Source organism: Bordetella tumulicola, assembly GCF_965138755.1.
Classification (GTDB): Bacteria; Pseudomonadota; Gammaproteobacteria; order Burkholderiales; family Burkholderiaceae_B; genus Bordetella_A; species Bordetella_A tumulicola.
In genome coordinates this window covers 159,148-216,818 of record NZ_CBCSFP010000002.1, presented here as the reverse complement: position 1 = coordinate 216,818, position 57,671 = coordinate 159,148, and the positions used below count along the sequence as shown (strand labels likewise).

Genomic DNA, 57,671 nt, shown 5'->3' with positions numbered 1-57,671 from the left:
GCCGTAACTGCTGCCGTACCACTGGTACCATCGCCCCAGATGACGCTACGAGCACTACTGGTGTATAGCTGATAGCGCACAGCACCTCCTCCGCCGACACGTTGCATGGAACGGGCGCTTATGCTGCCGCTACTGCCGCCATTTAGCGATACGCGATACGCATTTCCATTGGTGCAGCGTACGCTCAAGCTTGCGGTTCCATCAAGTCGCGCTTTTAGTACACCAGTCGATGGAAAATTCAGGTTGGTAGCGGATATGGTGCAGTCGTTAATGACTCGTGCTGTGGCGGTGAAGGGAAACGTCGATGCCGTCTGCTGTATGTTCGGGCAAGTTCTGTCGATGATCTCGAAGAAGTGGGTGTTCAGTGAGCTTTGGTTACCGCTGAAAGCCGTGGTGTAAGAGGTCGCAGTACTGCCCACTAGCGGAATAGTAGGCTGATTGGCCTCGACGCGTCCGTAGTAGGTGATCGCCCGGCTGGCAGTTGTACCAGCGATAGGCTTTGCCAGCACGAACGTGATCGGATTCGGGGTCGTGGTCGAGTATATGGATCCCCAGATATTGGTGCGCGCGGCATCCTGGAACAAATTAAACCGGATCGCGTTGCTGCCGTTCGTCAGGAAGCGGGGCGCGCTACCACTGGAGTTGACGCCAGGACCGAGATTCAGGCAAATCCGAGCATTTCGGTTCAACGTGACCGCCGGCCACGTGCACGTCACCGTGACCGTACCGGTGCCGTCGACTGCGCTCAGTTGAATAGGGCGCACATCGCCGAAATTTATGGGCGAGGCACTGGCTGTGCAGCTTTGGGCTTGCACCCCTGAAACGCTGAAAAGCGCTAGGCAAATAATTGCTGCAATGGTCGCATGTTGTGCCAATGAGTGTTTTATCCAGATGCGTCGCATATTAAGGGACCGATGGTAGGAAGCTCGGAAGCGTCTGTATTCTTGAACGTGAACTGCACTTGACAGGTGTTGTTCTCATAACGAATACGCAAGTGGTTGGTGGCTGCCAGCTGTTCTACGAAGGCCACACCGTCATACCCTACCACGGTGCGTGCCCCCGACTCCTCATGGTAAACATCAGCGCCGACAGGGATAGCCTTGCCTTGTGCATCGCGCAAAATAAGCGAAGCAGCTCGGTATTCCGTAACCAGGAATTCTGCCAATACACCCGATCTCGCCTGTGGCACAACTTCCGCGTTGCTTCGCGCCAATTTGAAATTGGACGGAAGATCCAGGCCATCGATAGATATCCGATTGCGCTGGTACGAATTTAGGTCGGGGATCAAATAATGGCCGCTTGCGTCTGTGACGCCGATGACACGGTTTTCGTGAAGCACCGGAATGTCGGCTATACCTCCTGTGGATACCAACGCAAAACCGTCGTACAAACGTCGCGACGCCGTAAGACTACCGTCCATCAGCGTGACGGCGCCAGAGGCGTTTAGCGCGGCACTACCGTGGCCGTCTACTTGCTGGGCCAACGCCGTGACTTCACCATATCGGCCGCGATAGGTTGTCTGCGCCTGCCCCCAACGCGCCGAGGCTGTTTTGCCCGCCTGTAGGCCCCAACCCCAGCCGCCTTCGTAGTCGGGCGAGCGCGACGCCGTTAGGTTGAAGCTGGTATCACCGTTTTGCCGGCCACCATAGGCGCCCAAATACGTGCCTCCATCAAGCGAAATGCTCACACTCAGGAACAAGCCTGTGTCCTCGCGTCCGCCAAAATCCCGGTATGCGCTGAGGTTCGTTGAAACCCTCTTTCCCAGATTCGCCGTATAGCCGACCGAGCCGACATGAGATGGCTGGTAACCGGGCAGTGTATAACCAATGTAGCTAGCAGCCACAGAGTGATGTTCATCCAAAGAAAACGAGACCGTGGCCCGATCCATCTTCTTTGCCATGGGATATCCATCCGTGGTGCCGAGGTCCCGGTAGTTGGACAGGTTGCGTATTGTTTGAAGGTCCAAAGAGAACCGTTGCTGCAGCAACTGGTATCCCAGCGCGACCCTCGCTCCCGTGCCGGTGCCCGCGCTAAGTGACAACGCTCCGTTCAGGACCCCATTGGCACCCAATCCCACCAGGGCACCAGCGCCCAGGTTGTACACACCCACGGTGGCTTCTGCATGACCTTCAACAGTTAGGGCGTTAGACAGCCCATACCGTATGGTGCCGGAGGCTGCAGGATGACTGTCGTAGTCGAACGATTCCAGCGCGTAACGCCGGCGAATGAACCCCGCCTCCACCGAGTACGACGACAACCCGGCGGCCAGCATACGGCGGTCGATGTAGATAGGCAGCGTCGTCGATACCGAGCGGCCTAACGCATCGCGGGTGACGATGGTAGCGTTGCCGGCACCCGTTATCCCGGGTGCGTCATTAAAGATAAAAGGCCCATCAGGGACCTCGGTACTGAAGCGTCGCATATTGTTGATATAGAGGTCAACCGTGGAAGGTACAGTCGCGGTTCCGCCCAACTGCGGCAGTGGGAATGTGATGAGATCCGGCCGCAAGTCATAGTTCCGGCTGAACTGTATGCCAGCCATGCGTACTGGCCTTGTCCAGTCCAAGGCCGAAGAAATGGTGTCTCCCAAGCGCAAGGTGCGAAGACGTACAGGATCTGAGTGAGTCCATGATGTATCGAAGCGAACATAGCTGTCCTCACCGCGGTACGACCCTGTATACAGAGTGCCGGAATTCTCCAGTACGCCATTAGAGTCAAAGTAGCGTAGCTCGTTCCAGATAGACAGTTGAGAGCGATGCGCGTATTGATAGTAGGCATCGTAGTTCAGCGCCAAACCTCGACTCGACGTTGCCTCACCAACCGCGGTCGTTGGTGCTTGTCCGTACCTGTACGGCGTACGCAACGCGGGGGGCACTTCAATGGCTATCGACTGCCGGGCCGCAGAATAGCGGTATGTCAGCTGAGCGATTGAATCGAGCGGGATAACTTCGCTGCTGAAAGTATGCGCGTCGACGTCGATGCCGATGCTTCGGAGGTCCGCCTGCTTGGCCCACAGTTTGCCGTTGCGCACATAGAAGCGGGCCAGCGCGCCCGTATCCTGGCCATTCAGCGTCACCGCTAAAAAGACGTCCTGCTCGTTTTGGGCGCCAAGCTGAGCAATGGATAGTGAATCCAATGCCGAAGATTGACTAAAGGCAGCCGTTGCTATGCATTGGCAGGACGCCGCGACAACCAGACGTACTGCTACTCGGCTAACCGCTTTGCCGTGATCTGCTGGCGCAATCGCACAATTCGAGGGGGCCACCAACATACCGGAAGATAGCATTCACGGTTCCCCCCCTGCCGTGCGGCCCGCTTTGCCGTTGCCAGGCGAGATCATGATATTCGCCTGAGCTGGCCGCGCGTTAATGGTGGCGTGGATCACTGTCTTAGCGCCAAACGTGGCGTTGGCCGGGATATCAAGTGGCCATATTTTGTAGCGCCCCGGTAAGGCGTAACCCAACAATCCCTCTTGGATGTCATAGCGCCTTCCTCGGGTGTCGACTATCCAAACTGTGTTGATGCGTGCTCGCTGTCGGCCTCTGTTCTCGACACGGAGCGTCCAGTCGCCACCTTCGCGTAGCAGCGTCCAGGCCAGTACGGGGCTATCCTGCGCCGACAGCCCGTTATCGACGAACACCGGAATTGAATAGCGCATCCGGATCAGCACGCCGCTACGCGGCATGGTCTGTTCGTGCGGAATTTCGTCTATCACGATCCGGTAAGCCTGCTCAACCGCGGGTTTATCTCCCGGCGTACGAACCAGGCGTACGAGTTGGTCGCCGCCTGGCGTCACCTGAATCAGTGGGGGGCTTGCTACCAGCCGTTCCGTCGGGGCAAGCGTGTCTTCGCCATTGTGCTGGTCCCACTCGAACACCCGTACCTGCCCATACACGGGAGTGTCGCCGGGATTCGTCAATGTTAGCGCTGCACCATTCTGACCTTGCGCCATTTCAATCGTGACCGGTGATACCTGTAATGTGACACCGGCCGCCCGTGCGGTGAACAGGCACAACGCCAGGCCTACGATCGCAATCCGCCCACGCATCATCAAACGGCGTCGCTCATTGGTCCATCTCACCACGACCTAGAAGAACACGGTGGCAGTGACAGTTGACTGGTAAGTGTCGGCCGTAGGCGTAGTCTGGGGCGGTACGCGACCATAGACAGGGATCGTCTGCGCGGTGCCTGTACCGACGCCGCTCAGCGTGTCGGTAGGTTGGGTGTTACCCCAGACCGTCGCTCGGGCGGCATCTTGATATAACTGGTAGGCGACAGTTGTTCCGGTATTGCCTCCGGTTGTGCCTGCCAGCAAACGATTAGCCACGGTCGAGCCTGTAACGTTACCTTCATTGAGTCCGATGTTATAGGGCGTGGTGTTGCTGCAAGTGACCGAAACAGTCGTCTCCGCGTCGACATTAGTATCCAATACGCCGGACGTGCCAAAACTGAGTGGATTGGCGGCTATGGTGCAGTCAGATTGAATGATCAGGTTGACGGTGAAGGTTGCTGTAGCGGTGTTGTTGTACACCTGTGCACTTGCCGGCAACACAGCTATGCCGGCAACCAGCCCAACCCCAAATAATGAAATACGCGTGAATCGATTCATAGTGGAGCCCTTCCGGTGAAATTAACTGCAAGAAACAGTCTAGTCTCCTTCCTACCATATCGACGATATGAAACTATTTCATTGATTTGCGTATTTTGTTACCCTTTTTACCAACAATAAGGACGAATAATGCACGTACTGTTACGCCCTTCGCTATTTATGCGCGTGCAAGGGGCGTATGAAGGACTAAAAGGCTCAGAACGCAGGCTTGCGCATAAAGACTCTGTTCGGGTCTTCGCTATATTCACCGAAAGGCTCACAACACGTGCAACCGCAGCTAAAAACGACGCCATCCGGCAGCTCGCGCGTGAGTTTCACCCTGCCACGGCACATTCGACCACGCACTCCACCCGACGGCCGCCAGCAAGTACATAAAATCTAAGCCACCCTAGGCTGGTCCGCGTCAATCACAATTAAGTGATGAACAATAGGCATCGACCGACTTTATTTTCATTCTTCACAAATGAAAAAGCCTGACGCCCCTACTCCACCGTCACGCTCTTAGCCAAGTTCCGTGGCTTGTCCACATCCGTGCCACACACGCCTTGTGATAAGACAGCAGTTGCAACGGAATCGTACGCACGATCGGTGACAGCATGCCGTAGTGTCCAGTGGAATACGCCCGCACTCGCCTTTGAGCGAAATAAACGGCTTTTCTATAGCTCGGACTCGACGAGATAACGAATTGGAATCGCTAAGCCTAATTCGATTTTGCACACGGCAGCGCCCGCTAACACAATGGTTCATTAGTCTTTAGCAATCTCTTCCCCGAAGAGGTCAGGGAATTATGACGAAGAGCCGCATTAGCATCGATATATCGCTTGACGAAAATGGCAAACGCTCCGGAATCGCACGACTTCCGCACTCAGTACATCGCTCAGCCTATGGATGGTTGCCGATACCGTTGGTCAGCATACGAAACGGCGACGGCCCGCGTGTACTACTCATGTCCGGCACGCACGGCGATGAATATGAAGGGCAAGTCACACTGACGCGGTTGGCACAAAGTCTCGATGCGGAGAACATTCGTGGACAAATTCTCATCCTGCCGATGGCGAACTACCCAGCAGCGAAGGCCGGACTTCGCGTGTCGCCGATCGACGGCGAAAACCTAAATCGCATCTATCCGGGGGATCCGCATGGAGGTCCTTCGAAGATGATTGCCCATTTCATCGAGACCGAGCTACTGAGCCGCGTTGACGTGGTATTGGACTTGCACAGTGGGGGCTCGTCGCTGAACTACCTGGGCTCAACGGTATCTCTGGCCGCGGATGACCCTCATCTCCTGGAACAGAGCCAAGAGATGATGCGCGTTTTCGGCGCGCCTTACGGTGTATTGTTCGAGGGCCGAGGTGGTATCGGCAGTAGCTACGATGCCGCTGTGCGGAACAAAATAATCCGCATCGGAACCGAACTCGGCGGCCGTGCCTGGGTCAATCCGGCGCTGAGGAAATTATGCGAAGCCGGCGTACGCCGGGTACTCGCGCATTTGGGCGTCATTTCGCCCTCGCTGTGCGAACCCGCCGGGCCAGTCCAGTTCATGCGCGTGTCTCCGCAAGCATTCGTTTATGCGTCGACCGACGGCATATTCGAAGCAGCGGTGTGTCTCGGCGATCACGTGAACACCGGAGACGTCGCCGGCCACATCTACTTTCCGGATGCGCCGATGCGTACGCCAATAGAAGAAAAATTTCAATCCGATGGCGTCGTCATCTGCGAGCGCGCCATTGCGGCGTGCCAAGTCGGTGATTGCTTATTTCATCTCGGGCGTCCGGTTTAGTTAACTAGACGTCCTATTTCAAGAGGAAATTCATGAGATATCAAAACATCCTTCGATGTGCCCTCTCTTTGGGCCTATACGCGGTCGTCACAGCGACCTATGCGGCGCCGTATCCGGATCGTCCTATTACCGTAGTGGTGCCGCAAGCCGCCGGCGGTGCGAGTGATGTTGTTTCCCGCATTGTGCTGCAGAAAATAGGTAGTATCTTGAATCAGAGCATTGTGGTGGAGAACCGCCCCGGGGCGGGAGGCAATATCGGAATATCGACGGTGGCCAGGGCCCCCGCGGACGGGTATACGCTCTTGTTCAACGTCAGCAGTGCGCATTTAATCAATCCGTACCTGTATAGCGAGCCCGGCTTTTCGCCGGAGCGAGATTTTGCGCCAGTTTCCCCATTTGGAACGGGCAGCATGTTGCTGGTCGCGGCACCGGATTTTCCCCCCAACAATATCCAAGAACTCCTGGCGCTGGCAAAGGCCAAGCCAAATGAAGTCACCTATGCATCCGCGGGTAATGGCACGCTTAACCATCTCATGGGAGAGGTCTTCAATAAATCGGCCGAGGTGGAAATGATGCATGTTCCATATCGCGGCGCCGCCGCCGCGACGACAGACGTCATGAGCGGTCGAGTATCGGTGGCATTTCAGGCGGTTGCGTCCAGCATTTCGCAAGTGAAAGCCGGAAAACTAAAAGTTTTGGCGATCGCAAGTACGAAGCGGTTGCCCGATCTTCCTGGTGTGCCGACCATCGGTGAGAGTATCCCCGGTTACGGAGAGGATCCTTGGTATGGCTTGTTCGCTCCGGCCAAGACACCCGTCGACGTACTCGACAAACTATCGCAAGCGACTCAGAAAGCGCTCGAGGACGAAGGCGTACGCCGTAGTCTCGCCGCGCAAGGAGTAGAACCCTATTTTTTGTCGCGAGCTGAATTCGCCAAGCTTATCGGCACCGAGCTACCACGGTGGGAGAATATCGTGAAGGATTCTGGCGCGAAGGTCGACTGAGGGCGTGCAGTACATCGACAAAGACTGTGCATGGTCAGACCGGCACCATGCGAATTCGACGCTATCCTGGTTAGAGACTATCGCGCCAAGTACCGGCGGTCATCCAGTCGCAAAATGTGCTGGTCGCGGTGCTGACCGCTGCGGGATTCCAGAGAATGCCCAACGGCCTGAGCGACTCTTGGCGTTGAACGTCAAGAGCACAGACGCTGCCGGACATCAGTGCGGGCCCGGCAAAACTGGCCGGTAGCACAATAAGTGCGTCGCTATACGCAACAAGGCCAGTAATCGCGGATAAGGACGAAGTAGTCACGTTGGAAACGACAGGATAAGGAACGCCGCCAGAGAACCAACTCTCGAAAATAATCCGACTCGTCGATTGCAATGGCAATATCAGCCATTGCTCATCACCTAGCACGTCCAGCGACAGCGCCCGCCGATGCGACAGCCGGTGTCCCGTGCGAGCGAGCACAACGCTGTGGTCATCCTCTAACGGTTCGAACTTCAGTGGGCTGTGACCAATCGTCGGTGTGCGTGTCAATACGGCATCGTAGACGCGACTCATGAGTAACTCGTGCAGATGATCTTGGTCGTTTTCTTCAAGATGCAATTGAAATTGCTGAAATCGCTGACAGAACTGAGCGATGCCTCTCACGAGGGAACCATTACATGCCGCGGGCAGGGCCCCGATATGCATGGTACCTGTCTTGCCCGACTGCACGGCGTCGAGAGTCTTGGCGCTACGCTGGACCAACAGAAGCATCGCTTGAAAGATCGGCAGCAGAGTCTTGCACGTTGACGTCTGCCGCATACCTCTGGAATGGCGCTCGAAGAGGGGCTCACCAACCACGCCCTCGGCCATAGCAAGAAATTTGGCAATACTAGGTTGACTGATGTTGGCCATCTCTGCCGCCCGATGCGTACTTCCGAGTTCTGCCGTCAGAACCACAGCTTGTAAATGACGAAAGCCGAGTTTGGCGAGAAGGCGGTTGTGGATCGATGCTTTATTGCTCATCACTTGCCCAGTCATTGAAAACGAAACGGAATCGCTTCACTGTTCTTATTTGCGCAGCTGCTGGCGAAGATTACTACACTTCAATCACAGAATATGACAGCGTGAATCGCCGATATCGAGAAACAACGCAGAGTCAGATATTCCTCTCATCACATTCGAAAAATTTCCGTGCTTCCGATTTTCTGATCATTCTGGTAACTAAGAAAGGACCTCCATGTCAACGCGTCGCCAAGCAATCAAGCTTGTCTTTGGATCAGCCTTAGTCGCAGCAACGGGAGCGCCCAAGGCTCAAGAGTCCACCGGCCCTATTCGTATCGTGATTCCGGGTCCTGCCGGCGGAGGCGCCGACAATATCGCGAGGATCGTAGCGGAGAAGTTGCAAACGATTCTGGGACAGACGGTGCTGGTCGATCCCCGTCCCGGCGCGACGGGCTTGATTGCGAGCAAGTATGTCATGAGCCAAGAGCCAAATGGTCAAGTGCTTTATCTGAGCTCTTCCATGCTAGCCAGCGCGCCCGCACTGGATCCAGAACTTCAGAAATTCGACCCGATACGAGACTTCACGCCGATCGCGCAGTTAACAAAAAATACAATGCTGTTTATCGTCAGAAGCTCTCTGCCAGTCAGTAACATGGAAGAGTTCATCGCTTATTGCCGACAGAATCCGGGAAAAGTATCGATTGGCACGATAGGGCCATCGTCCAGTACACATCTCATGACTGCTTATTTGGCCAAGGCAGTCAATCTCGATATCAATATCGTTCACTACAAGGGCTCAGCGCCAGGTAATCAAGACCTCATGGGAGGTTTCATCGATGCAAGGATTGATAACCTGGCGGGTGTCTTTGGTGTGCTGAATTCTGGCCATGCCAAAGCGATCGCGGTGGCGGGAAAGGATCGTTCTCCGTTGTTTCCGAAGTTGAAACTAGTGTCTGAAACAGTGCCAGGCTTGTATTTTGATGACCACTTTGTGATCGTGGGTCCGGCAAAAATGGATGGCAATCTCGTTGAAAAACTCAGTGAGGCTCTACGTACAGTCGTTTCTATACCCGAAGTTTCCGCGAAGCTAAGGGAACAGCTCGGTTCCGTTTCTGCGCCGCTTTCGCCGGGCGAAACCGAGACGGCCATGCAGAATATCTACGAAAGTACGAAGCGCATGGTCACACAAGTTGATTTGAAACCGTAGGGGGATTGATGTTGTACGCTCCTCCTCCGCGCGTCACAGGGACGTTAGTTGCAAGCCTCCCCGACGAACTACGTACAGGTGATCCGCAATCCGGCCTGAATGCCAATCAGCCGTCCGGATTAGTGGCCACCTCTTTCCTGGAGGGACCAAGTTTCGATCGCGACGGTGTCTTCTGGTGCGTCGATATTGTAAATGGACGCTTGCTAACTCTGGATACGGATGGCCAGATACGTATCGCGTACCAGTACGACGGATGGCCCAACGGCCTGAAAATTCACCAGGATGGTCGGATCTTCGTCGCCGATCATAAGCATGGAATCATGATCTACGACCGCCAGCGACAGCGCATTGAACCGTTGCTGCAGGAATACGGATCCGCGCGTTTCAAGGGCGTGAATGATTTGTTCTTTGCCGGCAACGGAGATCTGTACTTCACAGATCAAGGTTCAACCGGCCTGCATGATCCGACGGGCCGACTGTTCAGGCTCAGCGCAGACGGACGGCTCAATTGCTTGTTGGACAATTTGCCGAGCCCGAACGGTCTAACGATGGACCTGCAAGAGCGCACACTGTTCTTGGCGATTACGCGCGACAATAGCGTGTGGCGGGTGCCATTGGGGCGGGACTTTCAACCCTTAAAAGTGGGGCGCTTCGTTCAGATGTCAGGTGGGATAGGGCCGGATGGTCTGGCCCTATCCGCTCAGGGCGAACTACTGGTGGCGCACGCCGGTTTAGGCTGCATATGGCTATTTTCGGCCGAGGGCGAGCCGCTTCGGCGTATTGATGCACCACAAGGAAAGCTAGTCACTAATCTCGCGTTCCGAGACTGCGCGGCGGAGATCTATTTCATCGAGTCGTCCAGCGGTTCCATTTATAAAGCAGCCATGCCAGGACTTGGCAAGCCAATGTTTTCGCACGCACCGCTAATAGCGTAATCCCGGTGTCATACGCGGGTATCCACGATAAGCCTTACGATTACCCGGTTGGTGCTTAAGCCATATAGCGCAACTGCTGAGCGTGATGAGGGCTCCCCCACCTTTCGGAATCGGTACCCGCTGCCACGAGGGCTAGTTCGGCTTCCAGAATACGTACTCAGCTTGATACGCGACTTCCTCTTGGTCGCCGACATTCGAACTAGTACATGGTTTATGGGGTGGCGCTCCTCCCGTGTCAACTAACCGCTGAATATAAGTGACGCCCGTCAGTAGCCCAACGCCGATCGACGGATTAGCCATGACTAATTGGTCATAAAGTCGTTCCGTTCCCGAGCGAACACGCACTATTTCCAATCCCGTCAACGTCGACCCATCGGCGCTTTTCCAGGTTTCCGGTGGGCTTGTGTATGTGCCGCTGAGGTTTCCACTGCGATCGCCCAGCGTGGCCGAAGCTGAGCCGACTGTCCATACAGGCTTTGTCGCGTCGGTAGGGCTCGTCCGACACACATACGTGATGTGACCCGTCGCAGGCGCATTCCAAGCGATAGCGTTGCCGGCAGGTACTTGCATGAGTACCGGCACTTTGGTATCTGCCATGGCGTTTGTGGAAAGCGTAGCCAGCACTATGGACATTATTAAACCAATCCGCGGCGTACGGATGTGCAATTCGCGCTTCTTCATGTGTATCCTGAAATAGCCAAAACGATGGACGTTCGAATAAAACCACTTGCGAAAACTACTTCTCTATTGCTCCAAAACCCGTAAACGAGTGGATGAGAGTAGTTTTATAAGTAGCGCGAGCTTTAGTTCGCATTTTGAGATTACTTAATCGATAGGACCCGGTCAACGATGATTCGTGGTACTTAAGTGAAAACTGGCGGTGGCTGCTCTTGCGCGCTGATCTGATATGGAAGCTAATCGGATAATGATCTTCTGCGTGCTTAATTTGACTAAAAACATGAGGGTACGCCAATGCCTCAAATTACGTTCCACCATCAACAGTTTTTGTTGTCGCGATAGTTTGTGCATAGCCTCACTATAATTCCTGCGCAGATGATCAAGAGGCACAAGAGCCGCTTCTCGCGTATCCTGCGTACCCATCAGCGCACGGTGGGACGTTAGGCTTTTGATATTGCATGAGCCTCTGCCCAGGCGTCAGTACTCCAGTGTTTATTTTCAGGGATATTCGTTTTGGAGGCATTTACGGTTGTCATGGCGATGTTGGTCGCCGTCTTGGTCAGCGGCTTTCTGGTCCGCATGATTCCCTTTGCCATTCCCTTGCCCTTTGTGCAGATAGCGCTAGGTTTTCTGATCGCCACCGTATTTCAGCGCGGCGTACTGATCGAACCCGACATCTTCTTCCTATTGTTCCTGCCGCCCCTGTTGTTCTTCGACGGCTGGCGAGTGTCCAAGCTGACCGTGCTGCGCGAGTCCTCTTCCATTCTGCAGCTGGCGTTTGGCCTAGTGTTCCTGACGGTGATCGGCGTCGGCTACCTGATTCATTGGATGATTCCCGCAGTGCCCTTGCCGGTCGCTTTCGCCATAGCGGCCATTGTCTCGCCGACGGATCCGGTTGCCGTCGGAGCGATCTCGCGCCGGGTGTACATTCCTCGCCGCATGATGGCAATTCTGGAAGGCGAGGCGTTGTTCAACGACGCGAGCGGCCTGGTCGCCTTTCGCTTTGCCGTTGCAGCGGCTGTGACCGGCACGTTTTCGCTGTCGCAGGCGACGCTGTCTTTTTTTTGGATGGCCATCGCCGGCCTGTCGATCGGGGCCGGGCTCACGTGGCTAATCATGCAGATGCGGATGTTCATCACCCGGCGGCTTGGTGAAGAGCCAGGCGCCGAGGTGCTGCTTAGCCTATTGACGCCGTTCTTTGTTTACATCGTGGCCGAGCACGCCAATGCCTCGGGGATTCTGGCTGCCGTCGCTGCTGGCGTCATGATGAGCTATATGGAATTGTCCGGCGGGGCGCTTGCCGCCACGCGCATGGAACGCCAGTCTGTCTGGAGGATGGTGCAGTTCACGCTTAACGGCATGATCTTCGTGCTCTTGGGTGAGCAGTTCCCCACCATTCTGGCGGGATTGTCGCTTGCCGCGGGCGAGGCCGGCGGGCAGTCACTGTACTGGCTACCCGTCTACGGCCTAGCGGTGTGTCTGGGCCTGGTCCTGTGCCGATTGCTGTGGGTGACGGTGTCACTCAAACTCGGCGCGATCAGGGCCCGGCGGCGTGGGATTGAGCCACCCGAGATTGGTTTGCGCCTGATTTTGGCCGTGTCGGTGGCAGGGGTACGCGGCGCGGTGACGCTGGCGGGTGTCATGACGCTACCCTTCACCCTGGATACCGGAATGCCTTTTCCCGCGAGGGACCTGGCCGTGTCGTTGGCGGCCATGGTGATTGTGTTTTCGCTGTTGCTGGCCAGCGTGACCTTGCCCGGTCTGATGCGCGGGTTGCATTTTCCGCCCAATAGCCGGACACAGCAAGAGGCGTTGCTGGCGCAGGATGCCATGCTCCAAGCGGCACTGGATAGCGTGGCGCAAGGCACCAAGCGCCGGGTTGCCGAGCAGCCAGACCAGGCCGCCCTGTATCTGGAGGTCGCTGACAACTTGACAGCCGCCTTGCGACGTCAGGCCGGTGAAACGCCGGACGGGGCATCTGCTGAAGAGCTGGTCAAGCAGGCTGCTCTTGAGCGGCAGTTGCGCCTGGAAGCAATAGCCGCATCGCGGGAGGCAGTCTTCCATCTGGCCCGTACGCACCGCATTTCCGACGAGTTGGCGCGTGAACACGTCCGCTTGCTGGATTTACACGAGGCCCAACTGCACTAGCGCGCGGGCCGATGCCTGTTCGGCGCCCGATGCCATGGGCGCCACGCTTGCGTTTTCGTTGGACCGCATTAACGTCACAAGCGCAATGAGTATTTAGAAACGAGTGGCACTCTGGAGATATCGTCATGTTTGATGTGGAAGCCGAGTCCTTCAACCGCCTGCGTGTTGCCAATTGCGGCTGCCATAACCCGGCGGCTGCCCGTATCAATGCCTTGTATGCTGTTCACGAAGCGGCACTGGGGCCGATCCGTCCCGACGGCGGTCACGTGCAGACTACACCGAGGGGTGTGCCTCGCAGGGCAGCGCCGCACGCTGGCGATGCTGCCCTGCCGGGGGCCGAAAGCGCGCCACTGGCTTTCGTCAATGTACGTATCTTCAATGGCGTGTCGGATCAGTTGCTGACCGGCATGCGTGTGGTAGTTCAAGGCCGGCAGATCAAAGCAGTGGAACCGCAATCGTTGCCACTGCCCGAAGGTTGCCAGATGATTGACGGCAAGGGCGGTGTCCTGATGCCTGGCATGATCGATGCGCACTGGCATTCGATTCTGGCGCGGCCCAGCATGCTCATGGCTATGACTGCGGATTTCAACTATGTGCATACGATGGCCGTCGTGGAGGCGGGCGCGACGCTGATGCGCGGATTCACCACAGTGAGGGACATGGGCGGACCCGCCTTCGGTCTGAAGCGCGCCATCGACGAGGGTCTGACGCCGGGGCCACGCATTTATCCGTCTGGAGCGTTCTTAAGCCAGACCTCCGGCCATGGTGATTTCCGGATGCTGTCCGATTTGCCAAGATCGCCAGAGGCCGGTCTAAGCTATGCGGAAAAAGTCGGCGTCACCGCTATTTGCGACGGGACGGATCAAGTGCTGCTGCGTGCCCGCGAGCAGTTGATGCGGGGAGCGTCGCAACTGAAGTACATGGCGGGCGGCGGCGTGATGTCCTCGTATGACGGACTGGACGTCACCGAGGGGTCGCTGCAAGAGTTGAAGGCGGCAGTGACCGCGGCCGAGAATTGGGGCACATACGTCACCGTACACGCCTACACGTCGCGCGCGGTCGGCATGGCGCTGGATGCCGGGGTGCGCTGCATCGAGCACGGCCAATTGATTGACGAGGATACGGCACGTCGCATGGCGGACCAGGGCGTGTGGTGGAGCCTGCAGCCGTTCTTGGACGACGAAGATGCGGTGCCCACTCAATCGCCGGCGTCACGCCAGAAGCAACTGGCCATGGTGGCAGGCACTGACAGGGCGTATGAGATGGCGCAGCGCTTGAATATCAAGACAGCTTGGGGAACGGATACGCTGTTCGACGCCCGACTAGCCACGCGCCAGGGGGCCCAATTGGCGAAGATGAGTCGTTGGTATGGCGCGGCCGAGGTATTGCGGATGGCGACCAGCGTCAACGGTGAATTGTGCGCGATGGCCGGGCCGCGCAATCCTTACCCGGGCAAACTTGGGGTCGTGCAGAGCGGCGCAATGGCCGACCTATTGCTCGTCGATGGCAATCCACTGGAAGATCTTCAGTTGCTCACCCGGCCAGAGCAGAGTCTGCTCGTAATTATGAAAGACGGCAGGATCTGCAATCAATTCCAAGAATGAAGTGGGGTGGTGGCGTATATCTCGACATAATTTTACAAAAAGATACAATTATAAGATAGCCAAGTGGCAAGAAGCCTAGGACAGCTCGCCCTAACAATGCAATTTATTACTGAGCCCCACGGAGAAATATCAAAATATTAGCAACTTTATGTGCCTAAGCGAAATTTCTGGTATCTTGACCCTGTCGGCCATCGCATAGGGAATACGCCTATGCGATTTACGTCCACCGCTTACCACTGAAGCTCCAGAAGCAACTTATGAGAACTCATGAGCACTAAGCCCATCGACCAGAAACTCGGCCTTGTGGCGTTGGTTGCCATTGTTGTGAGTTCAATGATTGGTAGCGGCGTCGATAGCCTGCCTCAAAACATGGCCGAGACGTCGGCGTTCGGGCCTGTGGTCATTGCCTGGCTCATCAGCGGTTTTGGCATGTTTTTCATCGCCAAAACCTTTATGGTGCTTTCCGATCTTCGGCCAGATCTTCAGTCTGGCATTTACATGTACGCCAGAGAGGGCTTCGGTCCTCTCAGTGCGTTCGTCGTGGCATGGGGCTACTGGCTCATGACCATTTTCAGCAATGTGGCGTTTGCTGTAATGGTGATGGACACCCTCAATTACTTTATGCCGGGCGACTTCACCGGTGGCAACAATCTCCCTTCTATCGTTGGCGCTTCCATCCTGATCTGGGGCTTTCACGCCCTGGTGCTGGCCGGCACCAAGATGGCGGGCATGATCAATACCGTCGGTACTTTTGTGAAGCTCATTCCGCTGGTGGTGTTCGTCGGCGCAGTGACCTATTTTCTCGATTACGCCCAGCTCACCACCGATATCTGGGGGCACCATCCCACGACAGGCGCCAAGCCGCTAGGCTCTATTCTGTCGCAAACGCTCTCGCCCATGTATGTAGCCCTGTGGTGCTTCATAGGCGTCGAAGGCGCTGTTGCGCTGTCGGGACGGGCCCAAAACAAAAAGGATGTGGGTCGCGCGACGCTGATCGGCTTCATTCTGGGCCTGCTCATCTGTCTGATCGTGTCGGTGCTGCCCTTTGGCGTGCTATCGCAACAAACACTCAGCGTGATCCCCAACCCGTCCACCGCTGGCGTGATGAAGTCGCTCACCGGCAACTGGGGTGAATGGCTGATCAATATCGGGGTCCTGATTTCAATTCTCACCAGTTGGCTGGCATGGACCATGATCTGTGCCGAAATTCCACAGGTGGCGGGTCGCAACGGCACCTTCCCCAAGGTGTTTGCCACGGAGAATCAAAAGGGCTCTGCATCGACTGCACTATGGGTCAGCAGCGGGCTCATGCAATGCGTAGTGCTGATGGTGTATTTCTCGCACGACGCTTGGCTCACACTGCTGGGCATCTCGGCCATTTGCGTGCTGCCCGCCTATTTTGCGTCGGCCGCCTACCTAATCAAAACCTGCCTCAACGGTGAATACAAGCAGCACCAGTCTGCAGGACGTGGACTGGCGCTGTTCAGCAGCCTGGTGGGGGCTGGCTTCTGCCTGTTCATGCTGTACGCAAGCGACTTGCAGTACGTGGCGATGACCCCGCTGCTGCTTACCCTGGGCCTGCCTCTGTTCTTGTGGGCTCGCCGACAAGATCGTTCCTCCGACTCCATGCTGAACAAAGCCGAGCGCCTCGCGCTCCTGCTTCTGTTGGCCATCGATATTCTAGTAATCGCGCTCTATTTCATGGGACACATCAAACTGTAAACGGTCCGTTTTCAGTTTGATGATTTCCCGTAATCACTATCGCAGACCGGATGAGCCGGTCGACTTCTACTGAGAGCCATGGAGAGTCATGAAATGAAGTTCAATCACAATGCGTTGTTCGTGCTTTCTGATGCCTTGGTAGCTGGCATGCCTGCTTCCCAGGCCATACAGGCATTGGAGGCGGCGGTCGCCGAAAGAGGGTTTAACGTCCAGCTTGCCGCCAACCCCCAGGCGGGCCTGACCTATATACGGCAAAGCCCACATTACAGCTTCATTGCCATTTTGTGGGATAGCCGCAATCCTGCCATCGTCGGCGAGAGCGACGCACTTATCCAGAAGGTACGCGAGCGCAACGACTCGGTTCCCGTCTTCCTGCTTTCCGAGGACGAAACCGTCAATGGAATTCCGGTTTCCGTGCTGAAAGAGGTCAATGAGTACGTTTATTTGTACTCGGAGACCGCCGAATTCACCGCCAATCGGGTGTACACGGCGGTTCATCGCTACGCTGAGAAACTGCTTCCCCCCTATTTCAACACTCTCAAGAACTTTACCGAGGATGGCGACTACTACTGGGACTGTCCAGGACACATGGGCGGCATGGCCTACGTCAAGCACCCGGTCGGCATTGAGTTCATCAATTTCTTCGGCGAAAACATGATGCGCGCCGACATCGGCGTCGCCACCGCCGAAATGGGCGACTACCTGATTCACTCGGGACCACCCAAGCAATCCGAGGAAATCGCCGCTGAACTGTTTGGTTCCAAGTGGACGTTCTATGGCGTAGCGGGATCGTCGGGCTCCAATCGCGTGGTGGCGCAAGGCGCCATCGGTGCCAACGAGATTGCCGTGGTAGACCGCAACTGCCACAAATCCCTCAACCATGGGATCACGCTCGCGCAGGCTCGGCCGGTTTACCTGACGCCCAGCCGCAACGGCTATGGCTTGATAGGACCCATCCCCGCGCAGCGCCTGCAAAAAGACAGCATCCGCCAACTCATCCAGGCCAGTCCCCTCACTGCCGACGCGGTCAGCCCGGATCCCAGCTATGCGGTAGTCACCAACTGCACCTATGACGGCTTCATCTACAACGTCAATCAGGTGGTGGGCCAGCTTAGCGAGAGCGTGCCGCGCATTCACTTCGATGAAGCCTGGTACGCCTACGCCAAGTTCCATCCGCTCTACCGTGGCCGGTTTGCCATGGATGTCGACGACAACCTGCCCAACCGCCCCACACTATTCGCAGTGCACTCCACGCACAAGATGCTGCCGGCGCTTTCCATGGCCTCGATGATCCACGTCAAGCCCAGCGAGCGCGCGCCACTGGATTTTGACGACTTCAACGATTCGTTCATGATGCACGGCACCACGTCGCCGTTCTATCCCATCATTGCGTCCATCGACGTGGCCGTGGCGATGATGCAGGGCAAGGGCGGCTACTCGCTGGTGCAGGAATCCATCGAAGAAGCGATCGCCTTTCGCCAGGCCGTGGTGAACGTCAAGCAAGAGCTCGCCGAAGAAGACGGCGAGGCATCGTGGTTCTTCGACGTGCTGCAGCCCACCGAAGTCAAAGATCCCGCCACCGGCGAAACTCACGCCTTTCACAAGGCACCCATCGAGCTGCTGAGCCAGACCCCGGAGCTGTGGCGACTCAACGCCGGCGAAAGCTGGCACGGCTTTGCCGCGCAAGACATCGGCGAAGCCGACTGCATGCTCGACCCGGTGAAGGTGAGCATCACTTGCCCGGGCATCACGCCCGACGGCCAGCACCTGGCCCACGGCATCCCGGGCAGTATCGTCAGCAAGTTCCTCGATGATCGCCGCATCGAAGTTGCCCGCACCGGCGATTACACTTTACTCATTCTGTTCTCGGTGGGCGTCACCAAGGGCAAATGGGGCACGCTCATCGAGAGCCTGCTGGAGTTCAAAAAGCTTTACGACAATGGTACCAAGGCGACAGACGCCATTCCGTCGTTGTCGCCCAAGTATGCTTCGATGACGCTCAAGGCGTTGTGCCAACAGATGCACGACACCATGCAGGAGCTGGATCTGATGAAGCACAGCAGCGACGCCGTGAGATCCACGCCCGAGCCCGTGCTCACGCCCGCCGAGGCCTACCAAAAGGTAGTGCGCTATCAAACCGAGCGCGTCAAGGTTGCCGACTTTGCCAACAGGATCGCTGCCAGCATGCTGGTGCCCTATCCTCCCGGCATTCCTGTACTGATGCCGGGCGAGCGCCTGCCGGCCAACGATACCGGCATTACCGGCTATCTCGAAGCCCTGCAGGAGTTCGATAAGCGCTTCCCCGGATTCGAGCACGAGATCCAGGGCGTCAGCATCGACCAGAACGGCGACTACTGGGTCCGGGCCATCGTAGAAGAAGACAAGCAACCTCGGCCCACACCCAAGCACATCAGTTTCAAAAGCCCCCGCGTTTCTTCAATTAAGAAGGGACGGCAATAAAGCAAGTGGCCGCCCGGTGCCCGGGCGGCATTTCCTTCTTAAGCGCAAGGCAGAAAAATGACTGATACAACTCAAGTAAGTGCAAGCGCCGATGCCTCGTCGAGTGCGGGGTCGACCGGGGCGAAACTTGGCATGCTGGCTCTCGTAGCTATCGTAGTGGGCTCGATGCTGGGTGGCGGCGTCTACAGCCTGCCACAGAACACCGCGGCCACCTCGGCAATGGGGCCTGTCGTTATCGCCTGGATCATCGCCGGCATTGGCGTTTACTTCATTGCCAACGCCTTTCGCATGCTGTCCGACTTGCGGCCCGACCTGCAGGCCGGTGTGTACATGTACGCCCAAGAGGGGTTTGGCTCTTTTATTGGCTTTAACGTGGCATGGGGCTATTGGCTGATGACGTGCTTTGGCAACGTCGCCTTTGCCGTCATTCTCATGGATGCCTTCGACCAGATTTTTCCGGGCGTATTCACCAACGGCAATAATCTGAACTCCATTATTTGCGGCTCCATCTTGATCTGGGGCTACAACTATCTGGTGCTCTCCGGCACCAGGGTAGCCGGCTTCGTCAACACCATAGGCACTATCGCCAAGCTGGTGCCGCTCGTGCTGTTCGTGGTCATCCTGGGTTTATTGATCGACTACTCCCAGTTGCTCAGCAATGTGTGGGGCAGCTCACCTCAAGTGCTGACCGGCCCTGGAGATAAGGGCACGCCGGTTTCGCTGACGGCGCAGATCATGGCGCCCATGACCGTCACCCTGTGGGCCTTTATTGGTGTCGAAGGCGCCGTCGTGCTATCGGGTCGCGCCCGCAAGAGAAGCGACGTGGGCAAGGCCACCCTGCTGGGATTCATGGTCGCCCTGATCATTTATATCTTGCTCTCGGTCTTGCCTTTTGGCGCCATGACGCAGCTCAATCTCGCCCAAGTGGCTAACCCGTCCACCTCCGGCGTGCTGGAGCACGTAGTGGGATCGCCCTGGGGCAGCTGGCTGATGGATGCCGGGCTGATTGTTTCAGTGCTGGCTGGATGGCTGGCATGGACCATGCTCTGCGCCGAAATTCCCATGGCGGCCGGACAAAACGGAGCGTTTCCCAAGGCGTTTGCCCGAACCAACAAGAACGACGCAGCCAGCGTCTCGCTTTGGGTAAGCAGCGGCGTAATGCAGGCCGCCATGCTGTTGGTGTATTTCTCCAACAATGCCTGGAACACGATGTACAACATCAGCGCGCTGATGGTGGTACCCGCATACATCACCACCACGCTTTATATGGCCAAGCTTTGCCTCACCCACGAGTACAAGAAGTACTCGAACAAAGGCATGACGCTTGCGCTCATCAGCGGCATCATGGGCGTGCTTTTCTGCCTTTTCATCTTCTACGCCAGCGAACTCAACTACCTGGCCCTGGTCCCGATCCTTTTGACTTTCGGTCTGCCTGTATTCATCTGGTCGCGCAAAGAAAAGAAAGATGGCAAGCCGATCTTCGAAGGGCTAGAGAAACTCTACGTCGCCATCTTGCTGATAGCCGATATTGTCGTGATATGGATGTTGTATACCGGGAAGATCACCCTATAGGCCAGGCCGGCAACCAGGCACACGCAGCCACTTCACTCCGGCAAAAGTAAATGACACGTTGTTCTAAGGTATTGGGGATGGTCCTGCTGGCTTCGGGATCTGCGCAGGCCACGGAGTTCAGGCCCAATGGCAGCTTGGGCCTGACTCAAACCTTTTACGGTGATTCGGGAAACTACCAAACCGCCACCTCGCATCCGTCGCTGGTATTGAACTACCAGTTCTCCCCCAAGTGGAGCGTGGACCTCGAGTGGGATCGCACCTGGAACCTTTATTCGTACACCGGTGGCGCCAAGCAACAGAACAACGACTACAGCGAACCCTCAGGCACCCTGAACTACGCCTACGGCAACCTGGGCGCATCCAAGGTGAATTGGTCGTCATCACTCAAGGTAGAAACCCAGAGCAATTTCGACAATAGCAGCCAGGGCTATGTGATGGGACAGACAGTTTTCGACTTTTCCAAGTATCTGCCTTCCAATGAATACATCCAGCCGACCCAGTTTGCGCTCGCGCCTATGTATATCTATGGCACCAATGTCAGCGGTCCTTCGGGCACGGTAAATACTGCCGGGTTGGGTCTACTCACCAGTTGGGATCTGCCGGCGAATTTTTCCATTACCCTGAACGCCTATGTTTTCAAGGATTGGTACAGCGGCAGCTTCGCCATCAGCAACGACACTAGCACATACAAAAGCGCCACCTACTTCATGCTGTCAGCGTGGCTAGAGTATTCAAAGACCCTGCACCAGTTCAATGACCGAACATCGTTGGCCTTCAATTTTGCAGGAGGCCTCGACCCCTATGTCATGTCCAACCGTCGAGCGGCCTGGGATCCCTTCCTGGCAGGCGACGATATGTACCAGTGGCTCTCGCCCACAGTGATGGATGGCAACTACAAGGACGCGTATGACCTGTTTGCGCTGCCCCAGCTTAACCTTACCTACAACTTCAACAAAACATTCTCAGCCAATGTTTTTGTGCAGGTGAAATACTCCAATCAGCAATGGGGCAGCAACGAGAAAGACTGGCGCTTGCAGCCTCAAGCCGGTTTTGGTGTCGTCTACCGCTTTTAACGGTTTGAAGATGCAATTTTCCTGCATATACGTGACGTGGAGTTGTACTGGTAGTGACTTTATTGACGTATTAGCTGTGCCGTCACCCCGGACATGTACAACTAGGATGGCCTTTTACCGCTGCGTATTCTCGAGCGAGCGAAGCAAAGATTATTTACGGATAGGGTGTCTGAGTGGCTTTCAGACTGTCAGGGCCGCAATGTGTCTGATCGTGTGCGCCAATCGTACATGTGACGCCGGGCAAGTTTTCTAGATCTTTAGCCACTTGCTCTTCGCCGGTCGTACAGCCGGGTAGGATAACGAATGCAAGCGTGCAATAAAGCAGACATGAGATAGGTTTCATTGCTATTTCCTGCGGTGGGCGTATATAACCGAGTCGATTCTTGGGGCTAATCATCCCGCCACCATTGCAAGGGGCGGCGGGTAAATAGCGAGCGGTGTTGTTTTGCTTAGTGCGACGTCTTTGGCGTGCGCAGACGTACAGTGGTTGAAGTCCCACGCTCGCCAGTTTTTTTCGCGCCTGACATTATTTCATTAAATAAGGAGCACTACATGCTGAAAAAAAGCGTTCTTGCGTTGTATGCACTGGTCGCTGTCGGCACCGCCCATGCTGCCGGCCCGACGAGTGAACAAGTTAAGCAAGCACTGTACGATCGGTACGCGACCACTCAAGGTGCAGCCGATCTACAAAAAGCACTCGATAAGGAAGTAGCAATCGGCGCTTGTGAACCGACGGGCGAACAGTATCGCTGCGCAGTCGAAAACAAGGCCCTGGGCACCTCGAATCCTATGGTTTTTGCTTACGACGCAATGGTGGGGAAATGGAAGTTTGTGAAAGAAGAGAGCGCTAGCTCACAGAATCAAACTCGGTGAGACCCTGCTGGCATCCGACAATGCGTTGCGAGGTGCTGATCGTGGGCCGATCCCGCGACAAGCTCGATGCGGCGTGCGAGCGGCTGCGAGCGTTTGGCGCGCCCCGCTTGCATCCAGCGGATGTGACGAGCGAAGCGCAAGTGCAGCAGCTTTTTGAAGAATCAGGCCCGGTGGATCACCTGGTCTGCACCGCAACCACGCGCCGGCGCGACACCATGACATTGGCGCAATCTCGACTGATGAAGCGCACCACCTTTACACGGCTTTTTAATACGTACCCATGAAGTCACGCTTGCCGATCTCCACACCGTTGTGGCGCAGCAATGCATAAGCGGTGGTCACGTGAAAAAAGAATTGCGGCAGGCCGTACTGCAGTAGGTAAACACGACCCACAAGCGTCTTCTCTTTGGGCGTGCCGGGCCGCAGCACGATCTCGCGGCTTTCGCTCTGGACGAACTGCTCGGGCGTGACGCTGTCCAAATGGGCCAGCGCCTTGGTGATCAAGGCCTGCAATTCAGCGAAGGACGTTTCGGTTTCGGGCCACGAAGGCACCTCGATTCCGGCCAGACGCGCGCTCACACCCTTGCTGAAATCAACCGCGATCTGAACCTGGCGGACAAAGGGCAACATGTCGGGAAACAGGCGCGACTGGAGTAGCGCAACCGGCTCGATCTTTTTCTCGATCGCATGGGCTTCGGCTTTCTTGAGCACGTCGGACAGCGCCGTGAGCATTTGCTTGAAAACGGGGATGGATGCATCGTACATGGAGAGTGTCATGGCTACTTTCATAAAAGGAGAAAATGGCGCAATACCGCTACGCCGGGACTGAAAGATTAGCAGGCTTACGGTTTCATGTTTGATAACGCGCGTGGCTTACAAGCGCAAGAATGACGACAGCGTGATCAAGGTTCGCGAACGGTGCGGACCCCATACTCGCGCTTGCGTTAGCAGGTACCGTCTTCATAGATAGTCAAAAAACCTGACGCCCCCTACTCCACTGTCACGCTCTTAGCCAAGTTCCGCGGCTTGTCCACATCCGTGCCGCGCACGCATGCCGTGTGATAAGACAACAGTTGCAAGGGAATCGTGTGCAAGATCGGTGACAGCACGCCGTAATGTTCCGGCATCCGGATGACGTGCACGCCGTCGTCGCTAGCGATGCGGCTATCCGCATCCGCAAACACGTACAGTTCACCGCCACGCGCGCGGACTTCTTGCATGTTCGATTTCAGTTTTTCCAACAAGGCATCGCGCGGCGCGATGGTGACGACCGGCATCTGGTCCGTGACCAGCGCCAGGGGGCCGTGCTTGAGTTCTCCGGCGGGATAGGCCTCGGCGTGGATATAGCTGATTTCCTTCAGTTTGAGCGCACCTTCCAAAGCGATGGGGTAGTGCATACCTCGGCCCAAGAACAGGGCATTTTCTTTGGTAGCAAAGCGATCGGCCCACGCCATGATTTGCGGCTCGAGCGCCAGGACCGAACCGATGGCTGCGGGCAGGTGACGCAATGCTTTCAGGTGCTCGGCTTCTTGCTCAGGTGTCACCGTGCCACGGCCCTGGGCCAGCGCTAGCGTGAGCAGGAACAAGGCCGTCAATTGCGTCGTAAAGGCTTTGGTGGATGCCACACCAATTTCAACACCGGCGCGCGTGATGTACGACAGTTTGCATTCGCGCACCATGGCGCTGGTAGACACGTTGCAGATAGTCAGCGTGTTTTCCATGCCTAGCGACCGTGCGTGTTTCAACGCGGCCAGGGTGTCGGCGGTTTCACCGGACTGAGAAATGGTGACGACGAGCGAACGCGGGTTGGGTACGCTATCGCGGTAACGGTATTCGCTGGCGATTTCGACGGAAACAGGGATCTTGGCGATGGACTCGATCCAGTACTTTGCGGTCAAGCCGGCGTAGTAGCTGGTGCCGCAAGCCAGGATGAGCAATGAATCGATGTCCTTGAAAATCTTGTGTGCGCCGTCGCCAAACAGATCAGGCGTGATGGCCTCGATGTCTTGCAACGTGTCGCCCACGGCACGCGGCTGCTCGAAGATTTCCTTTTGCATGTAGTGGCGATAGGGGCCGAGCTCGGCGGCACCCGTATGCACTTGCACGTTGTGGACTTCGCGCTCGACGGGCTTGCCGTCGATGTCGGTAATCCAGACACGCGACAGTTGCAGATCGACGACGTCACCGTCTTCCAGATAGATGATCTGGTCCGTGGTGCCGGCCAACGCCAGAGCGTCAGAGGCAAGAAAGTTTTCGTTTTGGCCCACGCCCACTACTAGGGGCGACCCCTGGCGGGCACCAACCACGCGGTGCGGTTCGTCGCGGCAGAACACGGCAATCGCGTAGGCGCCTTGCAGGCGACGAACGGCTTGTTGCACAGCGTCGAACAGGTCACCGTTGTACAGGTGGTTAACCAAATGCGCGATGACTTCGGTGTCGGTCTGGCTCTCGAAGACGTAGCCGGAGGCTTGCAGCTCGGCGCGCAAGTCGTCGTGGTTTTCGATGATGCCGTTGTGCACGAGCGCGATACGGGGCTCGTCGTTACCCAGGTGCGAAAAATGCGGGTGGGCATTGTGCGTGGCGGGCACACCGTGAGTGGCCCACCGGGTATGGGCAATGCCAGTAAAGCCAGACAGCTTGTCTTGGGAAATCTGGTCGCCCAACTCGGCAACGCGCTGCGTGCTGCGCGTACGGCGCAACTGTCCATCCATGTACAGCGCCACGCCGCACGAGTCGTAGCCGCGATACTCCAGCCGCTTGAGACCTTCGACCAGGATGGGGGTGATGTCGCGCTGGGCGACGGCGCCAACAATGCCGCACATGAGGAGACCTCCGTTAATGTATCTATGAGGCGCATTGTGCTATGGATACGATGAAATTTGATTTCTTTATTTGGTTATATATGAAAATTTATTTTCTTACAGAATCGTGATTAAATATAATTCCATATTTGCCACTTAATATGAAATAAAAATGCGAGACAACAACGCGAATCCCGTAGATTTAGATGATTTGGATCGCCGCATCCTGAATCAGCTGCAGCACGACTGCGCGCTGACCAATCAGGAGCTGGCCGCGCGCGTGCATGCCTCGGCACCGACCTGCCTGCGACGCGTGCGACGATTAGTGGAGACGGGGGTAATCGCCCGGCAAGTGGCGATTCTGGCGCCGGAAAAGCTGGGCAGCAACCTGACCGCAATTGTGGAGATCACGCTGGATGTACAGGCTGCCGAAAAGTTGGAGGCGTTTGAGCGCAGTCTGGTAGACGAGCCCGCCGTATTGCAGTGCTATCGCGTGTCGACTGGGCCGGATTTTGTCGTGGTGGCTCAGGTGCGTGATATGCCTGCCTATCACGCACTGGTGCACCGGGCGTTTACGGCGCAAGCGAACGTGCGCAATGTTCGCACGTTTTTTTCCGTGCATCGAGCGAAGTTCGACACGCGAATCGAGGTGCCCGATGCCTAGCTAGGCAGGGTTTAGCGTGCGGTCAGCAAACGCTCGAACTGCGCCAGATATCGGCGTCCCATCTCTGTGACATCGTGTTCGGTGCGTACGTAGTCGTAGGCGCGCTGCGTGCAATCGGCACGGAATGCGACATCGTCCAAACAACGGATCATGCCTTGGGCCATGGCCTGAAAGTCCCCCACTGCGCACAACACGCCGCGTCCGTCGGCCAGGCTTTCTTTCAGGCCACCGGCATCGGTGGAGACAACGGGCACACGTTGCAAAAAGGCGTCCAGGACACTGCTGCCTAGAGCCTCCTCCATCGAACTCATGACAAAGACGTCAAAGATGCTGTAGTAGTCTTCGATTCCTTTGCGAAAGCCGGCAAATAGATAGACATCTTGTAATCCCAAGGCTTGAACTTCGGCGCGCGACTCGGCCTCGCGATCGCCGCCGGCGCCAAAGTGAACGAAAACAAAGTCACTGCGCGTGCGCGCAAGCTCGCCCACCGCGCGAATCAGAGTGACCGGATCTTTGTCGCGGATCAGGGCGGCGGAGGTGGCGAGAATTTTTTTGCCCTGCAATCCCAATTCGGCCACTAGGCCCTCGACGTTGCGGGTATCGACGGCGTGTGGCTCGACGGCGCTGCGGATGATGACAGGATCGATGCCCAGACGGCGTGGCTCTGATGCGGCCATTTCACTAATGGCCACAAAGCAGTCGACCCGCCGCCATTTGGCGCCTGTCTTCCATTCTTCGTTGGGCTTGACTTCGAATGAGGTACGCCGGGAGAACACGACAGGCCGTTTGTGCAGCGCCTTGGTCAGCACCGCCCAGGTGATAGTGTTGGCCGTCTGTGCATGAATAACGTCGAAATGGCGCCCTGCCCGGGCCAGGTAGGCCAACTGCCCCGGCACGTTGCGCACGCCGTGCGTGACGAAACCTTCTTCGATCGCGCGTGCCTCGAGGGGGCCACCCGAGCGACACAGGAGCTCGACAACGTGCCCCGCCGCACGGAAGGCGCGCATGCAATACAACGTTTGACGTTCGCCGCCACGCCAGCCTTTTTCGAAGTTGAGTTGCAGAATTTTCATGCGCAGCGCCTGAAGAGGTCATTCGCCGCATTATAGAGAGGCGTCGCAATGGCCACGCTACCCCGGTTTGCCTGTCGACACCTTCTTCACCCGTACGACATTGACCGCGATGGCCAGCGCGGCACAGAGTGTCGCCAGAAGCACGGCCACGACGGGTCCGTGCGTTCCAAGTCCAAAGGCAATGGCGACCAGCGCGGTACCGAAGCTTTGACCGAATACCCGGGTCGTCGCCTGCATACCGCCTGCCGCACCGCTACGTTGACGCGGTGCGGAGGAAAGCATGGCGCGATTATTGGGCGTTTGAAAAAATCCAAAGCCCATTCCGACGACACACATGGCCGTCATGATCCATACGTTGCTCACGTTAAGCGGCAGGAAGGCCAGCGTGGCAAGGCCAATCACCATGGCCGCTGCCCCTGAACCGCTGAGGACGGCGGCCGAATAACGGTCGGACAGCCGCCCGGCGACGGGCGCCACGATTGCTGTCCCCACGGGCCACGCCCCCATGAGCATGCCGATTTCCAGATAGGAACGTCCCAGTATCTGCTGAAAGTAAAACGGTAACGAGACGAATGAGGCCATTTGTGCCGCGAACGTGCACGCGGAAGCCGCAACCGCAAACGCCACGGGCCGAATACGCAACAGGTCCACTGGCACCAAGGGTGCGGGTAAATGGCGGACTCGACGCACCAGCAAATACCCCGCGCCGGCGGCCACTGCAATCATCAACAATCCATGCCAAATGCTTTGGCCCAGCACGTCAACGCCAGAAATGAATATGCCCAGCGTCAACATACACAGCAAGGCGCTCAACCAGTCGAGCTTTACGTTGGTACGCGGGACCTCGGGCAAATAACGCAGGCCAAACATGACGGCCACACAGAATGGCAGGTTGATGGCAAAGATCCAGCGCCAATGGGCGATCTCCAGGATGACCGAACCGATGCTCGGCCCAATCACCGACATGATGGCCACCGTGGTGGCATTCAAGCTGATCCCGCGCCCTAGCATCCGCAACGGATAGATGTTGCGCAGCAGGCCACCAAACATGCACATCAGCGAGGCAGCGCCAATCCCTTGTACCACCCGCGCGGCCGTCAATTGCCATAGAGAGGAAGAGAGGGCACCGCAAAGCGACGCGACGGTAAACAGGACCAACCCTATCGAAAACATGCGCCGAAAGCCGATACGTTCGGCCAGCGCGGACAACGGCAGCAGCAGCATCACCACCGACAGGTTGTAGGCGTTGACGACCCACACCGCTTGCGAGGGCTTGGCGTGCAGATCCGCAGCGATCGTGGGCAGGGCGATGTTGGCGATGCTCGTGTCCAGTACGGCAAGACTTATGCCAGTGAGCATCGTCGCGGCTGCCCAATACCGCCGGGGTACAGGCAAGCCGTCGGGGAGCGCCTGACTGGGGCCAGGCTCTGATGATGCCGGAGGAGCCACGCTCACGATTTTTTCTGGGGGCGCTGCCAACCCTCGATGGTGGTTTGACGGGCGCGCGAGATGGTCAACTGACCGGCTGGCGCATCACTCGTCAGTGTGGTTCCCGCACCCAACGTGGCACCGCGGCCCACGCGAACAGGGGCCACCAACTGCGTATCCGAGCCGATGAAAGCGTCGTCCTCGATAGTGGTGCGGAATTTATTCGCACCGTCATAATTGCAGGTAATCGCGCCAGCACCCACGTTGACCCGGGCGCCAATGTCGGCGTCACCGATGTAGGCCAAATGGTTGGCTTTGCTATCGACATCAAGCACGCTGTTTTTGATTTCCACGAAGTTGCCCACATGGGTGCGATCACCCAATTGCGCACCCGGACGCAGACGGGCGTACGGGCCGATACGCGCATCGCTGCCAATGACGGCCTGCTGGATATGACTGAACGCCTCAATCTGCGTCCCTGTGCCCACGGAAACGTCGCGCAGAACGCAGTGCGGCCCGACACGGACCCCATCGGCAAGCTCGACCTGACCTTCAAAAATGCAGCCAACATCGATAAACACATCGCGCCCGCAGGTCAGCGTGCCACGCACATCGAAACGTGCCGGATCCGCCAGCGTGACGCCGGCCTCAAGCAAGCGACGCGCCTGCTCCTGCTGCCAGCGGCGTTCCAGCTCGGCTTGCTGCACGCGGCTGTTAACACCCAGCGTTTCCCAACCGGCGTCGGGCTGTGCGGCACCGACGGACACCCCGTCGGCCACCGCCAATCCCACGATGTCGGTCAGGTAGTACTCGCCCTGTGCGTTGTTGTTGTCGATACGGCTCAACCAGTCTTTGAGCTGTGCCGTCGGCGCGGCCAGGATGCCGGTGTTGACTTCGCGAATGGCGCGCTCGGCCTCGCTGGCGTCCTTGTGCTCGACGATGCGGATCACGTGACCTTCGTCGTTACGAACGATGCGGCCATAACCGGTTGCGTCATCCAGCACTTCGGTCAACACCGCTGCCCCCTGCCCACGAGCCTCGAGCAGACGGCGCAGTGTCTCGGGTTGCACTAGCGGTACGTCTCCGTATAGCACCAGCGTCACGTCATCGTTACCGTCTTCTTGCAAGAGCGGAACGGCCTGCTGCACCGCGTGGCCGGTACCGTGCTGAGGTTGTTGCAACGCAAAGCTCAAGCCCTCGAAACCCTCGAAGGCCGCGCGGACGCGCTCGGCGCCATGACCCACGACGACAACGATACGACTGGGGTTCAACTGGCTGGCGCTATCGAGCACATGCGCGAGCATGGGTTTTCCCGCCAAGGAATGCAAGACTTTGGGAAGATCGGACTGCATACGTTTGCCCAATCCGGCAGCAAGAATAACGACGTTTAGCATAGCGATGAAAGTGTGATCGAAATGATAAGGGCGGCGGCCAGACAGCCTGCCGCACGATTGAACGGAAAATTCAGGACTTGGGTGCGGCTGGCGCACGTTTCGCCGCCGTCTTGCGCGGTGCCCGCTTGCGGGCCGCCGGCTGAGGGGCAGCCGTGGCTGCGGTTGCACCCTGGGCTGCGGCTTGCGTGGCGGCTTTCTGCATCGCAGCGGCATCCGGCATGCTGGATGCCGTGGCCGTCGCGATTTGGTTGAACTGTTGCTGCAACAGGCTCCACCACGCCTGCGAGGCCGATTGTGCCGCCTGGCTCACCTGATCTGCCATGTTGGCCGCATCGGCATCTGTCGATGCGCGGGCCTTGTCATCCGAGGCCGGGGCAGAGGCTTGGGCTGATGCCGCAGGTTGAGCCGGAGCAGCAGGTTTGAGCCCCAGCACCACCTCTAGCGGAGATGCATCTGCACCTTTGGCGGCGCCTGCCACAAACGAGCGCAGCGTAGTGATGGTGGAACGCTGCACCTCCATCCCCTGGATGGCGCTACTCAGCATGGACAGATTCATACGCAACCAGCTTTCCACAGTGCGCAGTTCGTTAATGCGGCGCTCGAGGTCGTCGAGATTCATCGGTGGCGCCATCGGCAGCGACTGTGCCAACCCGCCCGGACCCGCCAGGTCTGACCATGCTTTGCGCATCATTTCCATACTGGCCAGGAGCGGGTTGCCGGAAAGATCGCCATCCTGCCCTAAGCCGGGCAATACAAAGGGATTGTTTTTGGACGTAGACATGCAATCTCCAGGAGCCATGCTTAGCGCGGCAGCAGTTGATCATCCCGATGCGGGCATGATCGCCCAACGCGGGAACTGGGGTATTTAGATGATACCCCTATCAGGATTACGGCTGGGCGTAACGCGCCTACGCGCGGTATCGGCGTGTTGCGAACGTGACGCTTTGCAAGGCGCAACCTCTTGCCACAGCATCCGATTCTGGGACAATGACCGTATGGACAAGCCCATTTCTTTGCCCGAGCTGGAGCAGGTGATTAATTATTGGCGTACCCGCCAGCCCTCACAGGGGGAAGAGTCACGCCTGTGCGCCGAGGCTGCTGCCCTGGCGACGCCGTATGCCTTGATGATCATGAGTCATCGGCGCGAAATCACGCCAGCTGAGTTGCCGCCCGCCGCGCTGTCGGCTTATCAGGCCTGGCGCGCGGCCAGTGGCGGCACCGAGTGATTGCGCTTAACCAAGCAGCGCCTTGATGTCGTGCACCATGGCGTCGACGCCAATCGTGCTATTGGCCAGTACGCGCGACTCGCCCTTGCCGTCAAACAGATAAAACGCCGCCGTGTGATCCATTGTGTAGTTCGCGCCGTTGTCGGTCGGCACTTTGGCGTAATACGCCTTGAATGACGCCGCGGTCTTTTTGACCTGATCCGGCGTACCCGTCAGGCCTAGAAAGCGCGGGTCAAACGATGTCACGTATTGTTTGAGAATTTCAGGTGTATCCCGCTCAGGATCGACGGAAATCAGCAGTACCTGCACGCGGTCGGCGTCGGGACCGAGTTTCTCCATGACCTGCGACAGTTCGGCTAATGCGGTAGGGCAAACGTCGGGACACTGGGTAAAACCAAAAAAGGCCACCATGACTTTGCCTTCGAAATCTTGCAGCGTACGTGCCTCGCCATTGTGGTCATTCAATGCCAGTGCTTTACCCAACCCCGTGCCAGTGATGTCATTACCCTTGAAACTGGGGGCGGGGTCACTGCAGGCCGACAGGGCACCCGCCAATACCACTGCGGTCGCACCACGCAGCACGGCGCGACGCTGGGTAAAAAACACGGACATGAAACTGAATCTCCCGAATCAAATCAACAAGGTGACCCAATGGTCCACCAACAAGGCCAAGAACAGCAGCGACAGATACAAAATCGAATATCGGAACAGCCGGCGTGCCAGCGCGTCGCTATATTTTCGATAGAGTTGCCAGGCGTAGCCCACAAAAATAGCGCCCAATACCAGCGCACAGCTCAGGTACAACACCCCGCTCATGCGAATGATGTAGGGCAAGATCGTGGTGGTCAGCAACGCCACGCTGTAGAGCAAAATCTGTAGTTGTGTGTATTGCTGCCCGTGTGTGACCGGCAACATCGGCAGGCCAGACTTGACGTAGTCGTGCCTGCGATACAGGGCCAGCGCCCAGAAATGCGGCGGCGTCCAGATAAAGATGATCAGCACCAATAGCCACGCCTCAGCGGGCACGGTATCGGCAACGGCCGCCCAGCCCAGGGCCGGCGGCATGGCGCCCGACAAACCACCAATGACGATATTTTGCGGGGTACGCGGTTTAAGAATGATCGTGTAGATAACCGCGTAGCCCACAAAGGTGGCAAACGTCAGCCACATGGTCAGTGGATTGACGAGGTGATACAACACCAACATGCCAACCCCGCCGAGCAGGCCTGACAGGGCGATGACCTGAGTGGAGGAAATCGTGCCACGCGCCGTCGCACGGCGAGCGGTGCGCAACATGCGCGCATCGACTTCCTGTTCGATCAGGCAGTTCATGGCAAAGGCGGCGGCGGCCAAGAGCCAGATACCCAACGTGCCAAAAACGACACGATTGAGATCGGGTATCCCTGGCACAGCCAGGAACATGCCGATAAAGGCGCAGAACACGGCCAGTTGAGTCACGCGCGGTTTGGTCAGCACGAGATACTGGCGTATTAAGCCGGATTGAGGAGCGGCAAGACTGGACATAATGAGGTTATTTTAAACGCCAACGCAAATTATGCCGCCAAGGCGGGCCGGCCGGCGCTGGACAGTCGCACCAGCATGACAACGCAGGCGAGGGTCAGCCCGGCAGCTCCCCCATTATGTAACACAGCGATCAGCAACGGCCACTGGAAAAAAATCGTGGTCAACCCTGTGCCCAACTGCGCCGCCAATAGTACCAGCGTGAGGGTGGCCGGCCCTCTCAGGCCCGGCTCGGCCCGCAAACGCCAAGCGAGCAGGCCCAGATAAATCAACACAACAAACGCGAAATTGCGGTGCACCCAGTGAATCGCCGTCAGGGCGTGCTGGGAAATCATTTCGCCAGAGGGTAATTCCCCCAGCCCACGGATCACCGAGAACCCATTACTGAAATCCATGTCTGGCAGCCATTCGCCATGGCAGGTCGGAAAGTCCAGGCAGGCCAGCGCCGCGTAATTGGTGCTGACCCAACCGCCCAGGAAAACCTGCACGGCCAGCAGCACCACACCCCCGATCAGCCAAGGTCGCCAACGAATGGCGGCGGTAGGTAGGGGCGCGTGCGGACGCTCACGGGCAGACAGCCAGGTCATCAACGCCAGCAGCGACAACCCCAGTACCAAGTGCGAGGTCACGACGACAGGCATCAACTTATGTGTCACGGTCCAGGCGCCAAAGGCCCCCTGTATGCAGACGGCGATCAGCGTCACGATGGCCAAAGCCGGGGAGCGACCCAGTTCACGCCGATAGCGCCAAGCCATGTACACAATGGCAATGATCAACATGCCCAAGAAGGCTCCGACATAGCGATGGATCATTTCGATCCAGGCCTTCGAGAGCGTGACCGGTCCAAAAGGCATCGCCTGAGCCGCTTGATGGATATCGTTCATAGCGCCCAGAGGGGTGGCGTTGCCGTAGCAACCGGGCCAATCGGGGCACCCTAAACCGGAGTCCGTCAGGCGTACGAATGCGCCGAACATGATCAGGTCCAGCGTCAAAAACCAGGTAAAGAAAACCAGCTTGCGGTAGCGTTGTTTGATGTGTTGCATAGTAAAACCGGCAGTCAACCAATGCGCGAGTTGTAAACCAGCTTGCTGATGTCTTTACGCACTTTGACGCCATCGGCGTCAGGGGGAAACTGCAGCATGAGATTGCCCAACGGATCGATGATCCAAATGGGGTCCAGCAGATTCGCCGTGACATCGTCGGCCAGCAGGAAACGCGCCAATTGCTCGGGCTTGGCACGCACCATGACAGTGCCCTGGTAGGCCTGTAGTACCTTCTCGGGGACTTCGGCGTCGTCGGTAATAAACCAGACACGCGCCAGACGATCGACGTTCTTGCCCTGGCTGGCGTGCGAATTACGCGTGATAAAGAGCTTGCGAGCGCATGACTCCGGACAAGCTGCCTCACCCGCACTGAGCAGTAACCATTTGCCCGTCAAGCTTTGCAGATCAAAAGGCTTGCCGTCCAGGGTAGTCAATTGCAGCTCGCTCGCGTCGGGCATGGGACGCTGCGGCTCGATCAGCGACCCGTAATTGCTGGCACTGTCAGGCCACCATTGGGGGTTGTTATACAAGACAAACGCCGCCAGCACCGGGGCCAGGGTGAACAGAAACACCACAATCAGTGGCGTAAGCGAACGCTTTTTACGAGGGACGGTTGGAGTAACTTGAGCCACGAATACTTTCCTGTAAATCGTTGAGCCTAGGAGGGCTTGCGGCGACGTAGGGCACGCCAGGCCACCACCAGCCAGGCCACTGCGGCAATTGCGGCAAATGAAAACCATTGCAAGGCGTAACCCTGATTCTGGTTGTAATCCACCGATGGCTGAGGCCAATCGCGCACCAGTGTATCCTCACCGCGCGTTTGCATCAGCACGGTAGGCAGCAGCCTCAGGCCGGTGGATTGAGCGTAGGCGGTCAACGCCAGATTCTGGACTTGCGGCACGCTGCCATCGGCCATCGGTAGTGTCGTGGGCAACTGGCCTTGCGACTCGCCCCCCAACGACCAGACTTCAAACAGGCGCGGCACACGGTCAGTCAATTCGCCCACCACGGACAGCGCCCCCCCCGAGGTATCGGGCAGTTGCGGGCGTTGACCCGGCAAGGTCCGTGGCAACCAGCCCCGCAGCACCAACACCGCGTGGCGGCTCGCCGCATCCAGCAGCAAGGGCGTGGCCAGCCAATAGCCAGGCTTGCCCGCCTGATTGCGGTTATCCAGCAATACGCTGTATTGATTTAACCACTCACCCGTGGCCTGGGCGGGCCGCCAGGCAGTCAATTCGGCCGAAGGCGTCGTGGGCCTCAATGCTAAGGGCGGTTGCGCCCTGCCTGCTTCAATTGCGGCCTGGATTGCGCGGCGCTCGTCGGCGCGGCGCAGTTGCCAAGCCCCCAGCGAGGCTAATATGGCGACGGCCACGCCCAGCAGCACCAAAGCTGTCACGATTCGCCGGACTGAATGAGCCATGTCTGCAATAATTCCGTTTTACCCGGAGGCCAAAATGCGTATTTTTGTCGTCTTGGCATTCATCGGGATCTTGGCCAGCCTTGCCTCTGCGCTGATCTACCTGATGAAGGACAAGGGCACGACCAATCGAACCGTCAACGCGCTAACCGTGCGTATCGGACTATCTGTCGCCCTGTTTCTGTTCGTTCTACTCGCCCATCACCTGGGCTGGATAGAGAGTACAGGGTATCGTTAACGGCCGCAGGATATCTCGCCAGCGAGGTGGCCCCAGGCGTGCGAATGCCCCCTTTCGGGGGCATTCGTTATCTATGCCAGCGATCAGAACCAATATACAAACAGGTACAAGCCCAGCCAGACGACGTCGACAAAGTGCCAATACCAGGCTGCGCCCTCGAAGCCAAAGTGATGATCGGCGGTAAAGTGCCCGCGCAACAAACGAATCAGGATCACGGTCAGCATGGTCGCCCCCATGATGACGTGGAAGCCGTGGAACCCTGTCAACATGTAGAACAGCGAGCCATATACGCCCGAGTTGAACTTCAGGTTCAGTTCGGTAATGGCGTGGTGATATTCGTATGCCTGGCACGCCACGAAGACGAAACCCAGGATCACGGTGGCGGCCAGCCAGAATATGGTTTTGCGACGATGATTTTCACGCAAGGCATGGTGAGCAATCGTCAGTGTCACACCGGAGGTCAACAACAATGCCGTGTTGATGGTGGGCAACCAAAACGGGCCGACCGTCTGGAAATGCTCGACGACCCCTGCCGGACCAAAGTTAGGCCAAGCAGCCTGGAAGTCAGGCCATAGCATCAACTTGTGGTCCAGATCACCCAGCCACGGCGTGGTGATCGTCCGCACATACCAAAGGGCGCCAAAAAAGCCCGCAAAGAACATGACCTCGGAAAAAATGAACCAGCTCATGCCCCAGCGATACGACAGGTCGATGCGCTTGCTGTTCATTCCTGCCTCGGATTCCTGGATGGCATCGCCAAACCAGAAATACAAGACAGTAATCAAGCCGAGCACACCCGCCAGCACCAGCCATTTACCCCAGCTGACGTCATTGACCCAAGCTGCGGCACCGAGCCCCATCGCCAGCAGCGCCACCGCCGTGCGCACAGGATGAGCGGAATCCGCCGGTACGTAGTAGTACGGTGCTTCTTTTCCTTGAACCGAGTGGCTTGCACTCATGGTCTTCTCCCTGGTACTGATTTGTTGAAATGCTTGTTGCTTAGCTCAAACTCGCGACGGCCCAGCGCACGATCAAGACGAGCACCGACACAAAAATCACACCGGCCAGCACACCCGCCACGATCAGATGCACGGGGTTGAGTTTGCCTGCATCCTCTTCGTAACCCGCTGCCCGGCGCACACCGAACATTCCCCACAGCACCGCCTTCAGTGTTTGCAGGAAGTTCAGCTTGCGCTGCGATGCGTCCCGAATGTCGTGTGTCATCACTCCCTCTACTTGATGGCCGTGCCAGTCAGGATGGCCGAGCCGCGAAAGAATGTCCAGGCAAACAGGGCCAGCACCAATACCAGCAGAATCAGCCCGACAGTCTTGTTGCGACGGCGTTGTTCAGGAGTCATGACAGCGTACTCAATCGACTTACTTTACTTCTGGGGGCAATTCAAAGGTATGGAACGGCGCCGGCGAGGGCACAGTCCACTCCAGACCTTCGGCGCCTTCCCAGGGTTTGGCGGCAGCCACTTCACCCTTGCCACGATAGCAACGTAACATGGCGTACAGGAATATCAACTGTGACAGACCAAACCAAAAAGCGCCGATCGTTGCGATCTGGTGGAAAGTGGTGAACTGCGCGGCGTAGTCAACGTAACGACGCGGCATACCGGCCAAACCCAGAAAGTGCATGGGGAAGAACGTGACGTTGAACGAAATCAGTGTGGACCAGAAGTGGATCTTGCCCAGCTTTTCGTTGTACATGCGGCCCGTCCACTTGGGTACCCAGTAATAGGCACCGCCAAACAGCGCGAACAGCGAACCGGCCACCAGCACATAATGGAAGTGCGCGACCACGTAATACGTGTCGTGCACCTGAATGTCGATCGGGGCAATCGACAGGATCAGGCCGGTGAAGCCGCCCATGGTGAACACGAAAATGAAGCCGATCGCGAACAGCATGGGGGTTTCAAACGTCATCGAGCCGCGCCACATGGTGGCGATCCAGTTGAAGACTTTTACGCCCGTCGGGATGGAGATCAGCATCGTGGCGTACATGAAGTACAACTGGCCGGTGACAGGCATCCCGGTAGTGAACATGTGGTGCGCCCATACGATGAACGACAGCACCGCAATCGCCGACGTGGCGTAAACCATGGAGGCATAGCCGAACAGTTTCTTGCGCGCAAACGCCGGCACGATGGCAGACACGATGCCAAACGCCGGCAAAATCATGATGTAGACCTCGGGATGCCCGAAGAACCAGAACACGTGTTGATACAGCACGGGGTCGCCACCGGCGGCGGCATTGAAAAAGCCGGTGCCGAAATGGCGGTCAGTCAGCACCATGGTAATGGCGGCGGCCAGCACCGGCATCACGGCGATCAGCAAGAAAGCCGTGATCAGCCAGGTCCAGCAGAACATCGGCATTTTCATCAGCGTCATGCCAGGCGCGCGCATGTTCAGGATGGTGACGATAACGTTGATCGCACCCATGATGGACGACGCGCCCATGATGTGCACCGCAAAGATGGCCAGGTCCATGCCCGGACCCATTTGGGTCGAAAGCGGCGCATAGAGGGTCCAGCCAGCAGCCGTGGCGCCACCCGGTACAAAAAACGAGGCAGTCAGCATGATCGCAGCCACCGGCAACAACCAGAAACTGAAGTTGTTCATCCGGGCAAAAGCCATGTCGGATGCGCCGATCTGCAACGGAATCATCCAGTTCGCAAAGCCGACGAACGAAGGCATGATGGCGCCGAACACCATGATCAAGCCATGCATGGTGGTGAACTGGTTGAACAGTTCAGGCTGGAAGAACTGTATACCGGGCTCGAACAACTCGGTGCGCAACAGCAGGGCGAGCGTGCCACCCTCGAGCAGCATGACGAACGAGAAGATGAGATACATCGTCCCGATGTCTTTGTGGTTGGTGGCAAATAGCCAACGGCGCCAGCCCGTAGGTATAGCGTGGTGATGTTCATCGTGGCCATGGTCGTGGCCGTGGCCGTGGCCGGGCGACACGTGATCGACTGTGACGCTGCTCATGATCGACTCCTTCCTGCTGTATGCCGAACTCTGTTCAAGAGGCCGGCAGATGTCTCGTAACGGGGTTTGCTACCAATAGGACGGGGAGTGCGCGCAATCAGCGCGCCGCCACAGAGTCCTTGGGCTGTACCACGGGGTCTTCGCCCTTGCCCGCATTGCTCCAGGCGTGACGGGTATAGGTGATGACCGCAGCAATTTCAACGTCATTCAGTTGGCCGCCAAATGCCGCCATGGCCGTACCGGGCCGCCCATGCAGAACCGTCTTGAGCTGCTCAGCCTTGGGACCCAACACTGTCTTGTCGCCGTCCAGCGGAGGGAAGGAGCCCGGGACGCCCTTGCCGTTGGCCTGGTGACAAGCCACACAGTTGGCGCCAAAGACCTTTTCGCCACGGGCGATGAGCTCTTCTTTGGTCCATTCCTTGTTGGGGTCGTCGGCGTTGGCCGCCATTTTCTTTTTCTGCTCTTCGGCCCATGCGTCATAGTCGGCCTGAGGCAGAACCTCGACCACAATGGGCATGAAAGCGTGATCTTTGCCGCACAACTCGGCGCATTGCCCCCGATAAATACCGGGCTTTTGCGCGCGGAACCAGGCGTCTCGCAAGAACCCCGGGATCGCGTCTTGCTTGACGCCGAAGTCAGGAATCATCCAGGAGTGGATAACGTCGGCGGCCGTCAGCACGATGCGGACCTTTTTGTCGACCGGCACCACCACGTGGTTGTCGGTTTCCATCAGATAGAACTCGCCCTTGGGTTCGCGGCCATCAATTTGACTGCGCGGCGTGGAGAGTGTCGCCAGGAACTTAACCCCGGAGGCCGGGCCATCCAGGTATTCGTAGCCCCACTTCCATTGATAGCCGGTGGCTTTGATGGTGAGATCGGCGCTGGACGTGTCTTTCATGGCGACGACCGTTCTGGTGGCCGGCAGCGCCATGGCAATCACGATGATGAAAGGGATGACGGTCCAGGCGACTTCGACACCCAGATGCTCATGAAACGTGGAGGCTTGGTGCCCGCGTGATTTCCGGTGCGCCCAGATAGAGTAAAACATGACGCCGAACACGCCAATGAAAATCACACCACAGATAATCAGCAGCAGCCAATGCAGCCACACGATATCTTGTGCAATTTGGGTAACGCCTTCGTGCAAATTAAGCTGATCAACTCTGGGACCGCCAGGCATATCTTGTACTTGCGCGCCTGCAGCACAGCTGAACAGCAACACACAGGCGCCCAGTATCCCTCTCCACCACTTCTTCATGCTTACTCCGAAACATGTCGCGGGCTCTTCCGCACTCGCTCGATTGCGAGTGGCGGAATCCACACAATTATTAAGACGGCAGGTACGAAACTGACTCGCAGCCGGTTTGCCCCACTCGAATCACAAAGAACCGCAGAATTATAGCGGACGCACCCTATCCAATGTTATCCAGCGCTCTCGCATCATACACAACTGTGTCGATACTGCCTCGCTGGCGGGTCCGGCGTGCACTAAAATTCGGTTATGTCGACCTCCCAATTACATGACCAATCGGCCCAATTGGCCGCGCTTTATACGCAGTTAACACAGCGTGTACAAGAGCACCCACCCGAGTTGGCTCGCCCCCTCTACATCGCGGATCGCTGTTGTGGCTGGGCGACGCACGCCGCCTGTGATGCACTCAAACATGTGCCCCAAGTGCAGGTACAGGCCGATGCCCTGCGCATCGGCACCGGGTTTACCGCTGGCCCCGAACTCAATGCGCTGTTGACCCATGTCGCCGAAACGCTACGCAGCGCGGACTGCCTGCGCGGCTGGCGCAACGAACTGATGGACGTGACTGCGGCGGACGACTGGTTGGGCGTCATCGAACGTGCCGCCATGCGGCCTCTGGGCCTGCTGACCCGCGCCGTGCACTTGAACGCCTGGACGCCCGACGGACGCCTGTGGATTGCGCGCCGTGCGCTCAGCAAATCCACTGACCCCGGTATGTGGGATACCTTGGTTGGAGGCCTGGTCGGCACTAAGGAGGATCTGGAAGACGCTCTGCTGCGCGAATGCGCGGAGGAGGCGGGCCTGGCGCCCGCCTGCCTGGCACAACGCTCACCGCTACGCACAATACTGCGTATGCATCGCAGACTGCCCGAGGGATATCAAGTAGAAGATTTGCTAACGAGCACCTGTGTCCTGCCTCCGGATACGCAACCCGCCAACCAGGATGGCGAGGTCATGGAGATTACCCATGTCACGACTTCCGAAGCCGTACGCGGCATCATCGACGGCGAGTTCACCCTGGAGGCCGCGCTGGTAATCCTCGAAGACATCACGCGGCGCCGGGCTCATGGGGAAATCTAGTCCTCAAGCCTCGTTCGGTGTCGACGGAGGAACGGGCGGGCGAACGGCGCCTGACTGAACAGATGACGCAGACGAATCGAGCGGCACTGTCGGCGCAGTGGGCGGCGTGACCTCCCCTGTCTCCGAGAACTGCTTCCAGACCTCGATGGCGCGCTGCCGCTGCTTGGCGACGACTTGGACCCGGTCTTTCAGATCCGCGTCCCGCGCCAATAGCGCATGGACGTCGCGTAGAGACAGCATCAACAGCTTGCTGTATCCCCGCGAATGCACGTCCAGCACAACGTCCAGTTCGCCCAAAAGAGCCAATTCGCCAAAAAATTCGCCACTGCCCAATTCGACCGTCGTACCGTCGGGCAACCGCACCTCGACGGCACCAGAAGCCACAAAACACATTTCCTGCCCGTGCCGCCCGCGTGTCAGAATCGCCTGATCAGGCAGGGCCAGGCGAGGTCTCAACAATTTGCTGATGGCGCGCAGGGAATCCGCGTTCAGGCCTTCGAACAAAGGCACGCGGGTAATGAGCTCTGCCGCCCCCAATTCCATATCCAGAGGGGGATGTCGGTCGATATGGCGCCAGCGACTTTTCAGTTGAGCCATCAAATCGGCATAGACCTCGCCGCTGATCAAGGATTGTTCGAGCATGTCGTGGTAACGGATACGCTCGAATTCTCGCGCGGTGCGGCCCAGATAGCTTTCCTGCAGCCACAAAGCGTACGACGGATATTGCAGATTCAACGCCTGTAGCGCGTGCCCGATCAAATCCAATCGGCGCTGATGTACCGCCACAATCTTCTGAGCCGCTGTCTCACCCAACAGCGGCGCGATCTGCTCACGCGAAAAAACGATCAACCGCTGTGCAACAGATTGCTTGGTCAGCAAACTGGCAAACCGCCGACCCAACTCATAGGCCAACCAGCTCTGAAACCCAAACGTGTAGTGCATGCGCAAGGCCACGCGAAACGCGATGGAATAACGCACGTCCGCCACCATGCCGCGCTCAAAACCGGCCAGCCCCCCCGCCCGCACGACGTCCTCGAGCCGCTCGGAGCGAGCCAACAAGGACTCGGCCAGTCGCCAATCCACAATCTGCGCTTTCAGAATGTCAAAGAACAGTTCCTGTTCGCGCTGCGCCAGGATGGCCAATCCCACGGAAACGCGTTGCTCGTCCGTCATCTGGCTAACCTGGCCATCATGTACGCTGGCCAGGCTGGCATCGAACACGGCACTAATACGATCACGCGCCTCAGGATTGATGTGGTCAGTATTGGCCACTTCGTTTGTCTTTTCCTGGATACCTGCCAGTGCCACCACCAGCACCTGATTGCGTATGGTGCGTTCGGCCATGGACAACTGGTTTAACCCCAGCATGCGGATCAACGGACGCAAGGTCATGCCGTTAATGAACAAGGTCGCTAGCACAAAGCCCGTCGTGACAACGGCGATAAAGTGCCGTGTGTCTTCGGGCACCGCGTTCTGCTCAGTCACCGCCAATGCCAGAGCCAATGACACGGCGCCCCGCAATCCACCCCACATCATCACGGTCTTGTACGGTGTGCTGACCTTGGTACCAAACCGCGTCAACCCCAGCAATGGCAATAGCCCAAATACCACCACCCCTCGGGCCACTAGCGTCACGACAAACACCACCACCACCAACATCAACTCTTGCAGATCGGTCGCCGCCATCAATTTGGGAACCAACATCGCCGCAAAAATAAAAATCAGCGAATTGGCCCAAAACCCGAATTGCTCCCAAGAACTGGCCAGATGCTCGAACGTCACGGGCGACATGCGCGTGCGCCCCGTTGATCCTACGACTAGACCAGCTATCACGGTCGCGACCACCCCCGATACGCCCAGATAGTGCTCGGAAATAAAAAACGACAGATAAGCCAACGTCAGTGTCAGGGTGATCTCGGCAGTCGGATAACCTCGCAACCAGGCAAATAGGAAACACGCGCCGCGCCCCATGGCAAAACCTGCGAGACCGCCTCCAACAAAGTGCACGACAAAATCGGTGAACACGCCGCTGACCGACAATGTCCCCGTCCCGCCCAGCACCGCAAGCAGCACGGAATACAGGGCGATCGACGCGGCATCATTGAACAGGCTCTCGCCCTCGACCAGCGTGGTCAGGCGCTTGGGCGCGCCGACCTCACGAAAAATCCCCACCACTGCGACCGGATCCGTGGTGGCCACGATAGCGCCCAGCAAGAGGCAAGCCACGATCCCGTAAGACGACACGGCGTCGACCACAAAACCGACCGCTACCGTACATACCACCACCGCCACAATGGCCATCATCAGGATGGGGCCGATATCATCCATCAGGCGGCGTACATTCATTGCCAGCGCCGTCTCAAACAACAGCACCGGCAAGAACACCGTCAGAAAGGTTTCGGAGGAGATCTCGAAACGTTCGATCGTGTCCAGCAAATCACTTAGCACGGGCGGCGCCCAGCCGTGTAAATGCAGGCCTATGCCCAGCAAGCAACCCACGATCGCCAACAACACCGAATACGGTAATTTGACGCGGCCTGCCAATGGCGGCATGAAGCACACTAGCGTGAGCAAGCCAGCAAGACCAAAGACAATAAGACCAATATCCATGAAGGAAGGCAAACGCCATGCATATCAAACGGAGCACCAAGAATAGCGTTTTTTCCCGTTCTCCAGCGGACAAACGGCGGACAACCACGTTTCGTTACGGGTCGTTCACATTCAGAGGGCCTGCTACGAGGCTTTTTGGGTAAGGTACTGAGCTTTTATTCGACAATCAGGAGGCCCCTTGCCGGCTTCAACTTCCAGCGCTGGCCGGACCGATGCGCCGACGCTGCTGGTGCAACTCACCGATACGCACCTGATGGCGCGGGCAGATAGCGTGATGCATAACGTCAACACCGACGCCTGTCTGCGCGCGGTATTGGACTTGGTGCGCATCAATCGGCATCGCCCGGATCTACTTCTGGCCACCGGCGACTTGACGCAAGACGGGTCTCCTGAGGCTTATCAACGCCTGCGCAGCGTACTTGAGCAAGCCGATTGGCCAGTACGGTGCCTGCCCGGCAACCACGACGATCCGCAGGCCCTGCGCCAAGCGATGGGCCTCTGGGCCCAGCCCGTCACGGATATCGGCGCCTGGCGCATTATTTTGTTGGACTCGACCGTACCGGGCTCAAACGCGGGCCATATTGATGACGCCCAGTTCGACTTGCTAGAGCAGGCTGCCGCCCTGGCAGGCGACCGCCATGTCCTGATCGCGCTTCATCACAACCCCGTGCTAATACAGAGTGACTACACCGACACCATGATGGTCGACAATGCCCAGGAGCTATTCCAGCGCCTGGCCGCCATCCCACGTGCACGCATCCTGCTTTGGGGGCATGTGCACCAGGCCTTTGATCGCCGCCGCCACCATCTGCGCATGCTGGCCACACCGTCGACTTGTTTTCAGTTTGCGATCCGCGACGGTAAATATGTCGTGGACGATAGCCCGCCGGGTTACCGCTGGCTAAAGCTATACCGCGACGGATCGCTGGCGACAGGCGTGCGGCGCCTGAATATCGCGACATGGCATGACATCTTGGCAGCCCACCGGGAACCCCTGGCAACGCCAACACCACCGATGCCAGCACCATAACGTTCAGGCAAAAAAATAGGGCGCCGATATGCGAGGCGCCCTGCAAGCATCCGTTTCATAGGGGAGGGGAAGAGGAGAAGCCGAAACGGATACAAGACTACAAGCCGGGTAGCGGCTAATGCGGTCTACGTAAGTTAGTACACGCCGCGAGCAATAAGTTTCGGTCCTGAGTGGGTTTGACGCACCAAAATTGAATCAAAATGTGTCAACACGAAGAATGCCTCGGACAAGCGAAAACCCCGGCGAATCGCCGGGGCTGTCTGGATATCGCAACCGATTGAAAATCAGGCGGGGCTCAGGGTGCCGCGCATTTTTTTCAAGGCAGCGGATTCGATTTGGCGAATACGCTCGGCAGACACACCGAACTCTTGGGCAAGCTCTTGCAGGGTGGTCCCGCCTTCGTCTTGCAGCCAACGAGACTCGATGATGCGACGTGAGCGCTCGTCCAACGCTTGCAGTGCGTGAGTCAAACCCGCGCTCTGCAGGTCGTCGTGGTCGCGACGGTCAAGAACCTGCGTGGGCTCTGCCTGCCCCTCGTCAGACAGGTACGAAATGGGGGCATACGTCTCATCATCGTCGTCCTGCTTTTCCAGCGATAAATCACGGCCGGAAAGGCGGATTTCCATTTCGCTGACGTCTTCGCGTCTTACGTTCAGCGCTTGGGCGATGTTATCGACCTGTTCGGGATCCAGCGTCTGGCCATCGGGACGCATACTGCGCAGGTTGAAGAACAGCTTGCGCTGCGCCTTGGTGGTCGCGACCTTGACCATGCGCCAGTTACGGATGATGAATTCGTGGATTTCGGCCTTGATCCAGTGCACGGCGAACGACACCAGACGCACCCCGCGTTCGGGGTCGAAACGCTTGACGGCCTTCATCAGGCCGACATTGCCCTCCTGGATAAGATCGGCGTGCGGCAGGCCATAACCGAGGTACTGGCGAGCCACCGACACCACGAGGCGCAAGTGCGACAGCACCATCTCGCGGGCAGCCTCGAGATCGTCGTGCGCCCGCAGACGGCGGCCGAGTTCGGTTTCGCGCTCGGCGGTCAACATGGGCAGTTGATTGACGGCCGAGATATAGGCCTCGATGGAGCCAAGCGAGCCTGGATTGGCAACGGCCAACGCCAGGGCGTTGCCGGACAGGGCCAACGAATGACTGGGTTGTTTCATAGTTGCGGTCTCCAAGTGAGAGGTTGACAGCGACATAAAGCGATATTAGCACTCTATACAGGGGAGTGCTAATTCGACTGCGGCAGCGCACCAAAGTTCCGTCGTATTCGGCCGTTGCCGCGCTACCAGCTCAGTTGTCGCAGTGCGTCTTCCGTAGCCTGCCCATCGGGCCGGATGACCACGCCCCCCCGGGGATCCATATAGATCTGGTAGCGCGCCCCGTCCAGCATGGGCATGTAAGCGGCACTACCGTATTCCACATCCACAAAGGGCAGCCAGTTTGGGAAAACCCGCCTGAGCGTGGCCAGATCAGGCACCGGCCAATCGGACAAGTCATGGACGCTGCGCACTCCGGTTTTCTCTTGCTGGACGTCGCGATAGCGGCCCGAAAGCCGTTCGAACTTGTACAGGGGCGGTGCCCCAGCCAACAAAGCCGGCAGATTCCAGCGGATCACTTTGGCGTCGATCTGCCATTGGTCGCCGGTCAGCGTGTAGAGGCGATCCGCTTTGCCTGGCACCTGGGCCGTCACGAGGAACGACGAGGGCGCCTGTTCGTGCATTTGCACTGAGGCAACTGGGACATCGGTCGTCAGATGCAAGAACTGTACCAACGTCAGCGCCAGCATCGCCGACACCCCCGCCAGCGCGATCAACAGAACACCAAAGAGACGTCGAATCGGCCGCAACCGAAAAATCCGCCGTCCCGAGGCATCGCGCGGCCCACCCCGACCGAACAGCAGCATCATCCCGGGAATCAAGACAATCAAGGCCGCCAGGGCCATCCAGACAAAGGGGGCAAAACCATTGATCACTGATTGATCCTCACATGCAGGGGCAAGGGTGGCTCAGTCAAAAGCAGGGTGACAAAGCAGGTGTCGCCACACGATAGCCCGGTTTGTCGATACGCCGCTTTAACAATGTTGATCAGCGTGAAACCGCAGGTGATCGTGCATAAAAGTGGAAATAAAGTAATAGCCGTGATCGTAGTCGGCGTGGCGGCGCAGCGTCAGGGGCTGATCGGCCTGACGGCACGCATGCTCGAATACCTCAGGATACAGTTGCTCGGCCAGGAAGCTGTCGGCCAACCCTTGGTCGATCAGAATACCCTGCGGAAAAGGCCGGTGTGCCCGCGTCATCAACTCGCTGGCGTCATACGCCTTCCAGGTCTCGGTATCGGGCCCGAGATAGCGGCTGAATGCCTTGTGCCCCCAAGGACATTGCGTCGGCGCCGCGATAGGCGCAAAAGCGGACACCGAGGAAAATTGGTCCGGATGGCGCAGCGCCAGGACCAACGCACCGTGACCTCCCATGGAATGCCCAAATATGCCGGTACGCGACGCATCGCCCGGTAAATCCCGAGTCGCGATGCCATAGAGCTCGTCAGTGACGTAGCTTTCCATGCGGTAATGCGACCGCCAGGGCTGCTCGGTGGCGTCGAGGTAAAACCCCGCACCGGTACCAAAATCCCAGTCGTCGTCCTCTCCTGCGATGCCCGCGCCGCGAGGGCTGGTGTCAGGCGACACCAACATCACACCGAGTTCCGCCGCGAGACGTTGTGCACCGCCCTTGATCATGAATGTCTCTTCGGTGCAAGTCAGCCCCGCCAAATAAAACAGCACGGGGACACGGCCTCGCTCCGCCTGGGGCGGGATATACACAGAAAACCGCATGGGCAGCCCAATAGCGCTCGAGGCATGCCGATAATAGCGTTGCCAGCCACCGAAACAGCGGTGTTGCGAAATCAGTTCCAGATCTGTCATGGCGTGTGAAATTCCCTGCTGATTGCGTTAACAACTGATGTTAACCTGCACAAGTGACTCGCCTGCGGATAGCGACGGGGACGTCACAGGCCACCACCCCCTCGCTAATCCCCTCTCGACGGCTGTGGCACTATTTATATATAGTGATCAAACCCACCGTTCTTTCTGGCTTGGTGCCCGTTCAACGCTATGGCTCGACTGCCCCGCTTGTATGCCCCTGGGTTGCCCCAACTGGTGCAGGCCAATTTCGTTCAGCCTTTAGCGACGCCGTCACAACCGGCGCCGCAGGATGTGCTCAACCAATTGACGACCTGGCTGGGTGACTCCGCCCAACGACATCGGGTCGCCGTGCACGGATGGGTATTGGCAAACGACCGCATTCTGCTGCTGGCCACGCCCACCGACGAAGAAGGCCTGCCGCGCCTGATGCAGACGCTGGGCCGCAATCTGGCGGCACGTTTACGGGGTGGACGCGTTTTTGCGGGCCGCTATCGATCCGCCTTGCTGGAACCCGGTGTATGGGTCTTGCCCGCACTGATCTGGCTGGAGACGTATCCGGTGCGTAGCGGCAGCACATTCGATCCGGACGCCTGGCCTTGGTCGTCGGCAGGAGGCCATACCGGCAACACCGCCGCCGCCACGCCGCCATCGCCCTGGCAGTCCGATCACGCCGACTATTGGGCCTGCGGAAACACGCCCTTTGATCGCCAAGCCAATTACCGCCGTCGCTTGCAAGAAGGCCTGTCACAAGAGGAAAGCCTGGGCATTGACCAGGCCGTGTCCGGACAGTGGGCACTAGGAGGCCCGAATTTCATCGCCAGCCTGGCTCATACGGCCAGCCGTCGTGTGGCCCCGGGGCAGCGGGGCCGTCCCCGCAAGAAACCCGCTGATGACGTAGCGTCGTAGTCACGCGTGTGTCCGGCTTGGCCACGTAGCTGGCGACCAGGTACCCGCAGACGCAAGGCCCAATACACGTTGTGCGTCGCACCAATCAACATTGATTGATGCAAATAGCCAGTCCCTGGCACGTGCCGCACGACCCATTCATAACAAAAAATTCGTATTAATTGGGGACATATAGACCCTTATATGCCGGGATGTCCCGTGCGTTTTCCCATTCTGATTTCCTCTATCAATTTAAGCTATTGATTTTCAGTTATTTTTAATACGTCCCCTTATTTAGATATGAACTTGCTTTATTCCGTAAATAAGGGACGCACCCTTAATTTTTTCATTGCGCTCTAAGGCATGCCGCAGTATCGTCGAGACCTTGCACTGCAACATCCACGCAGTCCTCTGCGGAGCGCGTTATGACATCGACTTCTCAAACAGATTCCTGTCGCCCGATCGTGGCACCTATTGATGCGACCCGCATCGGCATCCCCGTACGGCAGGGCCTGTACAACCCCCAACAAGAGCATGATGCCTGTGGGGTCGGCTTTGTCGCCCATATCAAGGGCCGCCCAAGCCACGCCATCATCCAGCAAGGCCTCAAGATCCTGGAAAACCTGGATCACCGTGGTGCCGTCGGCGCTGACAAACTGATGGGCGACGGCGCGGGCATTTTGATCCAAATCCCCGACGCGCTGTACCGCGACGAACTGAGCCATCAGGGCATCACGTTGCCCGCGCCCGGTGAGTATGGCGTGGCCATGGTGTTCTTGCCCAAAGAAACCGCCTCGCGTCTGGCCTGTGAGCAAGAACTCGAGCGCGCCGTGCGTGCCGAGGGCCAAATCATGCTGGGCTGGCGCGATGTGCCAGTCGACGTCGAAATGCCGATGTCGCCCACTGTACGCTCGGTTGAGCCCGTGATCCGTCAACTGTTCATCGGTCGTGGGGCCGATGTCATGGTGCCTGATGCGCTGGAACGCAAGCTGTACGTGATTCGCAAAACGGCCAGCCACGCCATTCAAGCCATGCGCCTAGCGCATGGCAAGGAATATTTCGTGCCGTCGGCCTCAGTCCGCACGGTCGTATACAAAGGGCTGCTGCTGGCAGATCAAGTCGGCCGCTACTACCGCGACCTGGCCGACCCGCGCACGGTATCGGCTCTGGCGCTGGTCCACCAACGGTTCTCAACCAATACCTTCCCCGCCTGGCCGCTGGCCCACCCCTATCGCATGATTGCCCACAACGGTGAAATCAACACCGTCAAGGGCAACTTCAACTGGTTGCGCGCCCGCGAAGGCATGATGCAATCGGCCGTGCTGGGCGATGATCTGAAAAAGCTGTACCCCATTGTTTACGAAGGACAGTCTGACACGGCAACGTTCGACAACTGTCTGGAACTCCTGGTGAACTCGGGCTATTCGCTGGCGCACGCCATGATGATGATGATCCCTGAGGCCTGGGAACAGCATACGCAGATGGACGAAAGCCGCCGCGCGTTTTATGAGTATCACGCCGCCATGATGGAGCCCTGGGATGGCCCCGCCGCTGTGGCGTTCACCGATGGCCGCCAAATCGGCGCCACGCTGGATCGCAACGGCCTGCGTCCCGCCCGCTATCTGATCACCGACGACGACATGGTCATCATGGCGTCCGAAGCCGGCACGCTGTCCATCCCCGAAAATCGTATCGTCAAAAAATGGCGGCTGCAGCCGGGCAAGATGTTCCTGATCGATCTGGAACAAGGCCGCATCATTGACGATACAGAAATCAAGCTGCAACTGGCCAACAGCCGTCCGTACCGTCAGTGGATCGAACGCCTGCAGATCAAGCTCGAATCCCTGCCCGCGCCGCGCCAAGCCGCCCAGGCACAGCAGTCGTCGGTCTCGTTGCTGGATCGCCAGCAAGCCTTCGGCTGGACGCAAGAAGACTTCAAGTTCATCCTGGAACCCATGGCCGCCTCTGGCGAAGAAGTCATCGGCTCCATGGGTAACGACGCGCCACTGGCCGTACTGTCGAACCGCGCCAAGCCGTTCTACAACTATTTCCGCCAATTGTTCGCCCAAGTGACGAACCCCCCCATCGATCCCATTCGCGAACAGATGGTGATGTCGTTGGTGTCGTTCATCGGCCCCAAACCGAACTTGCTGGACATCAACAACGTCAACCCTCCGCTGCGACTGGAAGTTACGCAACCGGTGCTGGACTTCGCCGCGATGGCGCAGATCCGCGATATCGAGCAAGTGACAGGCAAGAAATTCCGCAGCTATGAACTCGACATCACGTATCCGGCCGCCTGGGGCTCCGAAGGTATCGAAGCCCATATTGCCGCACTATGCGCCCGTGCGGTCGATGCGGTGCAAAGCGGGTACAACATCCTGATCGTGTCTGACCGCCTGGTCGACCACGAGCGCGTGGCGATCCCGGCCCTGCTGGCAACGTCGGCCGTACACCAGCACTTGATTGTCTCGGGCTTGCGCACGGCGACCGGTCTGGTGGTAGAGACGGGCTCGGCTCGGGAAGTACACCATTTTGCACTGCTCGGTGGCTATGGCGCCGAAGCGATTCACCCGTATTTGGCGCTGGAGTCGCTGGGCCGCATGGCTGACCCCGACAAAGCCGTCAAGAATTTCATCAAGGCGATCGGCAAGGGCTTGAACAAGGTGATGTCCAAGATGGGCATTTCAACCTACATGTCGTACACCGGCGCACAGATTTTCGAAGCCGTCGGCCTGCGGCGCGTGTTGATCGACAAGTACTTTACGGGTACGGCCTCGAACATCGAGGGCATTGGTATTTTCCAGGTCGCCGAAGAAGCCCTGCGTGAACATCGCGCGGCATTCAGCGCCGATCCGGTACTGGCCAATGACCTGGATGCAGGGGGTGAGTATGCGTTCCGCATCCGTGGCGAAGAGCACATGTGGACACCGGACTCCATCGCCAAGCTGCAACATGCCTCGCGTGCCAACAATTACCGCACGTACAAAGAATACGCACAGATCATCAACGACCAGACGCGTCGCCACATGACGCTGCGTGGCTTGTTTGAATTCCGCTTTGATCCGTCGCGCGCTATCCCGCTGGACGACGTCGAACCGGCCAAGGAAATCGTCAAACGATTCGCGACCGGCGCCATGTCGCTGGGCTCGATCTCGACTGAAGCTCACTCGGTCCTGGCCGTGGCCATGAACCGCATTGGCGGAAAGTCCAACACCGGCGAAGGCGGTGAAGACGAACTGCGTTATCGCGCCGAAATGCGCGAAGGCAAGAGCACGATCAAAGACGGCGACACGCTGTCATCCGTGCTGGGCACCGATCGCATCGAAGCCGATGTCCCCCTCAAGGCGGGTGATTCGCTGCGCTCGCGCATCAAGCAGGTCGCGTCGGGCCGTTTCGGTGTAAGCGCCGAATATCTGTCCAGCGCGGATCAAATCCAGATCAAGATGGCCCAGGGTGCCAAGCCCGGCGAGGGCGGTCAACTGCCTGGCCACAAAGTCTCGGACTACATCGCCAAGCTGCGGTACTCGGTGCCTGGCGTGGGCCTGATTTCGCCTCCGCCACACCACGATATTTATTCGATCGAAGACTTGGCGCAGTTGATTCATGACCTGAAGAACGTCAACAGCAAGTCGTCGATCTCGGTCAAGCTTGTCTCGGAAGTCGGTGTCGGCACGGTGGCCGCTGGCGTCGCCAAGGCCAAGGCCGATCATGTCGTGATCGCCGGCCATGATGGCGGCACGGGGGCTTCCCCCGTCTCATCGATCAAGCACGTCGGCACCCCCTGGGAACTGGGCTTGGCCGAAACGCAACAGACGCTGGTGCTCAACCGCCTGCGCAGCCGCATCCGCGTACAAGCCGATGGTCAGATGAAAACCGGTCGTGACGTGGTCGTTGGTGCGCTGTTGGGCGCCGACGAATTTGGTTTTGCGACAGCACCGCTGGTCGTGGAAGGTTGCATCATGATGCGCAAGTGCCATCTGAACACCTGCCCTGTGGGCGTGGCCACCCAGGATCCGGTTCTGCGCCGCAAGTTCCAGGGCAAGCCCGAGCATGTCGTGAATTTCTTCTTTTTTATTGCCGAAGAAGTCCGCGAAATCATGGCGCAACTGGGTATCCGCAAGTTCGACGACTTGATCGGCCGCGCCGACCTGCTGGATATGCGTACCGGCATCGAGCACTGGAAAGCACAAGGCCTGGATTTTGCGCGCGTGTTCTATCAACCGCAGATCGATACGGAAAAACGCCAAACTGAAGCACAGGATCACGGCTTGAATGGCGCGCTGGATCACTTACTGATTGAACGCAGCAAGCCGGCCCTGGAACGTGGCGAGAAAGTCTCGTTCATCACGCCGGTGCGCAACCGCAACCGTACCATCGGCGCAATGCTCTCGGGCGCCGTCGCGACGCGTTATGGCCACGATGGATTGCCCGACGACACGATTCACATCCAGTGCAATGGCACCGCCGGGCAAAGCTTCGGCGCGTTCCTCGCGCAAGGCATCACACTGGATCTAGTGGGCGAAGGCAACGACTATGTCGGCAAGGGCTTGTCGGGCGGCCGCATTATCGTGCGTTCCCCCAATGACTTCCGCGGCTTTGGTCCCGATCACATCATTGCGGGTAACACGGTTTTGTATGGTGCACTGGCCGGCGAGGCCTTCCTCAATGGGGTGGCCGGCGAACGCTTCGCCGTGCGTAACTCAGGTGCGGCGGCGGTCGTCGAAGGCACCGGCGACCACGGTTGCGAATACATGACGGGCGGCACCGTCGTCGTTCTGGGCGAAACGGGCCGTAACTTCGCGGCCGGGATGTCGGGCGGCGTGGCGTATGTCTGGGACCCGGATCGCAGCTTCAAGCACCGCTGCAACCTGTCAATGGTCGAACTCGAAGCCATCGTGCCTCACTCGGAGCAGTTCACGCAAGACGACCGGGCCGGTTGGCACAGCGTTCAGCGTGGCGGCGAACGCGACACGGACGAGGCGATTCTGCGCAAGTTGATCGAAGATCACTTCCGCTATACCGGCAGTTACCGCGCGCGTGAGATTCTGGGCGACTGGGAAACCTCGCGCGGCAAATTCATCAAGGTGATGCCGACGGAATACCGTCGCGCATTGGGCGAAATGTGGCATGCAGCCAATCCAGAACAATTGGCTGCCTGAGGCCTAAGGATCAACCATGGGAAAAATCACTGGATTTATGGAATATCAGCGGCTACAAGAAGCCGCTGAGGCACCGCAAAAACGCCTGAAAAACTGGCGCGAATTCGTTCTGCACCTGACGGACGACCAGTCCAGGCAGCAAGCGGCTCGCTGCATGGACTGCGGCATCCCGTTCTGCAATAGCGGCTGCCCGGTCAACAACATCATCCCTGACTGGAATGACCTGGTGTACCGTCAGGAATGGCGCCGCGCGCTTGATGTGCTGCATTCTACGAACAACTTCCCCGAGTTCACCGGCCGCATCTGCCCGGCGCCCTGCGAGGCCGCCTGTACGCTGAACATAAATAGCGACGCGGTGGGCATCAAGTCGATTGAACACGCCATCATCGACAAAGGCTGGGCGGAAGGCTGGGTGGCCCCGCTGGTACCGGCCCGCAAGACCGGCAAAAAGGTTGCCGTGGTCGGCTCAGGCCCTTCTGGCCTAGCTTGCGCGCAACAACTGGCGCGCGTCGGTCATGCCGTGACCGTCTTCGAAAAGAGTGACCGCATTGGGGGCCTGCTGCGCTATGGCATTCCCGACTTCAAGTTGGAAAAATCGCAAATCGACCGTCGCATGTCGCAAATGGAGGCCGAGGGAGTGGAATTTTCACCGTCCACGTACATCGGCCAAGCCAGCGATCCGGTCGCTGATGGCCTGACGGTGCGCACACCCGAATCGCTGATGACCGAATTCGACGCCGTCGTGATGACGGGGGGTTCGGAAAATCCGCGTGACCTGCCGGTACCGGGCCGCGAGCTCGAGGGCGTGCACTTTGCCATGGACTTCCTGCGTCAGCAGAACAAGGCTGTCGCAGGAGACCGCCTGACCAAGCAAACGCTGGCCAAGGGCAAGCACGTCATCGTGATCGGCGGTGGCGACACGGGTTCGGACTGTGTCGGCACGAGCAACCGCCACGGCGCGGCTTCTGTCACGCAATTCGAACTGATGCCCCAACCACCCGAATCGGAAAACAAGCCGCTAGTGTGGCCCTATTGGCCGCTGAAAATGCGCACGTCTTCCTCGCACGAAGAGGGTTGCGATCGGGACTGGTCGGTGACCACAAAGCTCCTGAAAGGTAGTAACGGCAAAGTCGAAAAGCTGGTCGGTGCACGGGTTGAGTGGTTCAAGGACGAAGCCACGGGTCAGATGAAAATGCGTGAGGTCGAAGGCTCGGAATTCGAAATCCCGGCGGATCTGGTGCTATTGGCCATGGGCTTTGTATCACCGGTACAAAACGTCCTCGATGCCTTTGGCGTGGATCGCGATGCACGCGGCAACGTGCGCGCCAATACGGACGACTACCGAACTAACGTGGACAAGGTATTCGCCGCTGGCGACATGCGTCGCGGTCAATCGCTGGTGGTCTGGGCCATCCGTGAGGGCCGGCAATGCGCCCGTTCGGTTGATGAGTACCTGATGGGCTCTAGCGAATTGCCGCGTTAATCGGCAAGCAAGCGGCATAATGGTCGATCCGCGCTCTATATCGAAGAAGAGGAGTCTCCGCGAATGAAACCCTTACGCCCCTTGCTGACAAGTCTCCTGGCAATCACCACGTTGGCGGGCGCGTCGTGCGCNCGCGCCCAAGACGCCGGTGACTGGCCGACCAAGCCCGTCACCTTTATCGTGCCCTACGCGCCAGGTGGCTTTGCCGACACCCGCATGCGCCTGATCGCCCGCAAGCTGAGCGATGTCCTCAAACAACCCGTGGTCGTCGAAAACAAGGCAGGCGCAGGTGGGGTCATCGGCACCAACCTGATTGCCAAGGGCGCCCCCGATGGCTACACGATCGGCGCCGGCAACTTGGCCCCCCTGGCGGTCAATCCCAGCCTGATGAAACAAATGCCCTACCAGGCGGACAAGGATCTGGTCCCGGTCCTGCTGATCGAGACCAGCCCCCTGGTGCTCAATGTGACGAATTCGCTGCCGGTGAAAAACCTGCAAGAATTGATTGCTCTGGCCAAAAAAGAACCCGGTACGTTGACCTTTGGCTCGTCAGGCGTCGGGGGCGCTCATCACTTGTCGGGCGAAATGTTCCGCGAACAGGCAGGTATCGATATCGTACATGTGCCCTACAAGGGCGGTAGCCCGGCCTCGGCCGACCTGATGGGCGGCCACATTTCCATGATGTTCGAAATGGGCTACGCCGCGCTGCCGGCGATTCAGAGCAAAAAAGTGCACCCGATCGCCGTCACTTCGACCAAGCGCCTGGATGTGTTGCCGGACGTTCCGACCCTGAGCGAGGCGGGCCTGCCTGGGTTTGAATCGTATAACTGGCAAGGCATCGTTGCACCGGCGGGCACACCCGCCCCCATCATTGCCAGGCTCAACAGTGAGTTGAACCGCATCCTGAAAGACGCGGAAGTGCAACGAGCCATTGCAGATTCGGGCAGCCAGGCCGCCGGTGGCACACCCGAAGAGTTCGGCACATTTATTGCCGCCGAAACCCAGAAATGGGCAGAAGTGATAAAAAAGGGCAACATTACGCTGCAATAAAGGCACGTTGACGGCGGTAGCAACTCAAGAAGGGCACGTTACAATGGTCCCCGACCTGGGAAGGCATTACCACGATGATCGCGGATGCCCACCTAGAGCCCCGGGTGACCCATGCCTTGACCGGCAAAGTCGAACACCTTAAGGTCACACCCTCTTGCCGGATCCATTTGCTCGCTCCGGCTCACGCCAGTTGCCTATGACCGATCACACGCTCCACAGCCCGGCCCCCGCCCTGTCACTCGACGCAGTGGCGCTCGGCTATGGAGATTTCACGGTATTGCAAGATATCGACATGGTCGTACAGCCAGGACAGGTCGTGGCCATCATGGGCGGATCAGGTTCAGGCAAGACCACGCTACTGCGCGCGGCCACTGGCCAACTTCAGCCATCACGCGGTCGGGTCAGGGCATTCGGCGCCGATCTCAGCCAAGTCGACCGCGATGGGTTGCAGGCGCTGCGTAAACGCATGGGTGTGCTATTTCAACAAGGCGCGCTGTTTACTGACCTGAACGTCTTCGAAAACGTCGCCTTTCCGCTACGTGAACATACCCCCCTGTCTGAATCCGAGATTCGGACGCGCGTGCTGGACAAGCTCGACGCGGTGGGGCTACGCGCCGCGGCGCATCTGCGCGTAGCCGAAATTTCGGGCGGCATGGCCCGGCGCGTGGCGTTGGCCCGTGCCGTGGTGCTCGAGCCCGAGCTGATTTTGTACGACGAGCCCTTTGCCGGCTTGGACCCGATTTCCCTGGGGATCACGGCCCGCCTGATTCGCGACCTGTCTGACCGGTTGCACTGCGCGTCCGTCTTGATCACGCATGACGTACAAGAGTCGTTCGCGATTGCCGACAAGGTTTACCTCGTTGGTCGAGGCCGCCTGGCGATGGCCGGATCACCACAAGCGTTGTCCGAATCGCAAGACCCTTATGTCAAGCAATTTCTGCGCGGCGAACCCGATGGTCCGGTCGCCTTTCAGTACCCTGAGACACCGGCCTTTCAAGCATGGCTGGCCAATCAAGAGGGGCGCAAATCATGATCAGTCCGATCCGCGTACTCTCCGCACTGGGCCGTAGCATCCGTAACAACATTCGCGGTATTGGCGCCTTTACCCGCTTTGCGAACAGTCTGTTGATGCGCAGCGGCATCGCCGTATCGCGTCCCAGGCTGGTGTCCCAGCAAGTACACTTCATTGGCAATCACTCTCTGCTCATCATCGCCGTATCGGGCCTATTTGTGGGTTTCGTGCTGGGATTGCAGGGGTATTACACGCTAAATCGCTATGGCTCCGAAGAAGCCGTCGGCCTGCTGGTGGCCCTGTCGCTGGTACGCGAATTGGGTCCCGTGGTGACGGCGTTACTATTTGCCGGCCGCGCAGGTACGTCACTGACGGCCGAGATCGGGCTGATGAAGGCGGGCGAACAGCTTTCCGCCATGGAGGTCATGGCCGTTGACCCGATGCGGCGCGTGCTGGTGCCGCGCCTCTGGGGCGGCATCATCGCCATGCCAGTGCTGGCTGCCGTGTTTTCCATGGTAGGGATTCTCGGTGGCTGGATCGTCGGGGTACTGCTCATCGGCGTCGATGCTGGCGCCTTCTGGTCGCAAATGCAAAACGGCGTAGACGTCTGGAACGACGTCGCCAACGGTGTCCTGAAAAGTCTGGTGTTTGGGGTCACGATCACGCTGGTGGCTCTCTACCAAGGGTGGACCGCCCGCGCGACACCCGAGGGTGTCG

General features: G+C 58.1%; 50 protein-coding genes (1 of these 50 running past the window's edge). 24 read left to right on the top strand and 26 right to left on the bottom strand.

All coding sequences use genetic code 11. From position 1 onward, the window contains the following. The 4 genes in view from ACNAZS_RS06660 to ACNAZS_RS06645 are tightly spaced (at most 6 nt apart) and all read right to left on the bottom strand, a layout consistent with a single transcriptional unit that may run on beyond the window. Positions 1-902, bottom strand: partial view of a Csu type fimbrial protein gene (locus ACNAZS_RS06660; RefSeq protein ID WP_415787478.1) — the 5' portion only. 112 nt of this gene lie to the left of the window's left edge; 902 of the gene's 1,014 nt are visible here — the first part of the coding sequence; the start codon lies at positions 900-902; the stop codon falls past the left edge of the window. Continuing rightward, a complete protein-coding gene (locus ACNAZS_RS06655) occupies positions 884-3,286 on the bottom strand; it encodes a fimbria/pilus outer membrane usher protein (RefSeq protein WP_415787476.1) in 2,403 nt (800 codons plus the stop codon). Before ACNAZS_RS06655 ends, ACNAZS_RS06660 begins: the two co-directional genes overlap by 19 nt. Further along, positions 3,287-4,081 (bottom strand): fimbrial biogenesis chaperone, encoded by a 795-nt coding sequence (locus ACNAZS_RS06650; RefSeq protein ID WP_415787474.1) that lies wholly within the window; start codon positions 4,079-4,081, stop codon positions 3,287-3,289. A gap of 6 nt (positions 4,082-4,087) precedes the next feature. Next, a complete protein-coding gene (locus tag ACNAZS_RS06645) occupies positions 4,088-4,609 on the bottom strand; it encodes a Csu type fimbrial protein (protein ID WP_415787471.1) in 522 nt (173 codons plus the stop codon). 787 nt (positions 4,610-5,396) lie between these two features. On the opposite strand from ACNAZS_RS06645, the gene ACNAZS_RS06640 reads away from it, so the two are divergent. Continuing rightward, positions 5,397-6,389 (top strand): succinylglutamate desuccinylase/aspartoacylase family protein, encoded by a 993-nt coding sequence (locus ACNAZS_RS06640; protein WP_415787469.1) that lies wholly within the window; start codon positions 5,397-5,399, stop codon positions 6,387-6,389. A 32-nt stretch (positions 6,390-6,421) separates the two neighbouring features. Then, positions 6,422-7,393 (top strand): Bug family tripartite tricarboxylate transporter substrate binding protein, encoded by a 972-nt coding sequence (locus ACNAZS_RS06635; protein WP_415787467.1) that lies wholly within the window; start codon positions 6,422-6,424, stop codon positions 7,391-7,393. Between the two features lie 70 nt (positions 7,394-7,463). On the opposite strand, the gene ACNAZS_RS06630 is transcribed toward ACNAZS_RS06635, so the two are convergent. Next, entirely contained in the window at positions 7,464-8,405 is a 942-nt protein-coding gene (locus tag ACNAZS_RS06630) for a LysR family transcriptional regulator (protein ID WP_415787465.1), read from the bottom strand. 214 nt (positions 8,406-8,619) lie between these two features. Between ACNAZS_RS06630 and ACNAZS_RS06625 the strand changes: the two genes are divergently transcribed. Next, positions 8,620-9,591, top strand: a complete 972-nt coding sequence (locus tag ACNAZS_RS06625) for a Bug family tripartite tricarboxylate transporter substrate binding protein (RefSeq protein ID WP_415787463.1) — start codon at positions 8,620-8,622, stop codon at positions 9,589-9,591. 8 nt (positions 9,592-9,599) lie between these two features. After that, a complete protein-coding gene (locus ACNAZS_RS06620; protein ID WP_415787461.1) occupies positions 9,600-10,526 on the top strand; it encodes an SMP-30/gluconolactonase/LRE family protein in 927 nt (308 codons plus the stop codon). A 132-nt stretch (positions 10,527-10,658) separates the two neighbouring features. On the opposite strand, the gene ACNAZS_RS06615 is transcribed toward ACNAZS_RS06620, so the two are convergent. After that, positions 10,659-11,096 carry a DUF3455 domain-containing protein gene (locus ACNAZS_RS06615; RefSeq protein WP_415788840.1) on the bottom strand — a complete coding sequence of 146 codons (438 nt, stop codon included), beginning with the start codon at positions 11,094-11,096 and terminating at the stop codon, positions 10,659-10,661. Between the two features lie 621 nt (positions 11,097-11,717). Here ACNAZS_RS06615 and ACNAZS_RS06610 point away from each other — a divergent pair. The 8 genes from ACNAZS_RS06610 (at position 11,718) to ACNAZS_RS06575 (ending at position 22,940) form a co-directional block, all read left to right on the top strand. Then, entirely contained in the window at positions 11,718-13,352 is a 1,635-nt protein-coding gene (locus ACNAZS_RS06610) for a Na+/H+ antiporter (protein WP_415787459.1), read from the top strand. A 125-nt stretch (positions 13,353-13,477) separates the two neighbouring features. Then, positions 13,478-14,956, top strand: coding sequence for a metal-dependent hydrolase family protein (locus ACNAZS_RS06605; RefSeq protein WP_415787457.1), 1,479 nt, complete (start codon positions 13,478-13,480; stop codon positions 14,954-14,956). A gap of 267 nt (positions 14,957-15,223) precedes the next feature. Continuing rightward, complete coding sequence (locus ACNAZS_RS06600; RefSeq protein ID WP_415787455.1) at positions 15,224-16,678, top strand: basic amino acid/polyamine antiporter; 1,455 nt, start codon at positions 15,224-15,226, stop codon at positions 16,676-16,678. Positions 16,679-16,771: 93 nt separating this feature from the next. Then, positions 16,772-19,138: an Orn/Lys/Arg family decarboxylase gene (locus ACNAZS_RS06595; RefSeq protein WP_415787453.1), complete on the top strand. Its 2,367-nt coding sequence runs from the start codon at positions 16,772-16,774 to the stop codon at positions 19,136-19,138. A gap of 57 nt (positions 19,139-19,195) precedes the next feature. Beyond that, positions 19,196-20,710, top strand: coding sequence for a basic amino acid/polyamine antiporter (locus ACNAZS_RS06590; protein ID WP_415787451.1), 1,515 nt, complete (start codon positions 19,196-19,198; stop codon positions 20,708-20,710). Between the two features lie 50 nt (positions 20,711-20,760). Then, entirely contained in the window at positions 20,761-21,783 is a 1,023-nt protein-coding gene (locus ACNAZS_RS06585; RefSeq protein ID WP_415787449.1) for a FomA family porin-like outer membrane protein, read from the top strand. A 552-nt stretch (positions 21,784-22,335) separates the two neighbouring features. Further along, positions 22,336-22,656, top strand: coding sequence for a hypothetical protein (locus ACNAZS_RS06580; protein ID WP_415787447.1), 321 nt, complete (start codon positions 22,336-22,338; stop codon positions 22,654-22,656). A gap of 41 nt (positions 22,657-22,697) precedes the next feature. Continuing rightward, entirely contained in the window at positions 22,698-22,940 is a 243-nt protein-coding gene (locus tag ACNAZS_RS06575; protein ID WP_415787445.1) for an SDR family oxidoreductase, read from the top strand. Here ACNAZS_RS06575 and ACNAZS_RS06570 read toward each other — a convergent pair. Both ACNAZS_RS06570 and glmS read right to left on the bottom strand, forming a co-directional pair. Continuing rightward, positions 22,924-23,433: a DUF1993 domain-containing protein gene (locus ACNAZS_RS06570; RefSeq protein ID WP_415787443.1), complete on the bottom strand. Its 510-nt coding sequence runs from the start codon at positions 23,431-23,433 to the stop codon at positions 22,924-22,926. The two genes, ACNAZS_RS06575 and ACNAZS_RS06570, sit on opposite strands and share 17 nt — an antisense overlap. Before the next feature lie 212 nt (positions 23,434-23,645). Then, the gene (gene glmS, locus ACNAZS_RS06565) at positions 23,646-25,478 is read right to left on the bottom strand and encodes a glutamine--fructose-6-phosphate transaminase (isomerizing) (protein WP_415787441.1); all 1,833 of its coding nucleotides are present in this window, start codon (positions 25,476-25,478) and stop codon (positions 23,646-23,648) included. A 151-nt stretch (positions 25,479-25,629) separates the two neighbouring features. Here glmS and ACNAZS_RS06560 point away from each other — a divergent pair, with 151 nt between their 5' ends. Beyond that, positions 25,630-26,121 carry an Lrp/AsnC family transcriptional regulator gene (locus ACNAZS_RS06560; protein ID WP_415787439.1) on the top strand — a complete coding sequence of 164 codons (492 nt, stop codon included), beginning with the start codon at positions 25,630-25,632 and terminating at the stop codon, positions 26,119-26,121. A gap of 11 nt (positions 26,122-26,132) precedes the next feature. On the opposite strand, the gene ACNAZS_RS06555 is transcribed toward ACNAZS_RS06560, so the two are convergent. The 4 genes from ACNAZS_RS06555 to ACNAZS_RS06540 form a co-directional block, all read right to left on the bottom strand. Beyond that, the gene (locus tag ACNAZS_RS06555; RefSeq protein WP_415787437.1) at positions 26,133-27,194 is read right to left on the bottom strand and encodes a glycosyltransferase family 4 protein; all 1,062 of its coding nucleotides are present in this window, start codon (positions 27,192-27,194) and stop codon (positions 26,133-26,135) included. Between the two features lie 57 nt (positions 27,195-27,251). Further along, entirely contained in the window at positions 27,252-28,649 is a 1,398-nt protein-coding gene (locus tag ACNAZS_RS06550; protein WP_415787435.1) for an MFS transporter, read from the bottom strand. Further along, entirely contained in the window at positions 28,646-30,016 is a 1,371-nt protein-coding gene (gene glmU / locus ACNAZS_RS06545) for a bifunctional UDP-N-acetylglucosamine diphosphorylase/glucosamine-1-phosphate N-acetyltransferase GlmU (protein ID WP_415787433.1), read from the bottom strand. Before glmU ends, ACNAZS_RS06550 begins: the two co-directional genes overlap by 4 nt. Before the next feature lie 70 nt (positions 30,017-30,086). Continuing rightward, the gene (locus tag ACNAZS_RS06540) at positions 30,087-30,797 is read right to left on the bottom strand and encodes a PhaM family polyhydroxyalkanoate granule multifunctional regulatory protein (RefSeq protein WP_415787431.1); all 711 of its coding nucleotides are present in this window, start codon (positions 30,795-30,797) and stop codon (positions 30,087-30,089) included. Between the two features lie 214 nt (positions 30,798-31,011). Here ACNAZS_RS06540 and ACNAZS_RS06535 point away from each other — a divergent pair, with 214 nt between their 5' ends. Continuing rightward, a complete protein-coding gene (locus tag ACNAZS_RS06535; protein ID WP_415787429.1) occupies positions 31,012-31,242 on the top strand; it encodes a DUF3717 domain-containing protein in 231 nt (76 codons plus the stop codon). A 6-nt stretch (positions 31,243-31,248) separates the two neighbouring features. Here the strand turns inward: ACNAZS_RS06535 and ACNAZS_RS06530 are convergent, their stop codons facing one another. The 5 genes from ACNAZS_RS06530 to ACNAZS_RS06510 are packed head-to-tail and all read right to left on the bottom strand — an operon-like array spanning position 31,249 to position 35,226. Then, positions 31,249-31,854, bottom strand: coding sequence for an SCO family protein (locus tag ACNAZS_RS06530; protein WP_415787427.1), 606 nt, complete (start codon positions 31,852-31,854; stop codon positions 31,249-31,251). 18 nt (positions 31,855-31,872) lie between these two features. Then, positions 31,873-32,766, bottom strand: coding sequence for a heme o synthase (cyoE, locus tag ACNAZS_RS06525; protein WP_415787425.1), 894 nt, complete (start codon positions 32,764-32,766; stop codon positions 31,873-31,875). A gap of 29 nt (positions 32,767-32,795) precedes the next feature. Then, on the bottom strand, positions 32,796-33,806 hold the full coding sequence (locus tag ACNAZS_RS06520; RefSeq protein ID WP_415787423.1) for a COX15/CtaA family protein: 1,011 nt from the start codon (positions 33,804-33,806) through the stop codon (positions 32,796-32,798). 14 nt (positions 33,807-33,820) lie between these two features. Continuing rightward, positions 33,821-34,438, bottom strand: a complete 618-nt coding sequence (locus ACNAZS_RS06515) for an SCO family protein (protein ID WP_415787420.1) — start codon at positions 34,436-34,438, stop codon at positions 33,821-33,823. A 26-nt stretch (positions 34,439-34,464) separates the two neighbouring features. Beyond that, on the bottom strand, positions 34,465-35,226 hold the full coding sequence (locus ACNAZS_RS06510; protein ID WP_415787418.1) for an SURF1 family protein: 762 nt from the start codon (positions 35,224-35,226) through the stop codon (positions 34,465-34,467). Between the two features lie 34 nt (positions 35,227-35,260). Here ACNAZS_RS06510 and ACNAZS_RS06505 point away from each other — a divergent pair, with 34 nt between their 5' ends. Next, positions 35,261-35,461, top strand: coding sequence for a twin transmembrane helix small protein (locus ACNAZS_RS06505; RefSeq protein ID WP_415787416.1), 201 nt, complete (start codon positions 35,261-35,263; stop codon positions 35,459-35,461). An 83-nt stretch (positions 35,462-35,544) separates the two neighbouring features. Here ACNAZS_RS06505 and ACNAZS_RS06500 read toward each other — a convergent pair whose 3' ends face one another. The 5 genes from ACNAZS_RS06500 to coxB all read right to left on the bottom strand — a co-directional run bounded on the left by ACNAZS_RS06500 (position 35,545) and on the right by coxB (position 39,716). Then, positions 35,545-36,420 (bottom strand): cytochrome c oxidase subunit 3, encoded by an 876-nt coding sequence (locus tag ACNAZS_RS06500; RefSeq protein ID WP_415787414.1) that lies wholly within the window; start codon positions 36,418-36,420, stop codon positions 35,545-35,547. A gap of 40 nt (positions 36,421-36,460) precedes the next feature. After that, entirely contained in the window at positions 36,461-36,685 is a 225-nt protein-coding gene (locus ACNAZS_RS06495; RefSeq protein WP_415787412.1) for a DUF2970 domain-containing protein, read from the bottom strand. A gap of 8 nt (positions 36,686-36,693) precedes the next feature. Then, positions 36,694-36,819, bottom strand: a complete 126-nt coding sequence (locus ACNAZS_RS06490) for a cytochrome oxidase small assembly protein (RefSeq protein ID WP_415787410.1) — start codon at positions 36,817-36,819, stop codon at positions 36,694-36,696. 19 nt (positions 36,820-36,838) lie between these two features. Next, positions 36,839-38,458 (bottom strand): cytochrome c oxidase subunit I, encoded by a 1,620-nt coding sequence (gene ctaD, locus ACNAZS_RS06485; protein WP_415787408.1) that lies wholly within the window; start codon positions 38,456-38,458, stop codon positions 36,839-36,841. A 97-nt stretch (positions 38,459-38,555) separates the two neighbouring features. Further along, the gene (gene coxB / locus ACNAZS_RS06480; protein WP_415787406.1) at positions 38,556-39,716 is read right to left on the bottom strand and encodes a cytochrome c oxidase subunit II; all 1,161 of its coding nucleotides are present in this window, start codon (positions 39,714-39,716) and stop codon (positions 38,556-38,558) included. A 243-nt stretch (positions 39,717-39,959) separates the two neighbouring features. Between coxB and ACNAZS_RS06475 the strand changes: the two genes are divergently transcribed. Next, positions 39,960-40,790, top strand: a complete 831-nt coding sequence (locus ACNAZS_RS06475; protein WP_415787404.1) for an NUDIX hydrolase — start codon at positions 39,960-39,962, stop codon at positions 40,788-40,790. Between the two features lie 3 nt (positions 40,791-40,793). Here the strand turns inward: ACNAZS_RS06475 and ACNAZS_RS06470 are convergent, their stop codons facing one another. Beyond that, entirely contained in the window at positions 40,794-43,400 is a 2,607-nt protein-coding gene (locus tag ACNAZS_RS06470) for a cation:proton antiporter (RefSeq protein ID WP_415787402.1), read from the bottom strand. A gap of 178 nt (positions 43,401-43,578) precedes the next feature. On the opposite strand from ACNAZS_RS06470, the gene ACNAZS_RS06465 reads away from it, so the two are divergent. Both ACNAZS_RS06465 and ACNAZS_RS06460 read left to right on the top strand, forming a co-directional pair. Beyond that, positions 43,579-44,430 carry a phosphodiesterase gene (locus ACNAZS_RS06465; RefSeq protein WP_415787400.1) on the top strand — a complete coding sequence of 284 codons (852 nt, stop codon included), beginning with the start codon at positions 43,579-43,581 and terminating at the stop codon, positions 44,428-44,430. 200 nt (positions 44,431-44,630) lie between these two features. Beyond that, positions 44,631-44,711 carry a CagY family CD-EC repeat-containing protein gene (locus ACNAZS_RS06460; RefSeq protein ID WP_415788838.1) on the top strand — a complete coding sequence of 27 codons (81 nt, stop codon included), beginning with the start codon at positions 44,631-44,633 and terminating at the stop codon, positions 44,709-44,711. A gap of 3 nt (positions 44,712-44,714) precedes the next feature. Here the strand turns inward: ACNAZS_RS06460 and rpoH are convergent, their stop codons facing one another. The 3 genes from rpoH to fghA all read right to left on the bottom strand — a co-directional run bounded on the left by rpoH (position 44,715) and on the right by fghA (position 47,362). Then, positions 44,715-45,602 (bottom strand): RNA polymerase sigma factor RpoH, encoded by an 888-nt coding sequence (gene rpoH / locus ACNAZS_RS06455; RefSeq protein WP_415787398.1) that lies wholly within the window; start codon positions 45,600-45,602, stop codon positions 44,715-44,717. Positions 45,603-45,724: 122 nt separating this feature from the next. Then, positions 45,725-46,414 carry a hypothetical protein gene (locus ACNAZS_RS06450; protein WP_415787396.1) on the bottom strand — a complete coding sequence of 230 codons (690 nt, stop codon included), beginning with the start codon at positions 46,412-46,414 and terminating at the stop codon, positions 45,725-45,727. Positions 46,415-46,513: 99 nt separating this feature from the next. After that, positions 46,514-47,362 carry an S-formylglutathione hydrolase gene (fghA, locus tag ACNAZS_RS06445; RefSeq protein WP_415787394.1) on the bottom strand — a complete coding sequence of 283 codons (849 nt, stop codon included), beginning with the start codon at positions 47,360-47,362 and terminating at the stop codon, positions 46,514-46,516. 189 nt (positions 47,363-47,551) lie between these two features. Between fghA and ACNAZS_RS06440 the strand changes: the two genes are divergently transcribed. From ACNAZS_RS06440 to mlaE, 6 genes are all read left to right on the top strand, one after another. Continuing rightward, positions 47,552-48,268 carry a hypothetical protein gene (locus ACNAZS_RS06440; protein ID WP_415787392.1) on the top strand — a complete coding sequence of 239 codons (717 nt, stop codon included), beginning with the start codon at positions 47,552-47,554 and terminating at the stop codon, positions 48,266-48,268. Between the two features lie 404 nt (positions 48,269-48,672). Beyond that, positions 48,673-53,409, top strand: a complete 4,737-nt coding sequence (locus tag ACNAZS_RS06435) for a glutamate synthase-related protein (RefSeq protein ID WP_415787390.1) — start codon at positions 48,673-48,675, stop codon at positions 53,407-53,409. A gap of 16 nt (positions 53,410-53,425) precedes the next feature. Then, positions 53,426-54,892: a glutamate synthase subunit beta gene (locus ACNAZS_RS06430; protein WP_415787388.1), complete on the top strand. Its 1,467-nt coding sequence runs from the start codon at positions 53,426-53,428 to the stop codon at positions 54,890-54,892. 132 nt (positions 54,893-55,024) lie between these two features. After that, positions 55,025-55,942: Bug family tripartite tricarboxylate transporter substrate binding protein (locus ACNAZS_RS06425; RefSeq protein ID WP_415787386.1), on the top strand; the 918-nt coding region annotated here is incomplete at its 5' end. A 196-nt stretch (positions 55,943-56,138) separates the two neighbouring features. Further along, positions 56,139-56,975, top strand: coding sequence for an ABC transporter ATP-binding protein (locus tag ACNAZS_RS06420; protein ID WP_415787384.1), 837 nt, complete (start codon positions 56,139-56,141; stop codon positions 56,973-56,975). Next, on the top strand, positions 56,972-57,671 hold a 700-nt coding region (gene mlaE / locus ACNAZS_RS06415; RefSeq protein ID WP_415787382.1), incomplete at its 3' end, for a lipid asymmetry maintenance ABC transporter permease subunit MlaE. The genes ACNAZS_RS06420 and mlaE, both read left to right, overlap by 4 nt.

What these genes read in the sequence shown, in the direction of transcription:
- ACNAZS_RS06615 (WP_415788840.1), bottom strand. Translation starts at nt 11,096, where the DNA reads ATGCAAGTACCTGCCGGCAACGCTATCGCTTGGAATGCGCCTGCGACG.
- ACNAZS_RS06605 (WP_415787457.1), top strand. Translation starts at nt 13,478, where the DNA reads ATGTTTGATGTGGAAGCCGAGTCCTTCAACCGCCTGCGTGTTGCCAAT.
- ACNAZS_RS06630 (WP_415787465.1), bottom strand. Translation starts at nt 8,405, where the DNA reads ATGAGCAATAAAGCATCGATCCACAACCGCCTTCTCGCCAAACTCGGC.
- ACNAZS_RS06555 (WP_415787437.1), bottom strand. Translation starts at nt 27,194, where the DNA reads ATGAAAATTCTGCAACTCAACTTCGAAAAAGGCTGGCGTGGCGGCGAA.
- ACNAZS_RS06520 (WP_415787423.1), bottom strand. Translation starts at nt 33,806, where the DNA reads ATGCAACACATCAAACAACGCTACCGCAAGCTGGTTTTCTTTACCTGG.
- ACNAZS_RS06435 (WP_415787390.1), top strand. Translation starts at nt 48,673, where the DNA reads ATGACATCGACTTCTCAAACAGATTCCTGTCGCCCGATCGTGGCACCT.
- ACNAZS_RS06535 (WP_415787429.1), top strand. Translation starts at nt 31,012, where the DNA reads ATGGACAAGCCCATTTCTTTGCCCGAGCTGGAGCAGGTGATTAATTAT.
- cyoE (WP_415787425.1), bottom strand. Translation starts at nt 32,766, where the DNA reads ATGTCCAGTCTTGCCGCTCCTCAATCCGGCTTAATACGCCAGTATCTC.
- ACNAZS_RS06490 (WP_415787410.1), bottom strand. Translation starts at nt 36,819, where the DNA reads ATGACTCCTGAACAACGCCGTCGCAACAAGACTGTCGGGCTGATTCTG.
- coxB (WP_415787406.1), bottom strand. Translation starts at nt 39,716, where the DNA reads ATGAAGAAGTGGTGGAGAGGGATACTGGGCGCCTGTGTGTTGCTGTTC.
- ACNAZS_RS06430 (WP_415787388.1), top strand. Translation starts at nt 53,426, where the DNA reads ATGGGAAAAATCACTGGATTTATGGAATATCAGCGGCTACAAGAAGCC.
- glmU (WP_415787433.1), bottom strand. Translation starts at nt 30,016, where the DNA reads ATGCTAAACGTCGTTATTCTTGCTGCCGGATTGGGCAAACGTATGCAG.
- ACNAZS_RS06420 (WP_415787384.1), top strand. Translation starts at nt 56,139, where the DNA reads ATGACCGATCACACGCTCCACAGCCCGGCCCCCGCCCTGTCACTCGAC.
- ACNAZS_RS06475 (WP_415787404.1), top strand. Translation starts at nt 39,960, where the DNA reads ATGTCGACCTCCCAATTACATGACCAATCGGCCCAATTGGCCGCGCTT.
- ACNAZS_RS06460 (WP_415788838.1), top strand. Translation starts at nt 44,631, where the DNA reads ATGTGTCAACACGAAGAATGCCTCGGACAAGCGAAAACCCCGGCGAAT.
- ACNAZS_RS06540 (WP_415787431.1), bottom strand. Translation starts at nt 30,797, where the DNA reads ATGTCTACGTCCAAAAACAATCCCTTTGTATTGCCCGGCTTAGGGCAG.
- ACNAZS_RS06495 (WP_415787412.1), bottom strand. Translation starts at nt 36,685, where the DNA reads ATGACACACGACATTCGGGACGCATCGCAGCGCAAGCTGAACTTCCTG.
- ACNAZS_RS06530 (WP_415787427.1), bottom strand. Translation starts at nt 31,854, where the DNA reads ATGTCCGTGTTTTTTACCCAGCGTCGCGCCGTGCTGCGTGGTGCGACC.
- ACNAZS_RS06600 (WP_415787455.1), top strand. Translation starts at nt 15,224, where the DNA reads ATGAGCACTAAGCCCATCGACCAGAAACTCGGCCTTGTGGCGTTGGTT.
- fghA (WP_415787394.1), bottom strand. Translation starts at nt 47,362, where the DNA reads ATGACAGATCTGGAACTGATTTCGCAACACCGCTGTTTCGGTGGCTGG.
- ACNAZS_RS06440 (WP_415787392.1), top strand. Translation starts at nt 47,552, where the DNA reads ATGGCTCGACTGCCCCGCTTGTATGCCCCTGGGTTGCCCCAACTGGTG.
- ACNAZS_RS06645 (WP_415787471.1), bottom strand. Translation starts at nt 4,609, where the DNA reads ATGAATCGATTCACGCGTATTTCATTATTTGGGGTTGGGCTGGTTGCC.
- ACNAZS_RS06580 (WP_415787447.1), top strand. Translation starts at nt 22,336, where the DNA reads ATGCTGAAAAAAAGCGTTCTTGCGTTGTATGCACTGGTCGCTGTCGGC.
- ACNAZS_RS06505 (WP_415787416.1), top strand. Translation starts at nt 35,261, where the DNA reads ATGCGTATTTTTGTCGTCTTGGCATTCATCGGGATCTTGGCCAGCCTT.
- ctaD (WP_415787408.1), bottom strand. Translation starts at nt 38,458, where the DNA reads ATGAGCAGCGTCACAGTCGATCACGTGTCGCCCGGCCACGGCCACGGC.
- ACNAZS_RS06595 (WP_415787453.1), top strand. Translation starts at nt 16,772, where the DNA reads ATGAAGTTCAATCACAATGCGTTGTTCGTGCTTTCTGATGCCTTGGTA.
- rpoH (WP_415787398.1), bottom strand. Translation starts at nt 45,602, where the DNA reads ATGAAACAACCCAGTCATTCGTTGGCCCTGTCCGGCAACGCCCTGGCG.
- ACNAZS_RS06585 (WP_415787449.1), top strand. Translation starts at nt 20,761, where the DNA reads ATGACACGTTGTTCTAAGGTATTGGGGATGGTCCTGCTGGCTTCGGGA.
- ACNAZS_RS06640 (WP_415787469.1), top strand. Translation starts at nt 5,397, where the DNA reads ATGACGAAGAGCCGCATTAGCATCGATATATCGCTTGACGAAAATGGC.
- glmS (WP_415787441.1), bottom strand. Translation starts at nt 25,478, where the DNA reads ATGTGCGGCATTGTTGGCGCCGTCGCCCAGCGCGACATCACCCCCATC.
- ACNAZS_RS06635 (WP_415787467.1), top strand. Translation starts at nt 6,422, where the DNA reads ATGAGATATCAAAACATCCTTCGATGTGCCCTCTCTTTGGGCCTATAC.
- ACNAZS_RS06560 (WP_415787439.1), top strand. Translation starts at nt 25,630, where the DNA reads ATGCGAGACAACAACGCGAATCCCGTAGATTTAGATGATTTGGATCGC.
- ACNAZS_RS06570 (WP_415787443.1), bottom strand. Translation starts at nt 23,433, where the DNA reads ATGACACTCTCCATGTACGATGCATCCATCCCCGTTTTCAAGCAAATG.
- ACNAZS_RS06620 (WP_415787461.1), top strand. Translation starts at nt 9,600, where the DNA reads ATGTTGTACGCTCCTCCTCCGCGCGTCACAGGGACGTTAGTTGCAAGC.
- ACNAZS_RS06625 (WP_415787463.1), top strand. Translation starts at nt 8,620, where the DNA reads ATGTCAACGCGTCGCCAAGCAATCAAGCTTGTCTTTGGATCAGCCTTA.
- ACNAZS_RS06470 (WP_415787402.1), bottom strand. Translation starts at nt 43,400, where the DNA reads ATGGATATTGGTCTTATTGTCTTTGGTCTTGCTGGCTTGCTCACGCTA.
- ACNAZS_RS06510 (WP_415787418.1), bottom strand. Translation starts at nt 35,226, where the DNA reads ATGGCTCATTCAGTCCGGCGAATCGTGACAGCTTTGGTGCTGCTGGGC.
- ACNAZS_RS06500 (WP_415787414.1), bottom strand. Translation starts at nt 36,420, where the DNA reads ATGAGTGCAAGCCACTCGGTTCAAGGAAAAGAAGCACCGTACTACTAC.
- ACNAZS_RS06590 (WP_415787451.1), top strand. Translation starts at nt 19,196, where the DNA reads ATGACTGATACAACTCAAGTAAGTGCAAGCGCCGATGCCTCGTCGAGT.
- ACNAZS_RS06655 (WP_415787476.1), bottom strand. Translation starts at nt 3,286, where the DNA reads ATGCTATCTTCCGGTATGTTGGTGGCCCCCTCGAATTGTGCGATTGCG.